This is a genomic window from Algoriphagus resistens, assembly GCF_001442615.1.
GTDB lineage: Bacteria > Bacteroidota > Bacteroidia > Cytophagales > Cyclobacteriaceae > Algoriphagus > Algoriphagus resistens.
Window position 1 is genome coordinate 460,142 of the sequence record NZ_LMXN01000001.1, and the last position, 57,671, is coordinate 517,812.

Annotated in this window: 51 protein-coding genes (2 of these 51 running past the window's edge); 31 read left to right on the forward strand and 20 right to left on the reverse strand. The window is 43.4% G+C overall.

Annotation, left to right across the window (positions count from 1 at the left end):
* Window positions 1-42 carry the 5' portion of a sugar phosphate isomerase/epimerase family protein gene (locus AS141_RS01895; RefSeq protein WP_057935918.1) on the reverse strand. Its footprint begins 990 nt before the window's first position, so the window shows 42 of its 1,032 coding nt (coding positions 1-42); the start codon lies at window positions 40-42; the stop codon falls past the left edge of the window.
* 143 nt (window positions 43-185) lie between these two features.
* Between AS141_RS01895 and arfB the strand changes: the two genes are divergently transcribed.
* Entirely contained in the window at window positions 186-617 is a 432-nt protein-coding gene (gene arfB, locus AS141_RS01900; RefSeq protein WP_057935919.1) for an alternative ribosome rescue aminoacyl-tRNA hydrolase ArfB, read from the forward strand.
* A 95-nt stretch (window positions 618-712) separates the two neighbouring features.
* On the opposite strand, the gene AS141_RS01905 is transcribed toward arfB, so the two are convergent.
* From AS141_RS01905 to AS141_RS01920, 4 genes are all read right to left on the reverse strand, one after another.
* Window positions 713-1,102: a hypothetical protein gene (locus tag AS141_RS01905; RefSeq protein WP_057935920.1), complete on the reverse strand. Its 390-nt coding sequence runs from the start codon at window positions 1,100-1,102 to the stop codon at window positions 713-715.
* A 113-nt stretch (window positions 1,103-1,215) separates the two neighbouring features.
* Window positions 1,216-2,034 carry a PAS domain S-box protein gene (locus tag AS141_RS01910; protein ID WP_057935921.1) on the reverse strand — a complete coding sequence of 273 codons (819 nt, stop codon included), beginning with the start codon at window positions 2,032-2,034 and terminating at the stop codon, window positions 1,216-1,218.
* A gap of 106 nt (window positions 2,035-2,140) precedes the next feature.
* Window positions 2,141-2,842 (reverse strand): ribose-5-phosphate isomerase RpiA, encoded by a 702-nt coding sequence (gene rpiA, locus AS141_RS01915; protein WP_057935922.1) that lies wholly within the window; start codon window positions 2,840-2,842, stop codon window positions 2,141-2,143.
* Between the two features lie 104 nt (window positions 2,843-2,946).
* Entirely contained in the window at window positions 2,947-4,161 is a 1,215-nt protein-coding gene (locus tag AS141_RS01920) for a serine hydrolase domain-containing protein (RefSeq protein ID WP_057935923.1), read from the reverse strand.
* 173 nt (window positions 4,162-4,334) lie between these two features.
* Between AS141_RS01920 and AS141_RS01925 the strand changes: the two genes are divergently transcribed.
* The gene (locus tag AS141_RS01925; protein WP_057935924.1) at window positions 4,335-4,676 is read left to right on the forward strand and encodes a zinc ribbon domain-containing protein YjdM; all 342 of its coding nucleotides are present in this window, start codon (window positions 4,335-4,337) and stop codon (window positions 4,674-4,676) included.
* Window positions 4,677-4,818: 142 nt separating this feature from the next.
* Here the strand turns inward: AS141_RS01925 and AS141_RS01930 are convergent, their stop codons facing one another.
* The gene (locus AS141_RS01930) at window positions 4,819-5,766 is read right to left on the reverse strand and encodes a ThuA domain-containing protein (protein ID WP_057935925.1); all 948 of its coding nucleotides are present in this window, start codon (window positions 5,764-5,766) and stop codon (window positions 4,819-4,821) included.
* Between the two features lie 80 nt (window positions 5,767-5,846).
* On the opposite strand from AS141_RS01930, the gene AS141_RS01935 reads away from it, so the two are divergent.
* The 5 genes from AS141_RS01935 (at window position 5,847) to AS141_RS01955 (ending at window position 12,216) form a co-directional block, all read left to right on the forward strand.
* On the forward strand, window positions 5,847-6,815 hold the full coding sequence (locus tag AS141_RS01935) for a DUF6807 domain-containing protein (RefSeq protein ID WP_057935926.1): 969 nt from the start codon (window positions 5,847-5,849) through the stop codon (window positions 6,813-6,815).
* Window positions 6,816-6,990: 175 nt separating this feature from the next.
* Entirely contained in the window at window positions 6,991-8,361 is a 1,371-nt protein-coding gene (locus AS141_RS01940) for a Gfo/Idh/MocA family protein (RefSeq protein WP_057935927.1), read from the forward strand.
* A gap of 12 nt (window positions 8,362-8,373) precedes the next feature.
* Entirely contained in the window at window positions 8,374-9,744 is a 1,371-nt protein-coding gene (locus AS141_RS01945; protein ID WP_232424791.1) for a putative oxidoreductase C-terminal domain-containing protein, read from the forward strand.
* A gap of 54 nt (window positions 9,745-9,798) precedes the next feature.
* On the forward strand, window positions 9,799-11,205 hold the full coding sequence (locus AS141_RS01950) for a Rossmann-fold NAD(P)-binding domain-containing protein (RefSeq protein WP_057935929.1): 1,407 nt from the start codon (window positions 9,799-9,801) through the stop codon (window positions 11,203-11,205).
* Between the two features lie 57 nt (window positions 11,206-11,262).
* Window positions 11,263-12,216, forward strand: a complete 954-nt coding sequence (locus AS141_RS01955) for an aldo/keto reductase (protein WP_057935930.1) — start codon at window positions 11,263-11,265, stop codon at window positions 12,214-12,216.
* Between the two features lie 57 nt (window positions 12,217-12,273).
* On the opposite strand, the gene AS141_RS01960 is transcribed toward AS141_RS01955, so the two are convergent.
* Window positions 12,274-15,018, reverse strand: coding sequence for an outer membrane beta-barrel protein (locus AS141_RS01960; protein ID WP_057935931.1), 2,745 nt, complete (start codon window positions 15,016-15,018; stop codon window positions 12,274-12,276).
* Window positions 15,019-15,378: 360 nt separating this feature from the next.
* On the opposite strand from AS141_RS01960, the gene AS141_RS01965 reads away from it, so the two are divergent.
* A complete protein-coding gene (locus AS141_RS01965; protein WP_057935932.1) occupies window positions 15,379-15,636 on the forward strand; it encodes a hypothetical protein in 258 nt (85 codons plus the stop codon).
* On the forward strand, window positions 15,633-16,406 hold the full coding sequence (locus AS141_RS01970) for an XRE family transcriptional regulator (protein ID WP_057935933.1): 774 nt from the start codon (window positions 15,633-15,635) through the stop codon (window positions 16,404-16,406). The genes AS141_RS01965 and AS141_RS01970 overlap by 4 nt, the downstream gene beginning before the upstream one ends.
* Here AS141_RS01970 and AS141_RS01975 read toward each other — a convergent pair.
* The 4 genes from AS141_RS01975 to AS141_RS01990 form a co-directional block, all read right to left on the reverse strand.
* A complete protein-coding gene (locus tag AS141_RS01975; RefSeq protein ID WP_057935934.1) occupies window positions 16,403-17,473 on the reverse strand; it encodes a toll/interleukin-1 receptor domain-containing protein in 1,071 nt (356 codons plus the stop codon). The genes AS141_RS01970 and AS141_RS01975 overlap by 4 nt on opposite strands.
* A gap of 71 nt (window positions 17,474-17,544) precedes the next feature.
* The gene (locus tag AS141_RS01980) at window positions 17,545-18,306 is read right to left on the reverse strand and encodes a hypothetical protein (protein ID WP_057935935.1); all 762 of its coding nucleotides are present in this window, start codon (window positions 18,304-18,306) and stop codon (window positions 17,545-17,547) included.
* 126 nt (window positions 18,307-18,432) lie between these two features.
* Window positions 18,433-18,861 carry a DUF2141 domain-containing protein gene (locus tag AS141_RS01985; RefSeq protein WP_057935936.1) on the reverse strand — a complete coding sequence of 143 codons (429 nt, stop codon included), beginning with the start codon at window positions 18,859-18,861 and terminating at the stop codon, window positions 18,433-18,435.
* Window positions 18,858-19,922, reverse strand: coding sequence for an AMP-binding protein (locus AS141_RS01990; RefSeq protein WP_157243362.1), 1,065 nt, complete (start codon window positions 19,920-19,922; stop codon window positions 18,858-18,860). The genes AS141_RS01985 and AS141_RS01990 overlap by 4 nt, the downstream gene beginning before the upstream one ends.
* A gap of 109 nt (window positions 19,923-20,031) precedes the next feature.
* Here AS141_RS01990 and AS141_RS01995 point away from each other — a divergent pair, with 109 nt between their 5' ends.
* On the forward strand, window positions 20,032-20,865 hold the full coding sequence (locus AS141_RS01995) for a 1,4-dihydroxy-2-naphthoyl-CoA synthase (RefSeq protein ID WP_057935938.1): 834 nt from the start codon (window positions 20,032-20,034) through the stop codon (window positions 20,863-20,865).
* A 393-nt stretch (window positions 20,866-21,258) separates the two neighbouring features.
* Here AS141_RS01995 and AS141_RS02005 read toward each other — a convergent pair whose 3' ends face one another.
* Window positions 21,259-21,834 (reverse strand): DJ-1/PfpI family protein, encoded by a 576-nt coding sequence (locus tag AS141_RS02005; RefSeq protein WP_057935940.1) that lies wholly within the window; start codon window positions 21,832-21,834, stop codon window positions 21,259-21,261.
* Between the two features lie 297 nt (window positions 21,835-22,131).
* Between AS141_RS02005 and AS141_RS02010 the strand changes: the two genes are divergently transcribed.
* The 3 genes from AS141_RS02010 (at window position 22,132) to AS141_RS26755 (ending at window position 24,199) form a co-directional block, all read left to right on the forward strand.
* The gene (locus tag AS141_RS02010; RefSeq protein ID WP_057935941.1) at window positions 22,132-22,971 is read left to right on the forward strand and encodes an alpha/beta hydrolase; all 840 of its coding nucleotides are present in this window, start codon (window positions 22,132-22,134) and stop codon (window positions 22,969-22,971) included.
* A 253-nt stretch (window positions 22,972-23,224) separates the two neighbouring features.
* Window positions 23,225-23,725, forward strand: coding sequence for a hypothetical protein (locus AS141_RS02015; protein ID WP_082632159.1), 501 nt, complete (start codon window positions 23,225-23,227; stop codon window positions 23,723-23,725).
* Between the two features lie 198 nt (window positions 23,726-23,923).
* Window positions 23,924-24,199: a nucleotidyl transferase AbiEii/AbiGii toxin family protein gene (locus AS141_RS26755; RefSeq protein ID WP_057935944.1), complete on the forward strand. Its 276-nt coding sequence runs from the start codon at window positions 23,924-23,926 to the stop codon at window positions 24,197-24,199.
* Between the two features lie 336 nt (window positions 24,200-24,535).
* Here the strand turns inward: AS141_RS26755 and AS141_RS02030 are convergent, their stop codons facing one another.
* Both AS141_RS02030 and AS141_RS02035 read right to left on the reverse strand, forming a co-directional pair.
* Complete coding sequence (locus AS141_RS02030) at window positions 24,536-25,021, reverse strand: VOC family protein (RefSeq protein WP_057935945.1); 486 nt, start codon at window positions 25,019-25,021, stop codon at window positions 24,536-24,538.
* A gap of 96 nt (window positions 25,022-25,117) precedes the next feature.
* Complete coding sequence (locus AS141_RS02035; RefSeq protein ID WP_057935946.1) at window positions 25,118-27,271, reverse strand: alpha-glucuronidase family glycosyl hydrolase; 2,154 nt, start codon at window positions 27,269-27,271, stop codon at window positions 25,118-25,120.
* Between the two features lie 164 nt (window positions 27,272-27,435).
* Between AS141_RS02035 and AS141_RS02040 the strand changes: the two genes are divergently transcribed.
* Both AS141_RS02040 and AS141_RS02045 read left to right on the forward strand, forming a co-directional pair.
* Window positions 27,436-30,654 carry a UvrD-helicase domain-containing protein gene (locus AS141_RS02040; RefSeq protein WP_057935947.1) on the forward strand — a complete coding sequence of 1,073 codons (3,219 nt, stop codon included), beginning with the start codon at window positions 27,436-27,438 and terminating at the stop codon, window positions 30,652-30,654.
* Window positions 30,647-33,511 (forward strand): PD-(D/E)XK nuclease family protein, encoded by a 2,865-nt coding sequence (locus AS141_RS02045; RefSeq protein ID WP_057935948.1) that lies wholly within the window; start codon window positions 30,647-30,649, stop codon window positions 33,509-33,511. The genes AS141_RS02040 and AS141_RS02045 overlap by 8 nt, the downstream gene beginning before the upstream one ends.
* Window positions 33,512-33,678: 167 nt before the next feature.
* Here AS141_RS02045 and AS141_RS02050 read toward each other — a convergent pair whose 3' ends face one another.
* Entirely contained in the window at window positions 33,679-34,302 is a 624-nt protein-coding gene (locus AS141_RS02050) for a hypothetical protein (protein ID WP_057935949.1), read from the reverse strand.
* Window positions 34,303-34,309: 7 nt separating this feature from the next.
* Window positions 34,310-35,560 carry an LVIVD repeat-containing protein gene (locus tag AS141_RS02055; RefSeq protein ID WP_057935950.1) on the reverse strand — a complete coding sequence of 417 codons (1,251 nt, stop codon included), beginning with the start codon at window positions 35,558-35,560 and terminating at the stop codon, window positions 34,310-34,312.
* Window positions 35,561-35,826: 266 nt separating this feature from the next.
* Here AS141_RS02055 and AS141_RS02060 point away from each other — a divergent pair, with 266 nt between their 5' ends.
* The 5 genes from AS141_RS02060 to AS141_RS02080 all read left to right on the forward strand — a co-directional run bounded on the left by AS141_RS02060 (window position 35,827) and on the right by AS141_RS02080 (window position 41,216).
* On the forward strand, window positions 35,827-38,490 hold the full coding sequence (locus AS141_RS02060; RefSeq protein ID WP_057935951.1) for a PQQ-dependent sugar dehydrogenase: 2,664 nt from the start codon (window positions 35,827-35,829) through the stop codon (window positions 38,488-38,490).
* Between the two features lie 85 nt (window positions 38,491-38,575).
* Complete coding sequence (locus AS141_RS02065) at window positions 38,576-38,944, forward strand: DUF2116 family Zn-ribbon domain-containing protein (protein WP_057935952.1); 369 nt, start codon at window positions 38,576-38,578, stop codon at window positions 38,942-38,944.
* Between the two features lie 121 nt (window positions 38,945-39,065).
* Window positions 39,066-40,322 (forward strand): DEAD/DEAH box helicase, encoded by a 1,257-nt coding sequence (locus AS141_RS02070; protein WP_082632160.1) that lies wholly within the window; start codon window positions 39,066-39,068, stop codon window positions 40,320-40,322.
* A 178-nt stretch (window positions 40,323-40,500) separates the two neighbouring features.
* A complete protein-coding gene (locus tag AS141_RS02075; RefSeq protein WP_057935954.1) occupies window positions 40,501-40,920 on the forward strand; it encodes a VOC family protein in 420 nt (139 codons plus the stop codon).
* 5 nt (window positions 40,921-40,925) lie between these two features.
* Entirely contained in the window at window positions 40,926-41,216 is a 291-nt protein-coding gene (locus AS141_RS02080; RefSeq protein ID WP_232424793.1) for a GNAT family N-acetyltransferase, read from the forward strand.
* 6 nt (window positions 41,217-41,222) lie between these two features.
* Here AS141_RS02080 and AS141_RS02085 read toward each other — a convergent pair whose 3' ends face one another.
* Window positions 41,223-41,483, reverse strand: a complete 261-nt coding sequence (locus AS141_RS02085) for a hypothetical protein (protein WP_057935955.1) — start codon at window positions 41,481-41,483, stop codon at window positions 41,223-41,225.
* A gap of 24 nt (window positions 41,484-41,507) precedes the next feature.
* Here AS141_RS02085 and AS141_RS02090 point away from each other — a divergent pair, with 24 nt between their 5' ends.
* Window positions 41,508-41,915, forward strand: coding sequence for a GNAT family N-acetyltransferase (locus AS141_RS02090; RefSeq protein ID WP_057935956.1), 408 nt, complete (start codon window positions 41,508-41,510; stop codon window positions 41,913-41,915).
* A gap of 22 nt (window positions 41,916-41,937) precedes the next feature.
* Here the strand turns inward: AS141_RS02090 and AS141_RS02095 are convergent, their stop codons facing one another.
* The 3 genes from AS141_RS02095 to AS141_RS02105 all read right to left on the reverse strand — a co-directional run bounded on the left by AS141_RS02095 (window position 41,938) and on the right by AS141_RS02105 (window position 44,588).
* Window positions 41,938-42,324, reverse strand: coding sequence for a response regulator (locus tag AS141_RS02095; protein ID WP_057935957.1), 387 nt, complete (start codon window positions 42,322-42,324; stop codon window positions 41,938-41,940).
* Window positions 42,325-42,620: 296 nt separating this feature from the next.
* Window positions 42,621-43,415, reverse strand: a complete 795-nt coding sequence (locus tag AS141_RS02100; protein WP_057935958.1) for a thymidylate synthase — start codon at window positions 43,413-43,415, stop codon at window positions 42,621-42,623.
* Window positions 43,416-43,538: 123 nt separating this feature from the next.
* Complete coding sequence (locus AS141_RS02105) at window positions 43,539-44,588, reverse strand: endonuclease/exonuclease/phosphatase family protein (protein WP_057935959.1); 1,050 nt, start codon at window positions 44,586-44,588, stop codon at window positions 43,539-43,541.
* 235 nt (window positions 44,589-44,823) lie between these two features.
* On the opposite strand from AS141_RS02105, the gene AS141_RS02110 reads away from it, so the two are divergent.
* The 10 genes from AS141_RS02110 to pseC form a co-directional block, all read left to right on the forward strand.
* Window positions 44,824-45,399 (forward strand): DUF2911 domain-containing protein, encoded by a 576-nt coding sequence (locus AS141_RS02110; protein WP_057935960.1) that lies wholly within the window; start codon window positions 44,824-44,826, stop codon window positions 45,397-45,399.
* Window positions 45,400-45,533: 134 nt separating this feature from the next.
* Window positions 45,534-47,948, forward strand: coding sequence for a penicillin acylase family protein (locus AS141_RS02115; protein ID WP_057935961.1), 2,415 nt, complete (start codon window positions 45,534-45,536; stop codon window positions 47,946-47,948).
* Between the two features lie 96 nt (window positions 47,949-48,044).
* Window positions 48,045-48,416, forward strand: a complete 372-nt coding sequence (locus tag AS141_RS02120) for a hypothetical protein (protein ID WP_057935962.1) — start codon at window positions 48,045-48,047, stop codon at window positions 48,414-48,416.
* A 114-nt stretch (window positions 48,417-48,530) separates the two neighbouring features.
* Window positions 48,531-49,049 (forward strand): helix-turn-helix domain-containing protein, encoded by a 519-nt coding sequence (locus AS141_RS02125; protein ID WP_057935963.1) that lies wholly within the window; start codon window positions 48,531-48,533, stop codon window positions 49,047-49,049.
* A 172-nt stretch (window positions 49,050-49,221) separates the two neighbouring features.
* Window positions 49,222-51,819: an SLBB domain-containing protein gene (locus AS141_RS02130; protein WP_057936205.1), complete on the forward strand. Its 2,598-nt coding sequence runs from the start codon at window positions 49,222-49,224 to the stop codon at window positions 51,817-51,819.
* Window positions 51,820-51,838: 19 nt separating this feature from the next.
* A complete protein-coding gene (locus AS141_RS02135) occupies window positions 51,839-53,158 on the forward strand; it encodes a UDP-glucose dehydrogenase family protein (RefSeq protein ID WP_057935964.1) in 1,320 nt (439 codons plus the stop codon).
* Between the two features lie 59 nt (window positions 53,159-53,217).
* Entirely contained in the window at window positions 53,218-53,832 is a 615-nt protein-coding gene (locus AS141_RS02140; protein WP_057935965.1) for a PglD-related sugar-binding protein, read from the forward strand.
* 84 nt (window positions 53,833-53,916) lie between these two features.
* A complete protein-coding gene (locus tag AS141_RS02145; protein WP_057935966.1) occupies window positions 53,917-55,695 on the forward strand; it encodes an ABC transporter ATP-binding protein in 1,779 nt (592 codons plus the stop codon).
* 6 nt (window positions 55,696-55,701) lie between these two features.
* Window positions 55,702-56,712: a UDP-N-acetylglucosamine 4,6-dehydratase (inverting) gene (gene pseB, locus AS141_RS02150; protein WP_057935967.1), complete on the forward strand. Its 1,011-nt coding sequence runs from the start codon at window positions 55,702-55,704 to the stop codon at window positions 56,710-56,712.
* A gap of 1 nt (window position 56,713) precedes the next feature.
* Window positions 56,714-57,671 carry the 5' portion of a UDP-4-amino-4,6-dideoxy-N-acetyl-beta-L-altrosamine transaminase gene (gene pseC, locus AS141_RS02155; protein WP_057935968.1) on the forward strand. It continues 263 nt past the right edge of the window, so 958 of the gene's 1,221 nt are visible here — the first part of the coding sequence; the start codon lies at window positions 56,714-56,716; its stop codon lies off the right edge, out of view.

The following is a 57,671-nucleotide window of genomic DNA, read 5'->3' on the forward strand; positions in this document are numbered from 1 at the left end:
TCCAAGTGCCGATTTTATAAGGAATTCTCTTCTGTTTTGCATGGTCTTTTGGGTTTGGGTGTTGAGTTAGACTTCAAATTAGTATTTACTTTTTCTTTTTTGCTGAAAAGTTTACCCATAATTTTATTTTCAGGCTGATTGGTCATATACTCGTTTAAGATAGGGCACCGATTATAAATAAGGAGATGGGATATCACACTGCACTGATTGAAGAAAGGATAAAAAGAGGAGATTTTCTGGGGGAGCTTCAGTTTATCACTTCTAGAAGTGGGGGGGCTGGAGGACAGCATGTCAACAAAGTGGAAACCAAAGTCCAACTAAAGTTTGATATACCGAATTCCCGGTTGTTGGGAGAGGAAGAAAAGGCATTGCTACTGGAGAAGCTGAGGACAAAAACCGACCAGGACGGTGTATTGCAGCTTCAGTCCCAGGAAAAACGCTCACAAATCCAAAACAAGGAATTGGTGATCCGGAAGTTTGAGGATTTGCTGCGCAAGGCTTTTCATAAAAAGCGAATCCGCAAAGCTACAAAACCTAAAAAAGGGGCAATTGAAAAGCGGCTCAAAGCCAAGAAAAACCAGGCTGAAAAGAAGGCAAATAGAAGCTGGAAAGGGTAGGGGGCGCTTTTGGGAGCAGACTTAGGCAACAGCCTCAGCGTTCATATGTACAATGTAGATTGTAGTTGGGAATCACAGGCTTCTTTGTAATGGATTCAGTATTCTTTGATTAGAAGGGTGTAATTTTTAGTGGAGTCAGGCTCATAGACTTTCATAGGGTAATTACCGCTTGGCTTCATAATCCGCATAGAATAATGCGGTTCCGGATTGGTGATGATTTCCAGGTTGTCCTGATTTTGGAAGAGGCGGGTTTCTCCCAGATTTAAATCTGGAAATTGATCCAGGCTGTCATATTTTTTCATGTAAACCGTATCGTTCCCAAATCCTTTGAAGGGCATAGTGTCCAGAAAGTCAAGCTTGCTTTGAGGCTGCCCGACGTTGAATTTCCCGTTTTTCAATTCCTTGTAGCCAGGACTGGTGCTTTGGGGAAATGCCACTAGGCTCGCTCCAAGGATCGCAAAGGATAATAGGATTAATTTTTTCATTGCTATGTATCAAAGAGAAAAGGTGACTTTTCTTGGTGGAATGAACTTCAAAGTAAGTTACGGAAAAGCTGGTTTATAGGTTGCTAGGGGATTGATTTTTAAGTTTTTCTAACTTAGGGGTTCATCTTATGCGACAAGTCTTTCAACGCTTCGTCGAGTTCCTCACCGGAGGTTTTAAGATGACTGATCAGTTCAGACTTCTCAGAAGGTTCCAGCTCTACATTTTGGAGAAGCTCTATGATGCCAAGGATTCTGGCCAAAGGAGCCCGTACAAGATGGGATTGGTCAGAAGCCAATTCTCTCAGTTGCTTATTCTTGTTTTCCAGGGACCGCAGGAATGTCTCCTGTTTTGTTATGTTCTGAAACGCCGCCTGGTATCCTATTATTTTGTCTTTTTTATCTTTTAGTGCAATTCCATACACTTTGATTTGGATTACATTTCCCTGCTTGTCCTGTAAATATTTTTTGATGACAAAGCCTTTTTTGAATTTGGTCTCAGCTATTTTATCTAATTTCTTCTGGTCCCGCCGTACGTATTTTGACGGCGTGAAGTCAATTACATTTTTTCCTATGACCTCTTTGTCAGAGTAGCCTATGATCTGAAGAATATTGGGGCTGATATAGGTGAAATATCCATTTTTATCAACTTTGAAAATCCCCAGATTAGGATTGGTAAAGAGCAGCTCCAATTCCTGTTTTCTTCGGTTCACCCGGTCATAGAGTCTCTTGATCAGGTAATAAAGCAATAGCCCTGAAAATAAAACATAGAGACAGCCTTTTATCATCTGGAACCGGAACATCTCACGGAAATCGTCGCTGAAAAAGCCGGAGACTAGTTTATCACTGAAAAAAATCCAGGAGAAACCCACTACCAAATAAATGAGTGTGATCGCCCAAGGCTTACTTACGGAAAAAATTCTGGACTTGCTCATAGTAAGAAATTAAAATGCAGATCTTTATAGTGCATTAGGTTTGGACTGTTTGAAGTAGAAATACATAGTTGTCTACCTGGCTTTGTCCCTGCTGTCAAATCCCTTATCAATTTGAGCGGCGAAAAATAGTCTGCGTAGAATTATCAATGCCTTGGATGATTTGGGAGGTAAGGTCAATAAACAGGCCATGGCACACCAGACCTACAACTTCATCCAGGTGCTGGGAAAGTGAGCGGGGATCCTTAATGTGGCCAAAGTCAGTGTCCAGAATCCAGTTGCCCTGATCAGTCACAAACGTTTTTCCGGCTAACTGCCGGATACTGGGAATTCCTCCCATTTCTTTGAGCCGGTTGATCACATAATTGCCGGCAAATGGAATAATTTCTATCGGCACTTTAAAGTTTAAACCGAGTTGCTCCACTTTTTTACCCGAATCCGCAATAATGATCTGCTTTTTGGTCATGGAAGCCACTATCTTTTCCCTGAGCAGTGCCCCGCCTCCGCCCTTGATGAGCACCATATCTTCGTTAAACTCATCCGCCCCGTCTATGGTAAGATCGATGTAATCCACACCATTGCTGTCAATTAGAGGGATGTGGAGTGATTCAGCGAGTACTTGGGTTTTCCTGGAAGTAGCGATCGCCCTTATCTGTAAACCCTGCTGAACAAGCCTGCCTATTTCACGGATGGCGTAATTGGCCGTAGAGCCCGTACCAAGCCCAATCACCTGTCCGTCCTGAATATAGGCAACAGCCGCTGAGGCTGCCAATTGCTTTTCTTTTTCTATTGCTGCCAAGACTTTTTCCATGCTGAAGTTGCCATGATAATCTGATTCTGAATTTTACGACTTTATAATTAGTTTTAATCTTTGATTCAACTCACCTAGAGTAAGTTACATCAAATTCATAGCAATTACTTCAAACTTTCCAAAACCAATCTCACCAATTCATTCTTATCTACACCAGGAATCCATCGGGCCACGATTACCAAGTCGTTTTCCTGATCTACATAGATCATATTGGTGCCTGCCCCGATATGGGAGTAGGCAGTTTTAGGGGCAGCGGGAATGTCTTTTAGATCGTAGTTCAAAAAATAGTTCATAAAGCCGTATCCGGGATTGGCAGGAGTAGAGGTTTTGGATTTTTCAATCCAGGTAGCAGGAATAAGTTGGGTATCATTCCACTTACCGTTGTTTAGTGTCAAATAGCCAAACCTTGCCTGGTCCCATGCAGAAAGCATCATACCTCCTCCCCAATGAGATCCTCCGCTTACGGATTGCATAATCTGTCCATCGATAATGACAAAGGAATTTTCATAGCCAGTCCACCTCCAAGTATCACTTGCGCCAATGGGATCCATAATTTTCTCTTTTAGTACGGAGGGTAGCGGCTTTCTCCAGATATTCAGCAGCGCAAGGGCAAGGACATTGACACGGGTGTCGTTGTATTCATATACTGAACCCGCAGCATTCTGAGGTCTTGCCCTCTTTTCTTTGGCTCCTTCACGTGGACGGTCTGCCCAGTCCGGCTTACCCCAAAGGGACCCTTCCCAGTCGGAAGTCTGACGTAGGAGGTGGTCCCAGGTGATTGTGCGGTTGTGAGGTGTATTGAAAAGCTCGAAAGTATCATCCTGGCCGAAGTGATCTGATTTATTGATGCTGAGTCGACTGGGATCATAGGGATAAATTGGAGCCATATAGGGATAAACCAGGTCGTTTTCATCTGAAATCAAACCCGCTTCGACCGCTAATCCTGCCGTAGTGGAAAGAAAGCTTTTTGCCACGGAGAATGTCAGATCTACCCGGTCTGGATCACCCCATTCACCCACAACATATCCTTTGTAAATAATCAAACCTGTAGCTGGGCCACGTGTCTTCATAGGACCTACGGGATATCCGAAGGGTTCTCTGCCAAAGCCCCCTTCGTAATGGGCTATTTTTAGATTTGGATTTTCCTGACTTTCATGGGTGAGCGCAAAATCAATGGCTTTTTGGATTTTTGCAGCATCAAGTCCCATGGATTCCGGGCTTTTGGTTTCCCAGTTGTTTTTAGCAGGGAAATAGGTTTGGGCCTGTACTGCGGTGACTAATGAAAATAGGAGTAGGAGGGAGTAGACTTGTTTTGCCATCGGTTAAAAATTTATCTGAGTTTACAAAATAATCGTTTATTCGTACTGCCCATTGTAAATAATTGTAAAGCATCATCCAAAATAGACTACTCATTACACCCGGAATTTCCTTTCTCAAAACTTCACAGCTCACGGCCTATCCCAAGTTTTGCATTTTTTCCTAACTTTGCACCATGCAAAATATCCCTCCTTGCCCTGCCTGCAATTCGCCTTATGGTTATGAAATGGATGAAAAACTGATCTGTCCTGAATGCAGCTTTGAGTGGAAATACGAAGATGTCCAAGAAGAAATAACAGATGGGCTGGTAGTCAAAGATGCCAATGGAACTGTGCTGGCTGATGGTGATGCGGTGACCATTGTAAAGGATCTACCGGTGAAAGGTGCTCCCAAACCAATCAAGGCAGGAACAAAAGTAAAAAGTATCAGATTAGTGGAGGGCGATCATAATATCGACTGCAAGATCGAGGGATTTGGTTCTATGGCGCTGAAGAGTGAGTTTGTGAAGAAAGCCTGAGGATAATTGATTTTCGGGAATGTACTTCGTCGCGAAATCAGTGGAGGATTCCGGAACCGTGTATTCCTGGACTGTTTCTCCATCTGCTGATTCAAATAAAAAGCCAGGTAAGCAATAGGATGCACTAGTGTGGCCCTACTGCTTACCGTAAACTGATCACGGCTTGCTTCCCAATCGGTGTTTCATCCACCTTCACATCTCCGGCTACATACTGTAGGGCATCCAGGAAGTAGGCAAGTATTGCTGGGTTTTCGAAGCTCTGGGCATTATGGGAAGTAGAGATATACATCGCTCTGCCTTTGCCGTCTTTTCTGATCCACGACACATAGGTTTTGCCTGAGGTTTTCTCCTGTCCTTTTCTCTGCCCTTCGATCTCGGCATTATTGAAATAGGTCAGGGGATGGAAATCCAGCTCATCGTACGCGTTCTTATAAAAGTAAGGCTCATCCACATGGTTGTAGCCCTCAGCCGGAAGAGACTGGACCAAAGGATGCGCTGGATTTACCAGTCTCACCTGGAAAGCCTGCTGCTTAGTGTGGTAATCAAAGCTTCCACCTGTGAGTCTGGAGAATTCCATAGAATTATTCAGCATGGTGTTTCCTCCATGGACGAGCAGGATTCCGCCGCCTTTTTTCACGTACTGGATGATATTGTTTTCCAATTGATTCGCTTTCTGCCAAACGGCAGCACTGTCAAGGGAAGCATCTTCGCTGAATACATCCACGAATAGATTCCTGTATTTCGGTTTAGAGTTTGTATTGTCAAAAACCACCGCGTCAAATTCCTTCAGTTTATCTTTTTCCATCATGGCAATATCGGTGCTGGTAGTGACCTCAAAGGTCCCGCTTTTGTCAGAGATGATCTCTATCATTGCCTGAGTATGTGGATTAACCCAATGCCAGAATCCTGTGTGCAAAGAAAATACAAGGATTTTCTTTTTCTTCTTGAATGGGAAATTGGCTTTTTCTGGTGCCAATTCCCTGATTTTGTCTTTCCAGGCCTGATCTAACGGGATCTCTTTAGGGTTTTGGGCAAGGGCAATATTGATGCTGGCTAGGAAAACGATTCCGTAGATAATAATTTTCTTCATGGGGTAATTGGATGAATGGGTTAGTCGATAGTTGAGATTTCCATATCTTTAAAATTCGATCCCAATAACCTGAATTTTATATGATATTCAAAAGAATTTTCTGCGTACCAGCGATTTACCTATGTTTAATGGTGTCGGTATATGCACAAAAAGTGACCTTGAAAGAGACAGATAACGGAATTGATTTCGTGATTGGTAATCAGTCTGTTCTGACTTATCAAACGGCTGTAGAAGATGTGCCAGAAGGTATAAAAAAAGATTTTGCAAAATCCGGATTTATTCATCCGTTAAAATCCCCATCGGGGCAAGTACTAACTAGAATCCAACCCAAAGATCATTACCACCACTATGGAATATGGGGCCCTTGGACCCGCGCTACCATCAATGGCAGAGAGGTTGACTTCTGGAATCTGGGAGATGGAAAGGGAAGGGTTGACTTTGACCACGTGTTATCAAAGAAGGAAGCAGGTGGGGCGGCGGAATTGAATGTGCGGCAAAATCATATTGATCTCAAAGCTCCGGATTCAGAGCGGATCGCCATAGCAGAGGATCTCCGCATCAAAGTAAAGCCAGCGGACAAAGGCCGCTACATGGTAGATTACACCAGTACAATTGAGACTGAAATAGCTGGAGGAATCCTTCTCGATGATTATCGCTACGGGGGAGGGATAGGTTATCGTGCCACCGAAAGATGGGGAAAAGATAACAGCACCATCCTCACCTCGGAGGGAGATACCCGCAAGACCGCAGACGGGACTAATGCACGTTGGATCATTGTCCAGGGTGAGACCGACGATGCTTCAGGGGAGAGCGGCATTCTTTTTTTGAGCCATAATACCAATAAAGCATTTCCGGAACCTCTTCGTGTATGGCCAGAGGATCAGTACAAAGGAGAAGGAAACGTATTTATTGAATTCACTCCGATCAGACATGAGTCTTGGGAGCTTCTGCCCAATAAGCGGTATACATTAAAATACAGAATGATAGTCTTTGACGGTGAGATGAGTATAGAGGAAGCGGAGGCTTATTGGAAGGCTTTTGTCAAATGAGTGAAAAGCCTTCTCACCGGAGAATGAACATAAAATAGCTTTCGAATTAAAATAAACCCTGAGTTTACTTAACCCATAGGTACTATGAAATCGAGCATGACGCAGACGACACACACCGGGATGATTATAAGGCATGCGAGATTCCATGTGACCTTTAAAAACAAATTATAAACACATGAAAAGAAGAGAATTTATCAAAAATAGCGCTCTTGCAAGTGCAGCGATAGGATTTCCCACTATTGTGCCGGCTTCAGTTTTTGGAAAAAATGCACCCAGTAATAAAATCAATGTAGGTCAGATCGGTTGTGGTAGAATTGCACGTGAGCACGATTTGCCCGGGGTTATGCGCCATGATATAGCGCGTGTCATTGCAGTATCTGATCTGGATAGCAACCGTATGGCAGATGGCAAAAAGCTAGTGGAAGATTACTACACTGAAAAAATGGGCAAAGCCTATCTTGATGTCAGGCAGTATGGAGATTACAAGGATATGCTTGAGAACAAGGATATCGATGCGATAGTCATCAGTACTCCGGATCATTGGCACTCACAGCCGGCTATGGAGGCGTCGCTGGCAGGCAAGCATGTCTACGTGCAAAAGCCCACCTCCTTGACAATCCGGGAAGGCAGGCAGCTGGTGGATGCGGTGAAAAAATCCGGGACTGTGCTTCAGCTTGGTACACAACAGAGATCAAGTGAGCAGTTCAGAATTGCGGCCGAATTGGTAAGGAACGGTAGAATCGGTAAATTGCATACAGTGAAAGTAGGCCTTCCCGGGGATCCGGCTGGGCCTGATGCGCCGGAAATGCCGGTTCCTGCAAACCTCAATTACGACATGTGGCTGGGATCTACCCCGGAAGTCCCTTACACAGAAATAGGTGTGCATCCTCAGCAGGGGTATGGCCGTCCGGGCTGGTTGAGATTGGAGCAGTTTGGTGCAGGTATGATCACGGGCTGGGGGCAGCACCACTACGACTCTGCGGCATGGGGAATGGATACGGAGCTCACCGGTCCACGCTACATCCAGGCAGTGGCTGAGTTTCCACAGTCTGGACTTTGGAATGTGCACGGGGATTTCTATGCCAAGGCTGAATATGATAATGGTATCATCATGTACACTGGCGGTGGTTATCCAAATGGTATCCGCTATGAAGGTACTGAAGGTTGGATTTGGGTATCCCGTGGCAGTTATGTAGCTTCCGCAAGTGATCCTGTAGCTCAGGAAAACAGTTCAAAGGCATTGGATGCTTCAGATCCTAAGATCCTGCAATCAGTGATAGGCCCAGACGAAATCCAGCTGATTAAAAGTGATGAGCATCATGGCAACTGGCTGGGAGCAATTCAGGGAAATAATGAATTGCTTTCTCCCGTAGAAATAGGTCATCGTTCTTGTTCGGTCTGCTTGGTCACCCATATCTCCATGAAGCTTGGAAGAAAACTGGAGTGGGATGCCAAAGCTGAGAAATTCATTAATGATGCAGAGGCAAATGCCATGCTGGAAAGACCCCAAAGAGCACCTTATGGTACTAATTATGTAAAAGTTTAATTATCATTTATTTTGAAAAATACTGTTTTAGTAGCTATGACGGCAGGCATATTGCTATCCTGCGAAAATAAAGAGACTGTGGATCAAACTCCTGAATCAAATGCTGAAATCACGATCATGTCCCTTGACCCGGGACATTTTCACGCAGGACTGATTCACAAATCCATGTATCCGCAGGTGGATTCTACAGTCTATGTTTTTGCTCCTGAAGGACCTGAACTAAAAGACTACATGAACCGTCTGGCAGGCTACAATAGCCGTGAAGAAGATGCTACTGTCTGGGATTTACAGGTAAGCACCGGTGATGATTTTCTGGAGAAAATGATCGCTGCCAAACCAGGAAATGTGATGATGGTAGCCGGGAAAAATGACCGCAAGATTGATTACATCTCCACGGCTATTTCCAATGGGATTAATGTCTATGCAGATAAGCCTTTGGTGATTAATAAAGATGGGTTCAAGAAGCTTGTGAAAGCTTTCGGTGAAGCTGACCAAAAGGATCTTCTCCTATATGATATCATGACTGAGCGATTTGAGATCAGTACTATCCTGCAAAAAGAGCTTTCGATGGTTCCAGCGGTATTTGGGGAACTTGAAAAAGGTACGCTGGAAAATCCCGCTATTACCAAGGAGTCGGTGCATCACTTTTTTAAGTATGTGTCCGGCAATCCATTGGTACGGCCCGACTGGTTCTTTGATACGGATATAGAAGGTACGGGTATCGTAGATGTCACTACGCACCTGGTGGATTTGGTTCAATGGGAGGCTTTTCCGGGGGTGACGTTAGACACCGCCGATGTGGAGATGCTTACAGCGAAACTTTGGCCTACTGTACTGGATTCCTCTCAATTTAATTTGGTGACAGGGAAAGCTGAGTATCCGGATTTCTTGCAGAAAAATGTAGCGGACAATAAGCTCAGCGTCAACAGCAACGGAGAGATGAATTACACGCTGAAAGGAGTGCATGCCAAAGTAAGTGTAATCTGGAATTTTCAGGCACCGGAAGGAGCTGCTGACACCCATTATAGCATGATGCGGGGGACTAAGGCCAATTTGATCATACAGCAGGGAGAGGAAGAAGGCTACCTCGCTACTTTATATGTTGAACTGTTGGATGGACAGGATGAAGCGTTGGCTACACTAATCCAAGAGGAACTACAGGAGCGTTTCCCTGGACTTGGTTTGGAGAAAATAGCCACGGGTAAATACAAAGTCATTATCCCCGAAGCGTACCACAATGGACACGAGGCTCATTTTGCACAGGTCACCGAGAAATATTTAGAGTATTTCACCAAGAAAAATATGCCTTCTTGGGAAGTGCCGAATATGATTGTGAAATATTTTACGACTACTGAAGCTTTGGAAAAAGCAGAAGAAAAGTAAACTTATTCTAAACAGGAACATCAATTAATAGGTTGGTTAGTTAAGCTCTTACTTATGGAATTAACTAATCAACCTGTTTCTGTTTCAAAGCCGACTGTAGCCATTGCCGGGGCCGGAGGATATGTGGGGAGCTGGTTTATTTTTCATTTTCGGCACAAATACAATATCGTAGCGCTTAGCCGCAAGAAGGTAAAGGATAATCCTTATCCCGAAGTCACTTGGAAGCAGGTAGAGCTGTATTCGATTTCCAGTACAGTCGAGGTCTTGAGGAATGTGGATGTGGCGCTGTACCTGGTACATTCCATGAATTCTTCCACCCGCTTGAATCAGGGAAGTTTTGAGGATACCGATTTGTTGCTGGCCGATAATTTCAGCCGGGCAGCACATGTGAACAAGGTAAAGCAGCTGATTTATCTGGGAGGATTACTGCCGAAGGAAACGGGCGATAGTCTATCCAGGCATCTGAAAAGCCGGCTGGAAGTAGAGCACACCTTGGGATCCCGCTCTGCAAAACTTACCGCCATCCGTGCCTCGATTATTGTAGGTCCCGGGGGCTCTTCATTTGACATGATCAGAAACCTGGTAAAGAATCTGCCTATTCTGATGTGTCCGAAATGGACAGAGTCCTTAACACAGCCAATATCGCTTCGGGATACCTTGGATATCATTGATACCTGCGTGGCAAATGAAAATGTATATGGAGAAGCCATAGAAATAGGCAGTCCAGAGGTGATTTCTTACCGGAGGATGCTGGAACTGACAGCAAAAGAGCTGGGAAAAAAGCGATGGATTTTCTCAGTTCCGGTTTTCTCGTTGGGGCTTTCCAAGTTATGGGTAGGCTTCTTTGGTGAATCTCCGCCTCAACTGGTTTCACCTTTGGTAGAAAGCCTCAAGCATACCCTGACGGTGTCCGGGGAATTGGAGTTTCGGGAAAAACCTATCCAATACCTAACTTATGAAGAGTCCGTAAGAGAAGCCCTAAATCCAGGAACTGAACTAAAATCCCCCCGGTTTTTTCCTCTGGATAGAATCGGGAACACGGTACGTAGTATTCAGAGAATGGCCAACCCGCATGGAAATTCTGCTGCTTGGATTGCCCGGCGCTATAATCTTTGGTTGCCTACTTTTTTGAAGTTTTGGGTCAACGGAGAAATGCTGGAAAGCGGTGAGATCATTTTTTACCTGCTTTGGAGCAAAAAGCCGATGCTTCAATTGACTTTGGTTCCTGACCGAAGTGAAGAGCACCGGCAGTTATTCTTTATTTCCGGAGGCTGGCTGGTAAAAAGGTTTGACCACGGATGGCTGGAATTTCGCGGAGTAATGGACAACCGATACATTCTAACGGCTATCCATGAATTTGTTCCCAGGCTTCCCTGGCTTGTCTATGTGAACACACAGGCTAAAATTCATCTTTGGGTAATGAACCGTTTTAAGAAATATCTGGAGAATCGGCAGAATTAAACAGGTGGATATTTTACATTTATAGATAGCAAATCATTCATAATAATTTTTAAATCCATGAAGTATTTAAACTTTAAAAACGGAGACAAACTTCCGATCCTAGGATTGGGAACCTGGAAAAGCAAGCCCGGAGAAGTGAGCCAAGCGGTATATTGGGCTATTGAGGCTGGCTATCGGCATATTGATTGCGCAGCTATTTACCAGAATGAACATGAGGTAGGAGAAGGGATATCCAAAGCAGTTTCGGAGGGTTTGGTGACCCGTGAGGAGCTTTTTGTGACCTCTAAGCTTTGGAACAGCTCGCATAAGCAAGATCAGGTACTTCCGGCCTTGGAAAAATCACTTTCGGATCTCAAACTTGATTACCTGGATTTGTATTTGATTCATTGGCCGATTGCCTTTAAGGGCGGTGTGGGGTTCCCCAGCGGCAGGGAGGACTTTTACACCTACGAGGAAGTCCCTATTACCGAGACCTGGAAAGCCATGCAGGAATTAAAGCAAAATGGGCTTACAAAACATATTGGTGTTTCTAACTTTAATCAGAATAAATTAAAAGAGCTACTCGAAGTGGGGGGGCAGTCACCGGAAATGAACCAGGTGGAAATGCAACCCTACCTGCCCCAAGAAAGTCTGGTGGGATTTTGTGAAGAACATGGCATAATGATGACGGCTTATTCGCCTTTGGGTTCTCCGGATTCCAGAGCAGAGAAGCATGCAAATGACCCAAAACTGTTGGTGGATCCGGTAGTCAAAGAGATTGCTCACAAGCATAAAGTAGGAACAGGCCAAATCCTTATTGCCTGGTCCATTGCCAGAGAGATCGCGGTGATCCCGAAGTCTGTCCATAAAGAACGGATCATCGGTAATTTGGCTGCTGCCAAAATTAATCTGGATGATCACGATATGATGGAGCTTCGGGATATTGGAATTAGTCACCGATTTATAGACGGCTCATTTTTTACCGGAGAAAACAGCCCCTATACATCTTCGGATTTATTTGATCAGCCCTAGGCAAGACAGCAAGAGAAAAAAAGAAGAGGCCGATGGATTCCATCAGCCTCTTCTTTTTTAATTGTTATAAAGCTCATTGTAATCATCCATATCAGTACCTTTGTTGAAACGTCGGATATTATAGGAGAATGAAAGCATGAAGTAGCGCTGCATCACATTATTTTGACCGTCTTCCACATACGCATCTGTGACATCCCTATAGACACTTCTGTTCTGGCCCAATAAGTCATATACATTCAGGGAAATTTCCCCGCGCTGACTTCCGAATACTTTTTTGCCTATACTCATATTCATCAGCATGACATTTGCGTCATATCCTTCGGAAAGGCCTGAATTCAGCTGATGGTTTACATCCAGCCTGTAAATAAAACCTTCCCAGATAATCCAGCTTAGGTTTAGCCTTGAGCGCTGATTGTAATAGTTATTGTTCAAGCTGGAGTTTAGTGTGTTTTCAACATCATTATAAGAAAAACGCGTAGAGATATTGAAGTCAATCTGATCTGAAATATTGCTGCTAAGGGAGATTCCGGTACTTATCCTTGAAGAGTTGTTAAAGCTCAGCTGGTTGTTTACCTGACCTGGTCTTTTGGTGTTGCTGTATCCGCCGTTAATATTGAAATTGGACTTCACAAAACCAAGCGGAATGCCATAACTCACCCAGGATCTGAAGTCTTTGGAGCCATCCAGGTTCACAGGCATATAAAGCTGGGATCCCTTTTCCAGGATAATCCCCCCAGGAAGTTCAGTGGCTTCTTCTGCGGTAAAAGTACTGTTGGATACCGCATCATTGATTAACCGATATTGGGCAAAAACAAACCAGGAGCGATCGTTTTCAGGATTATTGCTTCGGAACCGAAGCCTCATCCTATTGGAATAAGACTGGTTCAGATTGGGGTTTCCGGTCTTTAACTGCAAAGGATTTGAGTTATCTATCACATTCTGAAGCTGATCTACCGAGGGGGCATCCACATCTGTATCATAATCCAGCTCGAAATTGGTATTGTCAGATAGGGTATAATCAAATCTGACCGTCGGAAGAAAGCTCTGAAAGTTTCGGTCTATAGTTCCCGCTGCGGGGAAAAACTGGTCATTTTTAAGGGAGGCATCCTGATATTCCAATTCTGCCTGAAACTTCAGTTTCTCCAACGTGTATTGATAGCCGATCTCCACTTCCTGACTCAGGTATTTGCTCTCAAAAGAATTACTTAGCGCCGTATCCAATGAAAGCGCAGGGTCGGGCAGTTCCTCATTTATAATATCAAATGTCAACTGATCGGAATCATTTAATCTGTTGCCTATTTCATATTCCAGTTCCATCTGTCCGTTTTTACCTATGGGTTCGGTATAAGAGACCCCTGTTTCCCAGTCATATCCTGACCTGTCACGGGTGATGTTCTGATTAATGATTTCTGTACGCTCATCGGGTTGGTAGTAACTATTTGTGGCGCTACGAAAGGCTTCATCCTTGTTGCCGTGACTTCCTGTATTTGCACTTACAGTCAGGCTTCTCCCTTCTTTGCTGAATTTATGGCTATAGAATAACCGATGGAACATGTCATAATCCTGGTTGTCCGCCGTACGGATATTTTCTGTTTGGTTCAGCGGTCCGTCATTATTTACACTTTGGCCGAAGAAGCCCGAATTTTCTGTTTCGAAAGTAGCTGAGAGCCTTGGTCTATAGAGAATCCGGTTGTTTTCATTGATCGTGTATTCGAGTCTCATGTCAAATTGATGATCCTGACTGTTGCGTGTTTCCCTGCTGTCTTCTGTATAGATTTGATCTGAATCAGAGCCTGTCACATATTCACGGATAAGACTGGATTGATTAGTGTTTTTACGGTGACTATAAAGGTAGCTTCCACTGACCTCTATTTTTTCTCCCCAATTATCTGAGTAATTCATGCCCAGGATGTTCGTGGTAATTATACCGTTTTGGGGACGATTATTACTCTGGGAATTTGCATCGCTGGAATAATCCAGGACGTTTATATTGTTGCTCAATCCGGTGAAAGTAAAACGCTGGTCTTCGTTAAAGGAATTCACACTTGCCCCTGCCAGGTAACGGTCATCCGTTCCGTAGCCTACCGTTGCTTTTCCAAACTGCCCTTTCCTTCTATTTGGTTTGGTGATGATATTGATGGTTTTCATCCGTTCCCCATCATCAAAACCGCTCAAAAGTGCTTTATCGCTTTTTTGGTCAAAAATTTCAATTCCCTGGATTACTTCAGCAGGAAGATTTTGCAAAGCTGTATTGACATCCCCGCCGAAGAAGGGCTTGCCATCCACTAAAATCTGCGTGATTGCTTCCCCCTGGGCTTGTAGGCCTCCATCCTGTGAAATGACGCCCGGGAGTTTTTCGATTAGCGTCTGGGCGCTGGCATCTTTCATGGTTTTGAAGGCATCGGCATTAAAAAGTGTCGTGTCTCCCTTTTGCTCGCCCTGCGCCCTTCTGGCACTTATGGTGATTTCATCCAAATCAGTTGATTCTTCCTCTAGCCCAAGGACACCCAAATCCAAATCCTCAGTGACATGGATCGATCTAAATAGATTCTTGTAACCCAAGTATTGGATTTTTAGAAGATACTCACCGCTTTTTACATTGGTAATTTCAAATACCCCGTCCAGATCCGAAATCATCCCGTCTACCTGAACGGAGTCAGGTAGATTCTGAATCAAAATAGTAGCATTGGGAATGGTGATTTCCGTTCCTGCCTGTTTTACTTTTCCCTTGATTGAATAGGTCTGTGCAGAGGCTTGTGAAATGCTGAAAAAGATAAGTAGAAAATAAATATAGCTCTTCATCGAAGTGGGTTAATTTGGTGCATCTGAGAATAAGTGCTTCCTAGGCGGAGTAACTATCCTACAGGTGACTTTTGCTTTTTTATACTATTTCTAACAAAGAAAAGCACTTAGGGTTCGGATTGGGAGCGATTATTGGGTAAGCGGTAATATGTTGAATTAAGCAGCAGTTTTCTACAGATCTTTTTAGCCTTAGCAATTACCTGGTAGCTGATGATTCAGTTTAATGCGTTGATTTTTAGTGTTCTATGGAACTGTATAAGGAAAATGACAATCTACGTCAATGTTATGTTAATTTTGCAAACATTCTTGTGTTTATAAAAACAACAATTTATCTTAGCTGGTGTTAAAACGAATCAGTTTATGGAAAATCAGGAAAAGATCAGTATTACTACAAAGACGCTGGCATCGGGCAATTGCCAGGTGAAATTTTTCATCGAAGACGAAGTAAAGCCTCAATATGGTTACTTGCTGGTAAATGGGCCAAAATCTGTCGGAGAAATTATCGAGGAAATCAAACTCCGTATGGAGAGAAGGCGTAATTCAGCCCTGAACATGAATCCATTTTTTCCGCTCCCAGCTGCTCCCGAGGATCATAACTTTTACTTGTACTCAGCATGAAATTCCTTTCTTCCAATCTACGGTTTTTGCGCAAGCAAAAGGGAATTACCCAGAATGATCTCGCAGATCAGCTGGATGTGCAACGTACGATGATTTCTGCCTATGAAGACGGTAGATCAGAACCTAAGCTTTTGACACTTGGGAAGCTTTGTGATGTGCTGGATGTAGGGATGGAGGAGTTACTGGGCCATGATATCGAAGGAAAGGGAAGAAAGGCCATTCAAAAAAGAGGAATTAACATTCTTACGATTGCCTGTGATGAAGATGAAAAGGAAAACATCACATTGGTTGGACAAAAAGCCTCAGCTGGATATTTAAACGGATTTGCAGATACCGAGTACATGCAAAGTCTTCCTCAATTTCAGATTCCCACGCTTTCCAGGCAGGCTACTTATCGGGCCTTTGAGCTGGCCGGGGATTCTATGCTTCCATTGACCTCTGGTACTATTGTCATCGGAGCATATGTAGATCAGCTAAAGGACATCAAAAGCGGCAAAACCTATGTGCTCGTAACCGGGACGGAAGGTGTGGTGTATAAGAGGGTTTTCAATTACCTGAATGATAACGGTAAACTATTTCTTGTTTCCGACAATGAGCAATACAAGCCTTATGAGGTGAAAGGGGAGGACGTGGTGGAGGTTTGGGAGGCGAAAGCCTTTATCAGTACCGACTTTCCCAATCCTGGGGACAAGAAAAAGCCCTTGACTTTGGAAGATCTGGGGGAAATGATTTCTGATATCCGGGCAGATCTGAGGAAGCTTAAGAGTTAGTTTCTTCTCAATTCAGCTGAACTTACGAGGCCGTTAGCCTGTGTCTGGCCTACCCAGGATTCACCGCTGTTAGCTGACCCAAAAGAAAAGCTGTAGCTTCCTTGATCGTCGTATAGACCAAATGTGGTAGAGTATAGGTAGGTACCATCGTATTCCCCGGTTCCCTCACCTACTTTGTTGTCAAAGTAGTAGTAGTCAAATGAATAGTATGCACCATTCTGCTCTAGCAAGAAATAGCCGGCACGGATCCCATTTTCATATAACCACCATTTACCCGAATAATCAAAACCGGCTTGAGCAGCAGGGGGGGTAGACGGATTCTCTTCGGGTAGGAGACCCTCATTAAATTCATTTCCGGCCGGATTATCATCCATTGGCGTATTGCTTTCAGCCAGGTTCTGCTGCCCATCTACCATTTCTTCATTTTGGGTAGTGGGACTGATGTCCGTGAGGGCCTCATCTTCAGGTATAAGCCCAATAAGCAAGAGAACTACAAATGCAAAAATTACCCACAGATAATTTTTTGCCCACCAGCCTTTAGGTGGCTTGGAGATGGGATATGGACGTGGGGTAGGGGCCGGCTCTTTTTTTTTGATTGGAGGGATAACACCCTCTATTGATTTGATCAACATCCCCACATCATATCGCCATCTGGAAATCGTGATTTCCTTCGAATGTTTTTCAGCCAGGGATTTAATGTTGTCAGGGAGCTGGCTGGTTTTGGGCAGCATTGCTTTTTTGAGCAACACAGGGATCACCCGGGTGTCTTCCATAGTCAATGCCATTGCTACTTCTCTTCTCACCCAGTCATTTTCCTGGAAAATGCGCAAGTTCCCTTCCTCGTCTTTTACATCTGCCCAATCAGGACCGATCAATACCAACACAACCTTACTCTGCCGTATAGTTTTTTCGATGGCATCGGCAAAATTTAACCCAGGCTCAAGAGTCTCTATATCGAAGAACACATTCTCTTCTCCAAAGACTTCCTCCAAGTCTTCCTTGAGCCTGCTAGCTTCACTCTGGGTGTCGCTTTGGCGGTAGCTGATAAAAATTTTCCCCTTCTGCATAAAAAAACCTGATTTCTTGCTAGTTAAAGTTAAGCGAATCAGGTTCTTAATTGCAATGGGAAAGGGTAATTTTATTCTTCAATAAGATTTTCAAATCCATCTTTTATTTTTCCAACTGCATCAAAAGAGGTATCAATGTTGATTACGCCCTTTCCCAGTTCATGCCAATAGCCATCCCCGCACTCGATGTATGCGCCACGCTTGGTTCCAGGAGTCTCTTTGGCTATTTCGTAATTATAATCCGGTGAAAATACCAATTTCAGGAGTTGGACTGCATATTCCCAGTTGATGGTCCTTGATAGGTTTCTTGAAGTGAATACGGCTTCCCTGTTAGAGAAATTCATCGTGATGGAGCAGTCTACACTTTCCTCATTTGTTACCTGGCGGTAATTTACAGTGAGCGGGGCTTCCTTCTTGGAAGTTTCATAAATAGCCTGAATGATATCCTGGGCAAGCAGTTGCCACATTTCTTGTTCCGCCGGAACTTTTGCATTACCTATTTTGCCACCCTCTATAGCAGAAAGGGTGAGTCCCCCTTCATCCAACTGCTTACCACTCCATTTTACTTTTTCGAATGCTATGGAAACTACCTTTTTCCACACCGGATCAAGTTTACCTGTGAAGCTGAAATCATCGTTGGTGGTGAATCCTTCATCGAGAATTTCATCTTCGCTAAGATCTTCTCTGTCAGTATAATGCAGTTCTAATCCAGCGATTAAATCCGAGTTGCTCCAGTCCAGTGAAAGTCTGTATACATTACTATAAGGAGGAGGGATTATTCCTGAATCATAGTCAAATACTACTCCGTTTACGTGATCATTACTCTTATTCATCTGTTTATTTTTTGTTTCTCAGCGGTCATATGGAATCTCGCACAATGAATAATCATCCCTGTGTGTGTCGTTTTGGACATGCTCGATTTCATCGCTGCAAAAGTAGGTCTTTTACCTCAAAACCTTTTAGAGCAGGTCAATTTCAAAATGGGTTGTCGATCCGGTACTGACTTTTTTACTGCACCTGGAGAAGGATGGTACACCGAATAGCAGACTTGGGTTGTTGGAAAACCCAAAATCATCCACAGGATACCCAACTTTGTTTTTTCTGATTTCACCATCCTGGTCATGGTCATGAAAAACCGTGATGGCGTAGGTTCCTGCAGGGACGTTCGTAATTGTTTTTCTTGCCACGCCATTTTCAATTGGGAGAGTCAGCATTTTCCAGGCGTCATCTAGAGATTCTGGCCAGCCTTTTTTCTGGTCAAAAACAAGGACCTGAATCACCCCATCATCTGTGGAAGTCTCTGAAATGGCAAGCTCTATGGTGCCCAGATTACTTTGCGCCTGGGCGATAGTTAAGAGTAGGAACAAGCTAAGTAATGCCAGTCTCATAGGCTTTCAGTGGTTTTCAGACGGTTTATTTTTCCCGATTCTGTTCTTAAAAACCCAGGAACAATGAAAATGTTTTTTGGGACCTCGTATGTATCCAAAACATCTTTTAAAGCACTTAAGAGGTTATCAACTCCCTTATATCCTCCTTTTGATTCTATAATCAGACACAATTTCTCTCCAAGTATTTCATCTTTCTGGCTAAAAAAGAAAAAGGATGAATTCGGATAGAATCTCTGGATTACATGCTCAGCCTTTGTTTCCAGAAGTTCGGGATGAAGTTTTACACCGCCTGAATTGATGACAAAGTCTGCTCTTCCAAGCCATCGAAAGGAATTTTCTCCGACTAACTCTACCAAATCATTTGTCTGTATTACTTCATCTTCGCTGGAGGCCGACTTTATCCACAACGCACCCCTGCTGTCCAACCCAAATTCTATTCCGGGCAATACGCTGTAATGCAATTCTGCACTATCGATTTTAGCCAACGCAACATGGGATACGGTCTCTGTCATGCCGTAGGTTTGATGGGCTACAATACCATTTTGTATGAGCTGGTCTTTCAGCCTGGAGGAAATAGGTGCTCCACCAATGATGAGATGTTTTATTTTCTTCAGTTTCTCTAAAGAGGGTTTATCCTGCATGCAGGCTTCCACCTGAAGGGGGACCATCGCGGCAAAATCCGGGATACGTTTAATTCCCAGAAGTGGATTTGACTTTGGTTCAATTAGCTCAATCGGGCTATTCCAGACCATGGCCCGGACCAACATCATTTTACCGGCGATGTACCTGGGGTCAAGGCAGCAAAGCAATTGTGCATCTTCATCCATCTGAAAAAAGGCCTGGGTTGCTTTTGCACTGGCAATCATTTGTGCCCGGGAAATCTGGATTTCCTTGGGGTTGCCTGTAGATCCTGAAGTATGCTGTGTAAAGGTGGATCCGCCCGAAAGCCATTCCTGACAGAACTGGAAAGCTGCTTTTGCAAAGTCCGGAAAATCAAGGTTTTCCAGATCAGCATGGGCTTTTGTCTGAAATGTATAATTGCCGAAAGTGAGTTGAAACATTTGCTTTTCGCTTTTTAGATCCCTTTTCCGAAGGTAAATATGCTCCTTCAAAATTCGGGGAAGGCTGTTATCTTGCAAAAGAATTAGATTTTTACCCAAATCGAAAGATATGAACTGGATCACTGCAAAAGAATACGAAGATATTACCTACAAAAAATGTGATGGCGTAGCACGAATCGCCTTCAATAGACCCGAAGTCAGAAATGCTTTCCGTCCAAAAACTACGGCTGAACTCTACGATGCTTTCTACGATGCGCAGGAAGACACTTCCATAGGAGTTGTTTTGTTGAGCGGGGAAGGACCTTCGACAAAAGACGGAGGCTGGGCGTTTTGTTCCGGTGGCGACCAAAAGGCACGGGGAAACCAGGGTTATGTGGGCGAAGATGGGTATCACCGGTTGAATATTCTGGAAGTGCAGCGTTTGATCCGCTTCATGCCAAAGGTTGTCATCGCGGTAGTTCCCGGCTGGGCAGTCGGTGGCGGACACAGCTTGCATGTGGTCTGTGACCTGACGTTGGCCAGTAAGGAGCATGCGATCTTCAAGCAGACAGATGCGGACGTGACCAGCTTTGATGGGGGTTATGGGTCAGCTTATTTGGCGAAGATGGTCGGCCAGAAGAAAGCGCGTGAGATCTTCTTTTTGGGGAGAAATTATTCCGCTCAGGAAGCCTACGAAATGGGAATGGTGAATGCAGTAATTCCTCACGCTGAACTTGAGTCAACGGCTTATGACTGGGCTCAGGAAATATTGGCCAAATCCCCGACCTCGATTAAAATGCTGAAGTTTGCCATGAACCTGACTGATGACGGAATGGTCGGTCAGCAGGTGTTCGCCGGAGAAGCAACCCGATTGGCCTATGGAACGGAAGAGGCTAAAGAAGGTAGAAATGCCTTTTTGGAGAAAAGAAAACCTGATTTCGGGAAAAATAAATGGATACCTTAAGGAGACTCAGCTAGTAAGCCCCAAGAGGTAAGTGTCAAAAAACTAAAACCTAGAGTCAAGGCTTTTAAAAGCCTTGACTCTAGGTTTTATCAGGTAAGTTAGTTTTTAAGAAATAAATTCTCTTATCAATAAGCTTCCCCCAAATCTTTCAGGTGAATTCCTCCGCCATAAATCCCCGGTTAGTTAATTCTGCTACAGAGGCATTTTAAAGGGATGGAAACCATTTCAATGGAAAGCTGATCTCACGCCCATCCTCCCTGATAATTCCTATTTTGTTATTTGAAATTAAAAAGTTACAATTTATGGATGTACCAGTTTTTACCAGATAAGTTAAAGTCAAAAGGCCTGTCAGGATATTCCAAAAGGCCTTTTGTTTTTCATATAGTTGGGAAATCAAATCTCGATTTTTGCTCCAAGCACTTTAAGAAATTCGCGGATCCAGGCAGGGTGTCCCGGCCAGGCGGGAGATGTGACCAGATTTCCATCAACATAAGCATCAGTTGCGGGGATATCCTGATATTCGCCGCCTGCTATAGTCACTTCCGGACCCACGGCAGGGTATGCAGTAAGCTTTCTTCCCTTTACCACTCCTGCAGCTGTCAGAATCTGTATCCCATGGCATACGGCAGCAACAGGCTTGTTTGTATCAAAGAAGTGCTTGACAATTTCCAATAACTTTTTGTTCAATCTCAGATATTCCGGTGCCCGGCCACCTGCAATTGCCAAACCGACATAATCATCCACATCGATCTGGTCAAAGGAATAGCTCAGCATAAAATTATGCCCCGGCTTCTCAGTGTATGTCAGATCCCCTTCAAAATCATGGATTGCAGTTTTAACGGTTTCCCCTTTTTTCTTTCCGGGACAGACCGAATGGACTTCATAGCCCACCATTTCCAGCATCTGAACCGGGACCATGGTTTCGTAATCTTCTGCGAAATCTCCGGTGAGAAATAATATCTTTTTCATAATTCTGTATTTAGTTGGTTCGAAAAATAGGTAGGTGCTACCTTTTGTTTAGTTTTTCCAATTTAAGAAAATGCCGGCGCATTAGGATTAATCCTTAGTTAAGTTTTGCTAATCTTAGCTAGAAATAGGGATTCGGCTTTCTTCCTGCAGCAGGCTGGCGCTAAGGGTCTCAACCAGGCAATTATCAATAGATCATGACTGTCAGTGCCGAGTTGAAACCAGAATTGTTAAAACAGCTGGCATTGCAGAAAATTCTATGCAACTTATTATTTTATTGAAACCCAAATTTAATTCCCCATGAAGCACCTCGAAACTTCCTATAAGACTCACGATGATCTTGAACTTTACCTGCAAGCCTGGATGCCTGAACTTCCTAAGGCGGCTTTGCTGCTAGTTCATGGACTGGGTGAGCATAGTTCCCGGTACCTTCATCTGGTAGAAAGGCTGACTGGGATCGGGGTTTCGGTTTTCACCTTTGATGGGAGAGGGCACGGGAAATCCGCAAAAGGAAAACCGGATGCATATTTTGAATCTTCAGAAGATTATCTTAAAGATATTGATGCCTTGTTTGGTAAGGTCAGGTCATACGCTCCCGGCCTTCCTGTATTTATATATGGGCATAGCATGGGTGGGGGAATGGTAGCGGCCTACGCTTTGAAATATCAACCAGGAGCTTCTGGGGTAATTTTAAGTTCGCCTGCGATCATGGAAGACGAAGGAACCCCCAAATTCTTAAAAGCCATAGCAGGCTTGGTCAGCAATTATTTCCCAAGACTGAAAGCCTTAAAGTTGGATGCTGCTAAGATTTCCAGAATTCCGCAGGAGGTGTCCAGCTATCTGAATGACCCCTTGATTTATACCGAGCCGGTTCCTGCGAGGACAGGTTATGAGTTAATGCAAACCATGAAATACATCCAGAAAAATGCTAAGGAGTTTACCTTGCCATTGCTGGTGATCCACGGCTCCGCAGATGAGCTTACCAATCCAAAAGGTTCTGAACTGCTTTTCGAAAAAGCAGCTTCAAGTGACAAAACGCTCAGAATTTTTCCGGGAGGTTATCATGAGTTGATCAATGATCTGGATAGGGAGGAGGTAATTGAATTGATAGTGAGTTGGATGGAAGATCGGCTTTTTTAGGATTTCAGAGGTAAGCAAGGGTTATTATGTTTCTAGGCTTAAGAACTAAGTTATACTACTATTGTGTTTTCTATTAATGGTTCCACAGTGCAGCATATTCATTAGATTTGCATGAATTTTTAATAAAAATATTGACAAAAAGTTATAACTGTTTCTTATTTGGTAATACATGGAAACCTTAAGGAATTTAAAGCGCCATTTACGCCGTGGAAGTGTGTATCGGAGATCTGCCTTGGAGCGATGGTCAAATTCCGTGGATAGGCATTTGAAACAGCTTTTAACTGAGGGGACTTTGCAAAAATTATATCAAGGGGTTTACTACTATCCAAGGGAAACGGTATTCGGAGTTGCACCTCCGGAAGAGTCTGCTTTGGTTCGATCCTTCTTAAAAGATGATGAGTTTTTGATCACTTCCCCCAATGCCTATAATTCTTTAGAGGTGGGAACTACCCAGCTTTACAATAAGCGAGTGGTCTATAATCACAAGCGTCATGGCGAATTTGATCTTGGCGGTCGGAAGTTCTTTTTCCACGTGAAGCCTAAGTTTCCCAAGAATCTCAGTCTTGAATTTCTGCTGGTTGATTTGGTCAATAATCTAGACTCATTGGGCGAGGACAAGGCGATGATTCTATCAAAGGCTAAAGAGAAAGCCAGAAAGCTTGACCTTGTTAAATTGAAGCGTACTGTCTCAGCCTATGGCGGAGCAAAAGCCAAAAAAGTGTTTTCATCGATCCTAGAGACTCAGCATGTCTGATCAATACCTGCATGAACGGAAAGATTTCATTGATCTTCTTAGAATCCTAGAACAGGAAACAGGTATTCAAATTCAGCTGATAGAAAAGGATTATTGGATCATGCACGTACTGTATGGATTAAAAAAGCAGGGATTCGAATTTGAGCTTAAGGGTGGAACGTCCTTGAAAAGGAAACAGGCGAGAAGAAAGCCAATTTGATGCGTCAGTATTATGATCTTTACTGCCTTTTGAATGAGACGGAGGTTAAGAATTTCATCGGCACTGAAGCTTATTTTAGGCATAAAAAAGCCCGCTTTCCAAAGAAAGACTTTGAAATTCCCATAAGAGAAAACCAAGCGTTTCTACTCAGCGAGCCTGAACAAAGGTCTGATTTTGAGGCAAGATATAAAGCGACTTCTGCCTTATATTATGACAGACAACCTGAGTTTGGTGAATTGCTGGAAAGATTAAAATCGAATATAATAGATTTATGAAGGAGTAACATGGAAGGGAAGTTAACTAAAAGATTTAATCAACAATGAGTTTGAAGGTCTACCTTTAAGTTAGTGAAAAGCAAATATCCTGGATGGGTTTAAATTCAACGGTACAAATATTTATTGGCGTTTAAAGGGCGAATAGGAGGCTACCAATTTGTTCTCTCAAGTTTTGGACACTTTACTTGGCCCATGTTTCCATTAAATTCGTGGTAGAACCAATAATTTCAGTTCATCAGATAGCAATGGCATAATTTTTTTATCAGCCGATAAGGTTTTTCATTGCTAAACAAGTATTGATATTGGATGTGGTATTCATGTGATTACAAAAAATGATTAAATCTCAGCCAAAAGACCGTTCATATCCAATTGTCTAGTGTACATCATAATACTACCGTCAGGATTCAGTGGCCATTTCTCTCTGGGTCTATCCCAATACAATTCTACACCATTTTCATCAGGATCATCCAGGTATAATGCCTCAGAAACTCCATGGTCCGCAGCTCCTGTAAGGGGATAGTTTGCATCCACCAATCTTTGCAATAGCACAGCCAAATCACGTCTGGAAGGAAGTAAAATGGCGGTATGAAAAAGACCGGCGGTGTTTTTCGGAGCTGGTTTACCTCCCTTGCTTTGCCAGGTATTCAACCCAATATGATGATGGTATCCTCCTGCGGAAATAAAAGCCGCTTCTTGACCATACATTGTGACTAGCTCAAAGCCGAGCAATCCCTGATAGAAATCCAATGATCTTTGAAGGTCTGAAACTTTCAGGTGGATGTGGCCAATCCGGGTGGCAGGGGGGATAGTGTAGTTATTCATTAATTTGAAGTTTGAGATTTGAAATTAACCGAACCGATAACTGAATAGTGCCTAAGTCCGATAAAAATTCAAATCCCAATTAAGCTAGTTCGAATTTTAAATTCCCGGAGCATTGGGAAACATCAGGCTTTTATAGTACTCCAAATCTCCTTCTGGCTGCTCGATATCAGTAGGGAAAGGACGTTTTGAGAAAGTTTGAAAATAGAGCAAACAGGCATTTCTCCACCACTCGGCCTCCTCTTGCTGGATATTTAAAAGCTGTCTGACATGGTCGAATTCTTCAGGATCGATTTTCGGTTCCAAAGAAGCCCAGGTTTCCTGCATTTCTCGGACTTCTTTGACTCCACGGTCATAATGATAGGCGATTTCTTCCCACAGTGTATCTCCGTTTTTCAGTTTAAAATCCCAGGGTAAATGATGAAACCAAAGCAGGTATTTCTCCGGAATCTGATTGGGATCTGACCATTGCTTTGCAATTTCCGGTGCGTACTGGTCCAATGCCCCACTACCTGCATCGGTTCTGTCAAAACCAATTCCCAGACTGTCTGCCTGATGGTAATAAGGAGCTGTCCAATCTGCCCTTCCTCCGGTTACCCAAGGCCCGGGACCGTAGTGGTGACTCCTTCCCATAATATGATGAAGTCCCAGTGGAGTCATGTAATCCACGGCTGCCTCATGCGATCCCATTAGAATCTCTCCAATAGCTGACACTACTTCAGGATCTTGACCGAAAGTCAATTTAATCCATTCTTCGGCTATTTCTTCTGAGGGAGCTTCCGGGTCCCAAGCAAGTTTCCCAAAAGCAAACCAATTCGACTGGGCGAAAAGATGACCGGTCCAGTTACGGTCGGTCCCGATATTGGAGACTCCGGCGATCAAGGTCTTTTTCTGTCCGGTTTCATCCCCTTCCAGAATACTTCCTACTGTGGAAGTTGGGCTTGGTTTGTAGGTGTTGCTTTTCAGGACTTCCTCCCACATAGGTGCGAGGTAAACCAAATTTGTCGCCTGTCCTAAGTACTCCTGCGTGATCTGAAACTCCATTCCCACGTTCGTTTGGTTGATGGCACCATAGAGTGGATGAAAGGGTTCACGGGGCTGAAAATCTATCGCGCCGTTTTTGATCTGTATGATTACGTTGTCTTTGAACTTACCATCCAGCGGTACAAATTCATTATTCGCCTGCATGTGCCGATCCACGTCGTCTTCATGGGAATAGACGAAAGCACGCCAGATCAAAACTCCTCCATGTGGTGCCAATGCATCTGCAAGCATGTTTGCTCCTTCGGCATGATTGCGTCCATATTCATGTGGGCCAGGTTGTCCCTCGGAATTGGCTTTTACCAGAAATCCTCCAAAATCAGGAATGAAAGAATAGATTTCATCCGCCTTTTTTTTCCAGAAACTAATCACCTCCGGATCCAGTGGATCCGCAGTCTTCAATCCTTCCAATTGAATGGGAGCAGAGAAGCGGGCGGTAAGGAAAACCTTGATTCCATAAGGTCTGAAAACATCAGCCAAAACCTTCGCCTTCTTCATGAAATCTTTCGTCAAAATCAAGGCATTTGCATTTACATTTGTCAGCGAAACAGCATTGATTCCTAAAGAGGCGTTTGCTCTTGCGTAGTCTATATACCTGGGATCTATGTAGCCAGGGAGCCGATGCCAATCCCAGATCGAGAACCCCGCATAACCTCTTTCCACCGTTCTGTCGAGGTTATCCCAATGGTTTAACATTCTTAGGTTAATTTTCGGAGCATCAGATAATTCTGTTGACTTATCGAAAGTGTTACTTTGGATAGAATTCAACCAATTAAACACACCATAAAGTACGCCAACGGGCTGGTTTCCTACAATCGCATAAAATGCTTTTCCATCCAATTCTACGGTCCCTCTCCAATAGCCATCAGTTCCGAGCGCTTTGATTTCTGTTTGTTTGGTGAGTGAAAGTACCTGGGAAAGCTGCGCTCTGGTTCCAATCCAAAGCCGGGTGTTTTGTAGTCGGTCTTCCGTGTAAGTGGGAGCTTTTTCAAGCATACTTTTTGATGCCAGACCCAACTCATTTTTGATGGCTTCAAAAGTTGGATTTTCACCGAAAAAGTAAACACCTCCCAGTAGCAATTCGATTTCGGATTTTAATTCTGCTTCTTGGATTGGCTGGTAATCCAGCCAGAGCTTGTAGCCGTCATCGGCAAGGGAATTCAGGGAAATGCAGAACCAAAGGACTGCTGCCAGAAAGATAGGTTTGTACATAGGTTTTGGGTTTGAGCTTCAAAATATCGAAAAATCGATGGGAATTGCAATGCATAGCGGAAAAGTTGCCTTCCGGAATTATTATGACATTTTGCGTCAAAATTGATTTTATAAACGGCGATTTCCTTTGCCCTTCCTTATCTTAGTTGCCTTACTTTTCCCCCATGGAACAAAAACCTTTCATTATCTACAAATCCTCCGCCGGCTCTGGGAAGACCTATACGCTTACCTTGGAGTACCTCAAACTGGCCTTACAAAGTCCGCATGCTTTCAAGCAGATTCTCGCGGTGACCTTTACCAATAAGGCTACCCAGGAGATGAAGGAGCGGATAATAGAAGAGCTGAAAAGGCTAAGGAATCAGGTGAACCCGCTGGAGAAGATGGACGCAGAATTGATGGGCTCGCTGAAAGTCGATGAGGCAGGGCTGAACGTATTGGCGAAGCAGACGCTGACAGCGATTTTACATGATTACGGAAGATTTTCAGTCAGCACCATTGATAGTTTCTTTCAGAAAGTAGTTCGTGCTTTCGCCAGGGAGATAGATCTGAATGCCAAATTTGATGTGGAATTGGACCAGCTGGCTGTGCTGGAGCGCGTCGTGGACCGGGTGGTGATGCTTGTGATGGAAGATGAATTCCTTCACAAATGGTTGGTGGATTATGCCTATGAGCAGATCCAAAACGGAAAATCCTGGGACATCAGACGTAATATCCGCGGTCTTGGTCAACAGATTTTCCAGGAAGATTTCAAGAAATATGCTCCTGAAATCAAGCAGTTTCTCAAGGATAAGGAAAATATTACTTTACTACAGTCCTTCGTCAGGGAGCGCAAAAATGAGATAGTTGAAATTTCAAAGGATCTGGGAAAGCAGGCAGAATTGATCCGCATTTCAACGGGTCTGGAATGGACCGATTTTGCCGGGGGCTCAAGGTCGTTTGCAAGACTGTTTGAAAAATTAGGGGATCGAAATCAGCCGGTACCCATTCTTACTGACTCCCAACTCGGAAAAATTGATAATCCCGATACCTGGTTTTCAAAGTCCAGCAAGCAGATTGATGCGATTTTAGCTGCCTATGACCAGGGGCTGAACCAGATTTTACATCAAATTGTGGCTTTGGCTTCCAAATGGAATACGCTGCAGGCAATTGCAAAGAACAGTTATGTCTATGGTGTTTTCCGAAATCTTCTCGATGAACTTACCCTGATCAAAGACGAAGAAAACATTCTCCTGATTTCGGATGCCAACGAATTTCTGAAGGAAATAACCAAAGGAAATGACACACCTTTTATCTATGAGAAAGTAGGGAATCAGTACAAAAACTACCTCATTGATGAGTTTCAGGATACTTCAGGCTTCCAGTGGGACAGTTTTAAACCGCTTTTGGAAAACTCACTTGGAAATGGCCAGACCAATTTGCTGGTCGGGGATGTGAAGCAGTCCATCTATCGTTGGCGGGGAGGAGAGATGAAATTACTGCTTTCCCAGGTGGAAGATGAACTGGGAAAGGAAACGGTTCAATTGGAGAACCTGGATACGAATTTTCGCAGTCTTCCAAATATTATCAATTTCAATAATGCGGTTTTCAAGGCTTTGCCAGCTTCTATGGAGCAGGCATTAAGTACGGCCTACGGTGTAGGGAATCCACAGATTCTTTCCCAGGCCTATTCAGATTCCTTTCAAAAGGTTTCCCCAAAAAAGGCAAAATCTGCATTCAAAGGTAAAGTGAAACTGGAGTTTGTAGATCCAAAAGATGAGGAAGAAGAGGGCAATTTCGATGAGTTGGTTCTGTCCAGGTTACCGGTATTGGTCATGGAACTGCAGGATCATGGGTATGAACTGGAAGACATCGCCTTTCTGGTCAGAAGAAAGTCGGAGGGAGAGGCTATAGCAGATCACCTGATGAGGTATGGGGCAGATAATCCGGATCCCCGGTATAGCTTCGATGTGCTCTCGGATGAGTCTATGTACCTGGGTAAAGCAGCCTCGGTGAAAGCCCTGGTTTCCGGCTTCAATTACTTGCACAATCCAGCTGACAAAGTGCAGTATAAAACCATGTGGTATTACCTGGCGGTGCTGATGGACGCGCCGGTCAACCATGAACTTTTTGCCTTGGATAAAATGCCTTCATACCTGGAAAACAAGGTCAAAGCTTTTCAGGAAAAAGAGATATTGATGCTTCAGTTGCCTTTAATGGAAGCTTTGGAAGAGCTGATCAAAGTGCTCGGCTTGATGGAACTGGATTTGGAGAAAGCTTATATCTCGGGATTTAAGGAGGCTGTTTATGACTTCACCGCAAACAACCGGGCTGATTTGAGCGGATTTCTGGAATGGTGGGAAATCAATAAGTCGAAGCGTACTGTGAAAATTCCCGACGGGCATAATGCGATGAGGATCCTGACCATACATAAATCTAAAGGTCTGCAATTTAAAGTTGTTGTAATGCCTTTTCTGAAGTGGACGATCTTCGATACAACTAAGGGAAATGTAGTCTGGTCGCCTTTTGAGGATAGGGAAAAAGGACTTTCAGCTATCATTCCTTTGACCCTTAACGGTGGGCTGGCGAATTCGGATTTCAGGGAAACCTATGCCGAAGAAGCGACTATGGCATACCTGGACAGTTTGAATATGCTATATGTCGCCCTCACCAGGGCAGAGGACGTGTTTATAGGTTATGTCCCTTATAAAGAGAAAATAGGATCGCAGAATTCTATGGAGGTTCAGCTACAGCAATTGGTCCAGTCACACATAGATCCGGATGCAAGTCTGCGTTTGATTTCATATTATGACCCGTGGTCAAAAATATTCGAATTTGGAAATTGGCCGGATAATCAGGTGAAAAACTTACTTCCAAATCAGTCTCCCGAGCTTCGTTGGACCTATAAAAACTGGTCTGAAGTCCTGACTTTAAAGAAGTATGCGGTGGATTTTTCTGCCGAAGGAATGGAGCATCGGAAGAAGCAGAAGTTTGGTTTGATAGTGCATGAGATATTGGAGCTTTCTTCGGATAAACCGGCTGCTTTGCAGAATTTGCAGACATTTTACTTTGAAGGAAGATTGAATGAGACCGAAAAGCAACTTGTACAAAGCCAGCTGGAACATCTTTTCAAGGACCCGGTTTTTGCATCTTGGTTTGGGACAGAAGGAGTTTTATTGTCCGAGCAAGGGATTCTTCTTCCCGGAGGAAAGCAAAAAAGACCGGACCGCATTGTATTGAATGAAACAGAAGCGGTGGTTGTGGATTTTAAAACAGGGGAAGCCCAAGGCCGCTATGCTACCCAGGTTCGGGAGTACATGTCGCTTGTCTCAACCCTCTCTAAAAAGCCCACCAAAGGCTATTTATGTTATTTAGAAACAGGATTAATCGAGGAGGTTTATGCATAGTTTTTTAAGAAATACAGCAAAGGAAATTCTTGAAAGCGGGGCAGATCTGCAGAAACTTACGGTCGTGTTGCCCAATAGACGTGCAGGATTGTTTTTTATCCAGCATCTCGGAAGCCTGATTTCAGAACCTTCCTGGATGCCGGAAGTGAAAACGATCGAGGAGATCTTCTATGAATTGGCAGGAAACCGGCCGGCAGATGAGCTGACCTTAATTTTTGAACTGTTTCGTGTATATCAGGATCTCAACCCGGAGGCTGAGACCTTTGATCGGTTTTATTTCTGGGGGGAAATGATCCTCAAGGATTTCAATGATGTAGACCAGTTTATGGCTGATGCCGGCAAGCTCTACCATCACTTGTCCGAAATCAAGGAACTGGAGTCGGATCTGAGCTTTCTGAACGAAAGTCAAGTCGAGTTGATCAGGCAATTCTGGTCTTCTTTCGTTCGTCAGGACAGGGAACACCAGGAGAAATTTTTGAAGTTCTGGCAGTTGCTCAGTCCGCTGTATACCAGTTTTCAAGGTTCTTTGGCTGTATCCGGCCTGGCATATCCGGGAATGCTTTATAGAAAAGTGGCAGAATCTCTGCATACAATCTCCCGCCCGGAAAAGATCCATCATTTTATAGGATTTAATGCTTTCACGAAGACCGAAGAGGTATTGTTGAAGCATTACCTGGCTGAATTTGATGCCCGGATCTATTGGGATGTGGATGCCTATTATCTGGAAGATAAAGTACAGGAAGCAGGTCTGTTTTTCCGTGATTATCAAAAAGACAAGATATTTGGGCCTACTTTTCCAGAGCACATCCCATCTCAGATTGAAGACAGAAAGGCCAGCATAAAAACTTATGCTACTCCGCTGAAGACCAACCAGGCGAATCTGGTAGGCTCCATTTTAGAGAAAATACCTTCAGGAGAAGCCTGGGAGGAAACCGTGGTGATATTGCCGGATGAACAGATGCTGTTCCCGGTATTGCACACCTTGCCCGAGCAAGTGGATAAGGTAAACGTGACTATGGGCTATCCTGTGAAAAATGCTCCGGTCTATTCTTTTTTGGAGGCAGTTCTGGAAATGCAGCGGTTCATCAAGGAAGAGGATGGAAAGGTTTTATTTTATCATACTGCTGTCAAAAACCTGTTGAGTTCAATTTACCTAAAAAGCATAAATCCTGGCTTTGCTGAGAGACTATTGGAGGAAATGCAGCGTTTGAACCAAATTCATGTTTCTGCGGAAAAGCTGCATCAGGGCGGTTTGCTTTATCAGCTGATTTTCCAAAAGTTGGAGAACACTTCTCTTTTCTCCTATTTGGCTGTTTTGATGGAAGCTCTTGCTGATCGCCTGAAAGAGGAGCCGTTACAGCGTTCCTATCTTTATCAGTGCTTTAAGCAGTTGACGCGTTTGAGGGAGATTTTTGAGGGCCAGGATATCCTTAGTATTAACAGGGAGTTTTTTATCCGGCTTTTTCGCCAGGTTTTCCGGGAGGTAAAACTGCCATTTGAGGGGGAGCCACTCCAAGGGTTGCAGATCATGGGTGTGCTGGAATCCCGGAACCTTGATTTTAAACGGGTGATCATCTGCACTATGAATGAGGATAGTTTCCCCCCTTCGGCGGGTTTGAACTCGATGATTCCATTCAATATCCGCAAGGCATTCGGTCTGCCGGTACAGGAGCAGAATGACTCGATTTATGCCTATACATTTTATCGGCTTTTGCATAGCGCGGAGGAAGTCCACATGATTTACACCACGGCTTCTGATCAGGGAAAAGCCGGCGAGAAGAGCCGGTACATCCAGCAAATGGCAGTGGAGTTAGGAAGAGAAATGGAAGATGAAGTACTTTTTATTCCTATTGATCAGAAGGCACCGAAAGCTATCACCATTCAAAAGGACAATGAAGTTTTAGGCTTGCTGGACAAGTACCTCATGGATGAAAACGGATTTTCCCAAACTTCCTTTTCACCTTCGGCACTGAGTGTTTTCCTGGATTGCCGATTGAAATTTTATCTGCAGTATCTGGCGAATATCCAGGAGAAACAGGAAGTAAGCGAAGAGATTGATGCAGCTGTTTTTGGGAATCTGGCCCACCTGAGTATGGAGATATTGTATCAGGATTTTGCAAAACGAAAGGGTAGAGCTTTGGTGGAAAAGGGGGATTTTGATGAATTGAATAAGAATTGGGTTTTTCCGGCAATTGAAAAAGCCATTCGTCAGTTCTATCATCTGGAAGGGGAGGCAGATACCAAACTGAACGGTCAGATGGCGATAGCCCGGGATGTACTTCAGAAATACCTGCATCAGATTTTGAACATTGATAGGGAATCTGCGCCATTTCGATTGATTTCTCTTGAAAAAGAGAAAAAATACACTGCAGGGATAGCGATAGAAACAGATAATGGAAAGCAGACAGTTTCATTAAAGGGGATTATTGACCGGGTGGATGAGCACAATGGATCCGTAAGGTTGATAGACTATAAATCCGGGCAGGACAACAAGACCTTTCCTGATATCCCTTCACTTTTTGATCGGGAAAATAAATCACGCAATAAGGCGGCGATGCAGACGATGTTTTATGGGTTGATCTATCAGGCGACACATCCTGAGAACCTACTGCCCCTAAAACCTGCCATCTTCAACCTCAGGGAAATGTTTGGTGATGATTTCAATCCTTACCTGCAACAGAAACTGCCCAGAAAGGAAGGGGTTGAAGTCAATGATTACCGACAGTTTGAGCAGGAATACATCGCCGGATTAAAGGAACTGCTGGAGGATATCTACAATCCGGAAATCCCTTTTGACCAGACGGAGGACTTGAAGAAATGTGAATATTGTCCGTATAGGGAGCTATGCGGAAGGTAACCATTCCTCTGTTTAAACATGGGTTTCAACTGTCAGATAGCCTGCGGCGAACTGAGTTGGGAAGCATAGCGCAATTAACTGATCAAGCAACCGTGTAGCGCTTGGGTCATGCTCGATTTCAACAGTGGAAACCGGACGATGAGCTCATGGAGCTCATCCATACACGTTCAATACATAATTCCCAACCGGAGTACAAGACTGCGGAACAGAAAGCTGTTTTCTGTCATAGAACTATACCCTGGAGGCAGTTTGTCTGAAGCGATTGTTTGTATTCCGGGACTTGACAAGCTTCCCCGAAAATGAGTGATTTCCTGCCTTTTGTAGGCAAGACTGAATGAAAAGGCGGTTTTGCTTTTTAAAGAAGGAAAGCTGATGCCCACAGAGGGACTGACTAAAAATCCACCTTTATACCAGCTTTTGCTCCATTCATCACTCACTTTTTTCTCCAATACCGCAGTGCCACCCCCCAGATCCAGGCCCCCAAAAAAGTTAGGTTTTCCATCTTTTCCCAGAAATCCCCGCCATCCCAGTGCGATTGGAATAATCGAGATATCGTTGTATTGATCAAATCCGACAGAAAATCCCACCACCTGGTTTTTGGAGACACGCACACCATGGAAACTCATGAGACTGACATCAACCCGCCTTTTATAATTCCCGTCCCATTGCTCTTCGCTGCGGCCCACCAAGGCACCGATTTCAGTCTGTCCAAAGTATAATTTATCCTGGGCAGTACCTTTGAGACTGAACAGAAGAATCCCTGAGAAGAAAAGTACTAAAATTCTATTCATTGGTAGATTAATAAAAATTAATTGGGTTTTTAACCTGGATACAGCTGAGTTTTTTAAGTTGGGATGGATTACTATAATCAAATTGGCATACCCCATCCGGGCCAATGACAATTAGGGATTTGGGTCCGGGGATAAGGTCTACTGACTTTTGATCGGTTAGAAACTCAAGTTGGTTTTGGTCAATGGCCATCACATCGCCTACATTAAAGCTTTTCAGCCCATGGGTTCCCTCGGCTATAAAGAGGTATTCTCCTGCCAGTCCCAATCCGTGGGGGTTGAGCATAGGGTAGGACTTCTTAAGGGTTGGGTTATAGAGGTCTTTGATGTCGATCACCTGAAGTTCATTTGCGCCATTCCAACATGTATTGCCATTCCTCAGCGTCACAAAGGCATAATCGTCATTGACTACCACCGGGTCACAAGCCTGGACATGCTCGTACACGGCCATGCGGGTAGGGGAATTCGGAGTGCTGGCATCATAGATGTGCATACCGACATTGGATCCGATAAATAGCTTGTCCCCAAAAGGAAAGATTGTTTCGATTCCCCAGCCCAGGTCAATGGGTTTGACAAAAGAAGGGTCTGCCGGCTGTGCTACATCAAATACACGCAAGGTAGATTGATCTACCGCATATAAGTGTTCATTTGAAAGTGTAAATCTAGCCATAGATCCACCTGTGCCATAGTTTTGGGAAGCGGCTGATAAATTGGCAGAAAAACTCATGCTAGCATCCATCATCCATCCACCCTCCATCAGCCAATCAGGGTTTTCTGTAGTGATAACCGTGTCTTTAAATGTGATGATTTCTCCGGTCTGGTGATAATACATATGGGTAAAGACATCTTCTACCCGTTTGATAAGCTGGATGTTGGCAATTTTACTGATGTCAAAAGCCAATAGATCAACATAATTGTCCGCGTAAAGGATGTTTCCATTGACAGCCATGTCTACATTACCCGCAATGGGTATAAAGCTTAAATTGATGGGGTTGGCAGGATCTTCATTGTCCAGGATGTGAATTCCCTTAGTAGGCTCATTGATAAAAAGATAATCCCCGTAAATGTAAATTTTACCCGGATTATCTAGCGGTTTAGCAGGCTCAGTAGTGATGGTTCTTGCCCTGATGTCACTCATTTCATAGTAAACAGGCATCATCGTGTGATAGGTGTATGAGGTCGTGACTTCATCATGGCAGGAAGAAAATACCAAAACCGACAGCAAGAAGAGTAGGGAGTAGTGCGTAAAGATGGATTTCATGTAGATCGAGTTTAGCGGTAGAAATGTATATATTCTTTATACGAAACCGAACAATAATATGCTACACAGGAAGTTAGGGAAATTTGATTTTATATTAATCTTCTCTGTAAGCCCCGGAATCAGCTTAGGTTTGCGCTAAAGATTCCTGAGCTATTTTTTTATTAGAAGGAAATTTACTAGGCTGAAATTAAAGCCACTGATCAAAATCATACCCCTGGATTTTCAATTTTCTTTACCTTCAAGGCCTGAAATAACCAGTCATTCAAATGAGAAAGTACCTGCTTCTGTTTGCAGTATGTTGTGTAAGTGCGTTGGGTTGTAATACAAAAGAAGAAGATCCCTTTGCTACTGTGAAACCGGATGAATCGAGGTTCACAAAGATTCCACTGGCCGGAAATTTCAATGAACCCATGGAAATAGAGGTGCTGGATAACGGCGATGTACTGATTATAGAGAGACACGGTACGCTGAAGCTTTTTCAGCAAGAATCAGGAGCAACTTCTGTGGTTGGGGAATTGGAGGTGTTCCCGGAGCGGGAAGACGGTTTGATGGGAATGGCCAAGGATCCGGATTTTGAAACTAATCACTGGTTGTATCTTTATTATGCTCCGGTTTCAGAGCCAGCTCTGAACAGGATTTCGCGGTTTGACTTTGTGGACAATAAGCTGGACCTGGCTTCCGAGGTTGTGATTTTGGATGTGGATATTTATCGGGGATGCTGCCATTCCGGTGGAGGGCTGGAATTCGATGCCCAGGGAAATCTCTACCTGGGAATAGGGGATGATTCTACTCCTTTTGAGTCGGGTAATTTTAGTCCTATAGACGAGCGCCAGGATCAGCCCAGGAATGTGGATGCCCAGAGAAGTTCGGGAAACACCAACGATTTGCGCGGAGCGATTCTTCGGATCAAACCAAACCCGGAGGGCGGTTATTCAATTCCAGAAGGAAATTTATTTCCCGTTGGCACGCCTAAAAGCCGTCCGGAAATCTATGTGAAGGGCAACAGAAATCCATTTAGATTTTCGATCGACAGCCATAACGGGAATTTGTACTGGGGTGAAGTAGGACCTGACGGATCTGAAGATAAAGAAGGCCGCGGACCCAGGGGGTATGATGAAATCAATGTGGCCACAGGCCCTGGATATTATGGCTGGCCATATTTTGTCGGAAAGAATTACGCCTATTGGAAGTATGATTTTGCTACAGGTGAAAGCCTGTTTCAATTTGATCCCACCGCTCCAAAAAATACCTCGCCAAACAATACGGGAATGGAAATCCTTCCCGAAGCCCGGCCGGCCCTGATTTACTATCCCTATGCGGAGTCAGAAGAATTCCCGATGCTGGGTCAAGGTGGCAGAAATGCCATGGCCGGGCAGGTGTATTATCGGGAAGATTATGAGGATTCTGAGGTGAGATTTCCAGGATACTACCATGGTAAGCTGTTCATCTATGACTGGATGCGAAACTGGATTTTTACCGTTCGTCTGACGGAGAATTTTGAATACGATACCATGGAGCGGTTTATGCCGGAGACACATTTTGAGAAGCCTATGGATATGCAGTTTGCAAAAGACGGTTCCTTGTATGTATTGGAATACGGTACTTTTTGGCGCGCGAACAATGACGATTCGGGTTTGTACAGAATTGTTTTTTCCGAAGGAAACAGAAAACCTGAAGTGAAAATCTCAGCTGACCAAATTCAAGGGGCAGCGCCCCTCACAGTTGCATTTTCCTCAAGGGGAACATCGGATCCAGACCTGGATGATCAGGTGACCTACCTATGGGAATTTGGGGAAAACGGATCATCTTCCACAGAAGAAAACCCTACCTATACCTTTGACTCTGCGGGAATTTACAAGGTTACACTGACTGCCACTGACCAGAATGTGGAGTCGGCCAGCTCCTTTTTGGAAGTAAAAGTAGGGAATGAGGCGCCTATAGTTTCAATTGATTGGAAAGGAAACCGGAGCTTTTATTTCGGAAAGGAGAGCGTTGGGTACAGCGTATCTGCTACAGATAAGGAAGATGGGGAAATTGAAACTTCCCAGATCAGCTTGACAGTCGATTACCTGGAAGGTGGATATGATCTGATAGAAACCGGACATCAGCAAGAAGTGCTGAGCATTGGAGAAACTTACATTAATGAAGCAGGCTGCAAAGCCTGCCACGGAATCAACAACGCTTCAGTGGGGCCGGATTACAGGTCAGTATCGGAGAAATACAAAAATGATCCGAACGCAAAATCCTACCTGGTTGATAAGGTAAAAAATGGTGGGTCTGGTGTCTGGGGAGAGCAGGTCATGCCAGGGCATACCCACCTGGATGAGGACAGGGTGGGGCAGATGGTAGATTTTGTGTTGGGCATAGCCAATCCAAAAGCCCTATCCGGTATGCCGGCTTCCGGGAATTATATCATTGAAAATACTGGGAATCCGGATGGGTTTTATATTATTCAGGCCTCCTATGAGGATCAGGGTGCCAATGGAATTCCATCAATAAAAACAACGGATCAGCTGAAATTGAGAAATACAACCGTCCCGGCATACAGCGCAGATGGTTTACAGGGAGCGGCCAGGGCTAATCCTGAGGATGAGCACTACGTGCAATTTACGGAATCCGGTTCCTGGCTGTTGTTTAAGGCAATTGATCTAAGTCAGCTACAGAAAATCACCTTATCTATCATGCCGGGTAATACGAGAGGAAAGCTCCAGGTAAGAGCTGGAACTCCAGACGGGGAATTGCTAGCAGAATCAGGGATGTTGAGCAAAGACTCCCGGCCTGCCAAAGACACAGAAGCAGGTTGGTTTGATGCTTCGATTTCTATTTCCGGTTCTGATTACTATGGTGATTTATATTTTGTCTATGTAAGCGAAGATGCAATTTCGATCTGGAGTACATTTAACCTGAATACGCTAAAATTTGATAGATGATCAGGCCGGAAGTTTTAACCCAATTGGCCTTTGAAGCGGTTGTTTTTAAAACTAATTGGTTAAATTGGATTAAACTTTTCAGCGTATGGCAACTGAGAAAAAACACTGTTTAAACTGTAATGCAGTGATCCAGGGTAGAATCGACAAAAAATTCTGTGATGATCAGTGTAGAAATTCCTACAACAATCAGCAAAATGCCTTTTCCACCAATTACATCCGTCGCGTAAACCACAGCCTGAAGAAGAACCGCAAAATACTCGAAAGCATAATTCCAACTGGAGAAGAAATGGGCAAAACAACCAGAGACCGTTTGCTCAGAGATGGCTTTCAATTCAAATATTTCACCCATCTCTACGAAACCAAAAAGGGTAATATCTACCATTATTGCTATGACTACGGCTATCTGGAACTGGAAAACGATTGGTTTTTGGTAGTGAAGGAGAAGGAAGTTTAGGGACAGGGATCAGATTGGGCGCATAGCTCAAAGGAATTAGGTACTTTTGGGGGTGTCAGAAACTATTCAAGAATCCACGGCCCGGTATCTCAAAAGCCTTTCTATTGCAAATCTCAACGAAATGCAATCAGAGTTTATCTCCAGGGTTGCTAAAAACCCCCATATTGTATTGCTGTCTCCGACTGGCTCGGGTAAGACAGTCGCATTTTTGATTCCTCTTCTTAATTCCTTGAAAGAAAATGTAAGAGAAGTCCAGGCGCTGGTTATTGTACCTTCCCGGGAATTAGCAATTCAGATCGAACAGGTTTTCAAGGCCATGAAAACCAGCTTCCGGGTGAGTACCGTTTATGGTGGACATTCTTCCAAATTGGAATCAAACAGTCTGGGCGAAGCTCCTGCGGTAATTATAGGTACCCCAGGGAGGCTGGCAGACCATATAGAGCGAGAATCTTTTGACCCGAAAACTATCCATACAGTGGTGTTGGATGAGTTTGATAAATCACTTCAAATGGGCTTTCATGAGCAGCTGAGAGTGATTTTTGGAGCGCTAAATGGGCAACAAAGGCATTTGCTTACCTCAGCAACTGTATTAAAACGTATGCCTGATTTTCTGCCATTTGTAGCCCACCGCACAGTAAATTTCCTTCGGGATGCGGTAGCGTCCAAATTGGAACTTAAGCTCGTGCACAGTTCAAGCAAGGAAAAAGGGGAGACGTTGATGCGATTGGTAGCGGGGTTTCAGAATGATTCGTGCATTGTTTTTTGCAACCATAGAGATGCTGTGGACAGACTAAGCACCTTGCTGAATGACTACGGCTATTTTCATTCCGTACTTCATGGTGGATTGGAACAAATAGACCGGGAAAAGAACCTGATCCGTTTTCGAAGTAAAGTCACCAATTTATTGATCTCCACAGATCTAGCTTCCCGGGGACTGGACATTCCAGAAATCAGGCATGTTGTGCATTACCAGCTACCACCGAAGGAAGATGCTTTTATCCATAGAAACGGGCGTACAGCCCGGATGCATGCGCAGGGTCTGTCGTATATGATCCTGGCAAATGATGAAGCTAGACCACCATACATTGATGAGTATATTGAGGAATTCAAAGTCAGTGAAAACCTTATCCCACCAATGCCGCAGCAATGGACTTGTCTCTATATGAGTGCAGGTAAAAAAGACAAGGTGAGCAAGGGCGATATTGTCGGAATGCTTACCAAGAAAGGAGGATTAAGCAGTTCTGAAATCGGGTTGATCACCATCATGGACTTTGCATCCTATGTGGCTGTGAAAAGTAACCTGGTGCAGAAGCTTATACCAAAACTGAAAAACGAACGGGTGAAAAAAGTGAAAGTAAAGATTGAAGAAGCGAATTAGAAAACAGGGGTCAGTAGCAGTTTGTGGGGGGAGGGGTAAAAGCCAATTTGATAGGCTATCAAAGAAGTCGCTTTTTTTTCGAACAGCTTAGTTGACCTGCTTAATTTGATAGATGATTTTAATTCCAGGAATCTTTGATTTCATTATATTGATGCTCCAAAATAGAATAGGACAATAAATGAAAAAACGTGTCACAGGAATAGGGGGTATATTTTTCAAAGTGAAAGATCCAGACAAAACCAAGTCTTGGTATCAAACGCATTTAGGGCTGAATACGGATCAGTACGGGACCGCTTTTGAGTGGAGAAATTCTGAAAAGCCAGAACATAAAGGCTTTACCCAGTGGTCACCGATGAAAGAGGATACCACTTATTTCAACCCTTCGAAAAAAGACTTTATGATCAACTACCGTGTGGAAAATCTGGTGGAACTGGTGAGCGGGTTAAAGGCTGAAGGCGTGATTATTTTGGATGAGATTGAAGATACCGAATATGGAAAGTTCGTGCATATTCTTGACCCGGATGGGCACAGTATTGAGCTCTGGGAACCAATAGATGAGGTTTATGATGAATTAGTCGTAGGTAGAACAAAAAACTAAGCGTAATGGGCAAAATTGTGATCGAGCACGAGTTTGATGGTAAAAGAGGTTCTTTTTATTTGGAAGAAGGGGCGAAGCGTTTCGCTGAAATGGTCTATGTGATGGCTGGCCCAAAGAAAATGATCATCGAGCATACAGAAGTAGATGAAAGTTTGAAAGGCCAGGGAATCGGAGGGAAGTTGCTGGATGAGTTGGTGGACTTTGTTCGTAAAGAAGGGATCAAAGTTATTCCGCTCTGTCCGTTTGCAAAGTCGGTGTTTAAGAAGAGGGAAGAGCTGAGGGATGTGCTGAACTAGTCTGCGCTAAAAAAAGAGGGTCCAGCCTATCCAAACCAATGTCAGCACGACCATCAGTATGAAAAAGTAGCCGCTTTTGGAGAAGGTAGTATATCTGCCTGTTCTGAATTTGATACTTTCATCAATGCTTTTTAGGTCAGCTTTGTCCATATTTTTCTCTCTGGAAGCCCCCTCTGGATTTGAAGGTTTTGGACGTATTTTTCCTAAATTTCGGTTTTCCTTCGAAGATTTAATCCCTGAGACACTGAAGCCGGCTCCTCCTGTCATTGTTAACAAATTTCCTTCAAAGTAATGGTTTGCTACGAAATAGAAAAGAATTTACCACTGAGGATTTTCATCCATGTATTGGATGATTCGGGATTGGGGAAAAGAAGACCAATGAATGATGCAGCTCATCTGGAACGGATGCTCCGGAATTCCAATTTGGTGATCGTGGCAAAGGAACAAGGGGAAATTGTAGGGGTTCTTCGTGCGTTGACTGATTTTTCGTATCGAACATTCATCGCGGATTTGGCAGTGATTTCTTCAAGGCAGAATGAAGGAATAGGCAGGGGCATGATAAAGTTTGCAAGGAGTTTGGCTCCGGGGGCCAGGTTGATTCTTTTTGCCGCCGAAGATGCTATCCGGTTTTATCAGAAGCTTGGTTTTACGGTACATGACCGTTGCTTTCAGTTGAAGGAAGGTGAGTCGCTTGGCTAACTTGGGTTGGGAAGGGAAAAGCTTACTTGTATTTCTCGATCTGACTTTTTATTTTATCCAATGTCAAAGGCTTCTCCAAAAATCCGGAAACGATCTTATATCCCTGGGCTTTAAATCTATCCTGGTAGTCAATTGAACTGGAGAGGATGACTATTTTGTCTGATCGCTCCGCGTGGATTTCTTGGTATTTATCCAGAAATTCCCATCCATTCAGGACAGGCATATTTATGTCTAAAAAAATGAGAATGGATTCATTTACATCAATATCATTGAGTTTAAGTAAGGCTTCCTCACCTTCAAGAAATTCAACTATATCCTTTGCAATATCGACTTTCCCTAGTAGTCTTTTATTGATTAGATTATTTATGGGATCATCATCCACTAGAAAAATGGTGTCAAATTGGATCATTTAGAGAATAGAGGTGAAAAGCTGCTCTTATATTATAGCCAAAATACAATTATTACTGATTCAAGAAAAAAGTTTAACTATCTTTTTTATTTTAAGGTAGAAATAAATGACTTCTACTTTTTACATTTAAAATATATCTGAAGCCTATTTATTTTAATGATTGCTACTACTCACTGAGTCATACTAAAGTCCAAAACCATCGGCTGGGTGGAGGCATATCCGCTGAGCAGCAGCATAGTACCAAAGAAAAAGCCCTGATATAATTTCAGTGCTTTTTCTTTGAATGGCTGATCAAGTCAAACTGCCACTGCGGCCTTAATGTGGGGATGCGGATTGTAGTTGAGTAACTCAAAGTCCTCATAGCTAAACTCAAAAATATCAGTCACGTCAGGATTGATTTTCATAGTGGGCAATTCTTTGAGCTCTCTGCTTAGCTGCAATTCGGCCTGCTCCAGATGATTGGCATACAAATGCGCATCTCCAAACGTGTGGACAAACTCGCCTGGTTCCAGTCCGCACACCTGGGCTACCATCATGGTAAATAAGGCGTAGGAGGCGATGTTGAAAGGGACGCCAAGAAAAACATCAGCACTTCGCTGATACAGCTGGCAGCTTAATTTCCCATTTGCGACATAAAACTGGAAGATCGTATGGCATGGAGGTAAGGCCATATTGTCCACATCAGCTACATTCCAGGCACTTACAATATGTCTGCGGCTATCCGGTTTTGTTTTGATCTGATGGATAAGGTTTTTGATTTGATCGATTTCTCCCCCCTTGCCATCAGGCCAGTGTCTCCACTGATAGCCATAGACAGGTCCCAGATCTCCATTCTCATCAGCCCATTCGTTCCAGATAGACACCTTGTTATCGTTGAGGAATTTGATGTTTGAATCGCCTTTTAAAAACCAAAGGAGTTCAATGATAATCGAGCGGAGATGTAGTTTTTTGGTCGTGACCACCGGAAAGCCCTTAGAAAGATCAAACCTCATCTGATGACCGAAAATACTCCGGGTTCCGGTTCCTGTTCTATCTCCTTTTACCACTCCTTCATCTAGGATTTTTCGCATCAAATCGTGGTATTGCTTCATCTTTTTTGTCTGATTTTAAGTTTTGGCAAGTTAATCAGTTCAGCTAATAAATGGAATTGATTTATCGTTTTTGCTTTTTAACCCATTAGTAAGGATGCGGAAAAAAATCAGGGAATAACCAGTTTATTGCTTTTTTTCAAAACCGTCCCAAGTGAAAGTAGCTGATACAGGGTAATGATCAGAATAATCTACTTCCCGGTGGGTTCTGAATTGAACTGCTTTTAGCTTTTTGCTTGAAAAAATATGATCGATCCTCAGGAAAAAAAGAATACGATTGTAAGTGAAACCGAAGCCTCTTCCCGCAGTTTCAAAAGCATTCTCATAATTTTCACTTAATCTAAAATAGGTATATGAATAAGGGATTTCATTCAGGTCACCCATCAGGATCAATGGATGGGGACTGTTGTTCATATGTTCCAGGAGCACATTGAGCTGCTTGCTCCGGGCTAAGCTTCCCCTATGAAGTTTACCTAAGGTCTGTCTATAGTTTTCTTTGACTCCCTCTAAATTTTCCAGCCTATCAGAATCAATTCTCATCGACTCCAAGTGCGCATTATAGATACGGATTGTGTCGCTGTTTACAAGAATATCTGCAAAAATTGCCCCGTTTGTACCCTGCGAATTAAATACCTTTCCGTCATTGATAATGGGGTATTTTGAGAAAATAGCAAGACCGTTTGATCTTCTGTTAGGATTTCCATCAGTGATGTGATAAGATACCTTATAGTTTGAATTTTCTCCGAGGATTTTCACAGCATCCTTTGAGGGAGTGGTATTATCCTGCAAAAATTCCTGGAACACCTTTACGTCTGCCGGCTGATCCTGTAGCCAAGAGAGCACATTCGAATCTGGGCTTATCTCACTTTTCGGCTTGTAATAGAACATGTGTGCGTTGTAGGTAAGCACTTTAAGTCCTTCAGCACTTTCATTTTTTGGATGGATCTGGAATGTGGCAAGAAAGAATTTATAGCCAATGAGCAAAGAAAGCAGTGGTAGAATGGCCAGTTTTCTCCAGGATAATATCAGGATCACCAAAAGGAGGAGATTCAGCAGTAAAAACACAGGAATGAAAAACGGCAACAACCCAACGTAATGAAAATACTCCGGAGAGATATAGACACTAGCAAACAATAGCAGTGTGACGGCAAAAATGAGCCAGGTAATGACTTTCATGAATTAAAATAAATCAGGTATTAAGTAAGCAATAAATCATGAGTCCACTATGCATCTTGTAGCATCTGAGCAATCTTCGATCCAAGTGGGAATTGATTTCCAGAAATCATTTAACTAGTTTGTAAAGGTAGAAGATTTGCCAATGAAGCAAATGATTCCTGTATAATGATGAAAGAGAGGCTTGAAATTTGCTCATTTGCCAATAATTAGTTATTTCGATAGAAAATTATCCCCTATGAAGACATACCAGACTATCTTAACGGCAGCAATGGTTGCTATGGTTTTTGCTTCCTGCAATAAATCAAAGACTTCTGAATCCACAGCCTCTGATGTGGCTGCAGAGACAAAGGAAGCTGCGGAAACGGAAGAATCTCGGCCAAGTCCTTTAATGGTCAAAGAAGGTCAGATTGCCGGCAAGGCATTTAAAGTGCAGTATGGTTCTCCCGCAGTAAAAGGCAGGCAATTATGGGGAGATCTGGTTCCCTATAATGTGGTGTGGAGAACAGGAGCGAATGAAGCTTCCTATGTTGAATTGTCCGAGGATATGACGGTGGAAGGCAAAAAATTGCCTGCCGGTAAGTACTCTTTGTTTACCATACCCAAAGAGAATGGTCCCTGGACAGTGATCTTTAATTCTGAATGGAATCTTGAACATGGCCATTTTCAATACGACGAAAAAAACGATGTGCTGAGAGTTGAAGTGGTTCCGGTTTGGGAAGAAGGTAATGAAGAGTCATTGTCAATGGAAATAGAAAGCCCTGGGCTGGTTATTCGCTGGGAGAAGCTTAAACTCCCTATCAGCATCAATTAAGTATATCAATCCAATTTGAGGCCCCTAGTGCATAATTAGGGGCTTTTTTAATTGAAGGAGTCAAAAGGGTATCTTAGTGCGCTTACTAATTATCAGATTGGCTTAAATTCGTCCTTCTACCTAAAACCGATGTAATGAAGTATGTAAGCTTTTTAGTTGTCCTGGCTCTGACAATCGCCCTGGCCATTGCAGTTTCCAGACCATTTGGAGCTGTTCCGCCCTTAGCTCCCTTACTTGACCCAAATCATGGCTTTTGGCAAAACAGCATCTCTGAGGATAGGTTGGCTGAGGATGAGCTGGTGCTCAATAAGCTGAGCAACGAGGTAAAGGTAATTTACGATGAGAATCTTATCCCCCATATTTTTGCAACAGACCAGGCTGACTTATACCGGGCCCAAGGATACATTACAGCAAAGCACAGGCTTTGGCAGATGGAATTCCAGACGATGGCTGCAGCAGGTAGAATCTCCGAAATTGTCGGGCCGCTGGCTATAGAGCTGGACAGAATGACCCGAAGAAAAGGCTTGGCCTATGGAGCTGAAAAGGGTATGGAATTTATCAGGGAGAATGATCCTGAATCCTATCTCTTATTAGAAGCTTATGCAGATGGGGTAAACCAATACATTGACCAGCTCTCAGATGCCAGGCTACCTGTAGAATATAAAATCCTGAATTATCGACCGGAACATTGGTCGGCTTTCAAATCCATCCTTCTATTGAAATACATGACCGATATGTTGGTAGGTGACCGGGATCTGGAGTATTCCAATCTGCGTAAAATCCTGGGTGATGTCATGCTGGATAAACTTTATTCCGAGTATCCAGATGGGGTAGAGCCTATCATCGAGTGCGGGCACAAGTGGGATTTCAAACCGCTGCCAGTGACGCGTCCCGATAGCATTGCTTACCCTGATGACCAATTGGTAGTAGCTCCCTTGCCCCAACCTGAAGAAGGAACCGGCTCCAATAACTGGGCAGTATCCGGCTCGAAGACAAAAAGTGGCAATCCGATTTTGGCCAATGATCCACACTTAAGTCTGAACCTTCCTTCACTTTGGTATTCCATGCAACTGACAACCCCCCAACATTCAGTAAAAGGAGCTACCCTTCCTGGGGCATTGGGTGTGATATCCGGGTTTAACAATCATATCGCATGGGGTGTTACCAATGCCACAAGAGATACTCGGGATTGGTACAAAATCACTTTTCAGGATAAATCCAGAAAAGCTTACCGCTATGCAGACAAGTGGAGGCAGACCACTTTCAGAATAGAAGAAATTAAAGTGAAAGGTGAAAAGGCGTTTCTGGATACCGTGGTTTATACCCATTATGGACCTGTAGTTTATGACAAAACCTTCAATTCGAAGCGTCAGGATGTAAATTTTGCATTGAAATGGAATGTACATGAAGGCTCTAATGAGCAGAAAACATTCCTGTTGCTGAATTCTGCCAAAGACCATGACGACTATAACCTTGCCTTGGATAATTTTACTGCACCTGCCCAGAACTTTGTTTTTGCTTCCAGAGATGGGGATATCGCCATGCGGATCCAGGGGAAATTCCCACTTAAGTGGAGAGGACAAGGTAAGTTCTTTATGGATGGGGCAGATCCGGGGATGGAATGGCAGGGCTATATTCCAAATGAGCAGAATGCCAGTACCTTGAATCCTTCCCGAGGGTTTGTCAGCTCGGCGAACCAGCATCCTACTGACTCCACCTATCCCTATTATGTATTCGACAACAGTTATGAGTTCTATAGAAACCGTCGGTTGAACAGCAGACTTCGAGAGATGAATAGCATTACCGTGGAGGATATGCAGGGACTTCAATTTGACGATTACTATCTGCATGCTGCTGAAGCTCTGCCAACCATGCTGGATCTGTTAGGAAGTGAATATGAAAATGACGCAGATGCGAAAAAGTATCTTGCCTTATTGAAAGAATGGGATTTTTACGCCGATCCCAATCAAAAGGCGCCAACATTATTTTATCTCTGGTGGAGGAAAACGTACAGTCAAATCTGGAAAGAACTCTCAGGAAATCCTGCACCGGTCGTACTTCCGAGCTATTATCAAACTGTACTTTTCATGAAGGATGAACCAAGTGGAGCTGTGTTTGATCTAAAAAATACCCCGGAAATGGAAACTGCTGCGGTACATGTAAAGCAAGGCTTCATAGAAATGCTTGCCGACATGAAGAAGTGGGAAACAGAGGAAGGTGATTTTTCATGGGCTAATTACAAAAAGACAACAATTCAACACCTTGTTCCCCAGTTTAAGTCATTTTCTGTGGAGAATGTATACACTGGGGGAGGTTCGGGAATCCTGAATGCTACCAGTGCCCGACACGGTGCAAGCTGGAGGATGGTTGTGGAATTGGGTACCGAAGTCAAGGCATATGGGATATATCCCGGGGGGCAATCGGGCAATCCAGGAAGTAAATATTACAGTAATTTCATCCAGAAGTGGGCAAATGGAGAATACCTGGATTTCAATCAGAGAACCCAGGATCAAAAAGAAGGTGTGTTGTTTCAAACGATCTTAAACTAAGAATTCTGAATAGGGCATGACAAAAACGTCACACATTGGGAAGCTTAAACAACGCCCGAGATTCCATAGGACCTTTGAAAATCAAAAAATGATTATATGAAGTTTATTTTATTGACTGTTCTCACCGCTTTGCTTGTCCTGATAGTTAATCCATTTCTGCCTTATTGGGCTGTAATGATACTTTTAGCAATCCTAGCTGCTGCAGTTGGAAACAAAGCTGGAGGGGCTTTTTTCGCAGGAGGATTGGGTATGGGGCTGGCCTGGATGGGACAAAGTGTCTATATCAGTTCAGTCACCGGCAGTCAGCTGCCTGAAAAAATGAGTGAACTGATGGGGCTAGGGGATGAAATCACCTTGTTTGCCATCACTGGAGTATTGGGTTTTTTCCTTGGGGCTTTTAGCGCATTAGCGGGAAGCCTGTTCAGAAAACTCCTTAAAAGAAAGCCCGATAACATTTATGGGCGATAAATGGTATAAAAAAAGAAATAGTTAAAAACCGTTATTCTTAATCAAAAACACATTTTTATTTTTCCAATTCATAGCAATGAGTACCTTTGTTACTCACTATTGTGGTGAATTTTTATGCTAGAGTCCCTAATTACCTCAAAGACAAGGTTGAGGCTACTTGTTAAGTTTTTTGTCAACTCCAAAACGCAAAGCCATCTGAGAGGATTGGCTGATGAGTTTGGAGAGTCCACCAATGCAATCCGCAAAGAATTGAATAATTTAACCCAAGCAGGGTTTTTGGTAAAAGAGTCAGATAAGAACAAAATTGCCTATAAGGCAAATGTGAAACATCCTTTTTTCTCAAATATTCAAGAAATCATTCGTAAGTATTTGGGATTAGACAAGTTACTTGAGCAAATCCTCGAGCGAATGGGAGAGGTTAGTCAAGTAATTTTAGTTGGCGACCTTTCAAGAGGTATCGATTCGGGTAAAATCGACGTAGTGGTTACCGGTGATAACTTGAATGAGAATTACATTTTAAATCTATCAAATAAGATAGAGGAAATGATAGATCGAAAAGTGGTATTGACATTGCTACCTGAGAAGATGCTTTCCACCGGGCTGGTTTTGTTTGACAAGGAAGTGGGAGCGTAGTAAGCTCGGAGTAAGGTAGTGTGATTGAGGATAGGCACAATTTGTGACTGAAAGGGCGAAGCTGTGCGGAATTGTTTGAGAATTGAGTAAAAATCAGAAATTAGCAGTTGGTTTATTAGTGAAAATTGAAGTGAACACGAAAATCATTGAATTGAAAAAATACACTTGGTTAATTGATCTTAGGAAGTGCCTCGCGCTGGCGATCTTTTTATTGGTGGCCTTTGCAGCGCAAAGTCAGAGTCTTTCCGATATCCAAAATCTTAAGGTAGACGACTTGTCCGATGCTCAAATTGAACAATTGATTAAACGGGCGGAATCAAATGGTCTTACCACCAACCAGCTGACAGCGTTGGCACGTGAGCGTGGAATGCCTGCCATGGAGGCTGCCAAATTAGGCAAGCGGATCAATGAACTCCAGCATTCTGCCAAGCCTCAAAGCGAAAGTCAGGACGGAGGCGCCGGTAGGTCTGTTAATGGATTTCAAGAACCTGATATGTTTGACTCCATACGCAGGTCTGACCCATACTATGACTTGACTACTAAGCAGAAGAAGATTTTTGGATACAAATTGTTTCATAACAGAGAGCTCAATTTCAATCCTAGTCTGAATATCCCAACCCCCCAATCCTATGTGATCGGATCCGGAGATCAATTGTTGCTCGATGTATATGGTGCATCTCAACAGTCTTACGACCTTAATGTCACTCCAGAGGGAAGGGTATTCATTCCAAATGTTGGCCCGGTGCAGGTAGGAGGTTCAACTATTGCAGCAGCCACATCAAGAATCAAAACTGCACTGGGGAGAATATATTCAGGCATGAACGGTGCCGACCCAAATACATTTATCCAATTAAGACTGGGGAATATCCGTTCCATCAAAGTTTCAATGGTTGGGGAGTTGACCAAGCCGGGAACCTACACTTTGCCGTCATTTGCTACAGTTTTTAATGGGCTATACGCAGCGGGGGGACCGAATGAAAATGGTGCCTTCAGGAAAATCCAGGTATATCGGGACAGTAGATTAGTAGCCACGGTAGATATTTATGAATTTCTATCAAAGGGTGATCAAAGTTCAAATATCACGCTCCAAGACAATGACGTAGTGATAGTTCCTGCGGTAGAAACCCGCATTGAAATTATCGGACCGGTACGTAGAGAAGGTCTTTTTGAAGTGAAACCCAGTGAATCCTTAGCCGACTTATATGTCTATACAGGCGGTTTCACCAGTTTGGCTTATAGGGACAGGGTAACTGTACGAAGGATAGAAAACAATCAACGCAAGGTGGTAGATGTCCCTTCAACCGAGTTTGGTTCCTTTTCTCTAAGGGACGGTGATGAGATATTGATCGGAGAGGCCTTAGACCGGTTTTCCAACCGGGTACAGGTGACAGGATCTGTCACCCGTCCGGGTGAATATTCCCTGGATGAAAGCGGGTTGACAGTAAAAGGACTGATTGAAAAAGCCCAGGGGCTTAAGCCGGAAGCCTTTTCCACCCGAGCTACTTTATATAGGACCAGTGCTGATTTGACGCTGGCTGCTGAACCCCTTGACCTGAAAGGTATATTGGACGGAACTGTGCAGGATGTTCCTTTGAAAAATGAGGATCTTTTGTTTGTTCCAAGCAGGTATGATATTCAGGAAGAGTATTATGTGAAAATATCAGGGGAGATCAATTCTCCAGGCACCTATCCCTTTGCGGCAGACATGACTGTGGGAGATCTTATTTTAAGGTCAGGGGGAATGCTGGAATCAGCTACAAATTCTTCCATTGAGATAGCCCGAAGGGTGAAAGATGCATCTTCAGGCAAAATTGCTGAGATAAAAACATTATCCATTGATCCAGACTTAGAACTAACAGAAGAAGAAAAAAACCAGCCTCTTCAACCGTTCGATCACGTTTTTATCAGAAGAAGTTTAGGATTCGAACGGGAGCAACTGGTAACTATCCAGGGAGAAGTAATCTATCCGGGCGATTTTGCGATAGCGGCGGCAAACGAGCGGATCTCTGATGTAATCAAACGTGCAGGGGGATTGTCCCAATTCGCTTATCCTGAAGGTGCCAGTTTGGTTAGGAGAACGGTATACTTTGAAGATTTGTCAGAAGAAGAAAAACGAATAGAATTACTTAAGGAAATAAAAGAAAACTTAGATTCTTCTGTTAATAGATCAACAAACGAAGCAGAGAGGATGCTTTTTGAAAGAATTGATGAAAAGATAACCAAGAATGAGCAGGAACTTCGATTAAAAGAGCAGGAAGCCCAGGAACAGAAAATGTCAGCTAGTTTTTCAGCTATGGATTCTCTGAGGTTGGATTCTGCATTGAATGCAGTCCGTATGAAAAAGCAGGATTTCGTTGGGATTGACTTGGTTGAAATTATGAGGAACCCCGGATCAGAAGATGATTTGATCCTTATGGAAGGTGATATAATACGGATTCCAAAGGAACTGCAAACAGTAAGGATGGTAGGGGAAGTACTATTGCCCACCACTACCAGATTTGATAAAAAAAACAACCTTAAAAATTATATCTCCAAGGCCGGTGGGTTTACAGAAAAAGCAAGAAAGTCAAAAACCTATGTGGTTTATGCAAACGGCGATGCGAAAAGTACCCATAATTTCCTAGGGATTAAAATTTATCCAGAACTTGAGCCGGGAGCTGAAATAGTTGTGCCTACCAAGCCTGACAGGGATAGGTTGAGTGCTGCCGGGTGGATTGGTCTGGCCTCAAGCCTGGCAACTCTGGGGATTTTAATTGACAGATTACTATAATAAATAACAGAATTACTTTATGAAAATCGCTGTAGTGGGAACCGGCTATGTAGGCTTGGTATCGGGAGCATGTTTTGCAGATGTTGGGATCGAAGTGACCTGTGTTGACATCGATCAGAATAAAATCAACAAGCTGAAACAGGGCATTATGCCAATTTATGAGCCTGGTCTGGAAGAGATTGTGATCCGGAATTTCAAGAGTGGTAGACTGAAATTCTCTACAGATTTAGGTGAAGCCATTCAAGGTGCATCAGTAGCATTTATCGCCGTAGGCACTCCTCCGGGTGAGGATGGTTCTGCTGACTTGAAGTATGTTCTTGCAGTAGCAGATGAGATCGGAACCAAAATGACTGACTACATCGTAGTGGCAACCAAGAGCACTGTGCCTGTGACCACAGGCGAAAAAGTTAGGGGGACCATCAAATCTGCTCTGGGAAAAAGGGGATCTGATCTTCCCTTTGCTGTTGCTTCCAATCCTGAATTCCTTAAGGAAGGGGCAGCAGTGGAAGATTTCCTGAAGCCGGACAGGATTGTCATAGGTGTTGACGATGGGCGCGCAGAGGAGATCATGAAGCGTTTGTACAAGCCTTTCCAACTCAGTGGAGAACGTATCATATACATGGATATTCCATCAGCAGAGATGACCAAATATGCGGCGAATGCCATGCTGGCCACCAAGATTTCTTTTATGAACGATATTGCAAATCTATGTGAATTGGTAGGTGCTGATGCGAATATGGTGAGAAGAGGAATAGGGTCGGATCCAAGGATAGGAAATAAATTCATCTTTCCAGGAGTGGGATACGGTGGTTCCTGCTTTCCAAAAGATGTAAAAGCGATCATCAAAACAGCCAGGCAGTATGGCTATGACCTGAGGGTACTCCAGGCTGTGGAGGATGTAAACGAGGATCAGAAACATGTGCTGGCCAATAAGGTGAAAAGCCATTTTGGAGAGGACTTATCAGGAATGACCTTTGCGATGTGGGGGTTGAGCTTCAAGCCTAATACAGATGATATGCGTGAAGCCCCTGCGGGGGTAATTATCGACGAGTTGAGAGCAGCCGGAGCCACAGTGAGGGCTTATGACCCGGTAGCTATGGAGGAAGCCAGAGCTCATTACATCTTTGACAAGGTGACTTACTGCACCGATGCCTATGACGCTTTGGTGGATGCGGATGCGTTATTGTTAGTGACTGAATGGTCAGAATTCCGTATCCCAAGTTGGGATGTGGTAGGAAGGCTTATGAAAAACAAAGTGATCTTCGACGGGAGAAATATCTACGACAGAAAATACCTGAAGACGCTTGATTTTGAAGTTTACAACATCGGATCCAACTAATAAAATGAATTGCCCTTGGGATCAACTCAAGGGCATTATTATGTTTTGATGGAAGTTATATGGTGATTGTAGGGGCTGGGGGGCATGGGAAGGAAATTTTGTTTTTGTTGATCAATGCAGGGTATGATCCTTTGTCCATATGCTTTTTTGATGAGGATACATCGATTGATGCAGTCCGCTGGAAAGAGCGGAGGTTTCCCGTTTATTCTTCAAAAGAACATATTAAATCCCGCTTAGAAAGCAATTCCAGCTTCTGCTTAGGAGTTGGGAACCCCATTTTGAGAAGGAAGTTTTTTGATCTTTTTATTGCCTTAGGCGGAAACCCGGACTGGTTGGACTTTTCAGGTGTTTTCGGAACGGAAGTAGGACATGGGGATTTAATGCCTTTGACTTTCGTGGGTCCGGAGGTAACTATTGGAACAGGAGTTTTAATCAATACCGGCGCCCAGATTCATCACGAGAGCCAAGTGGGGGAATTTTCTGAAATTGGGCCTAAGGCAATTTTACTGGGGGGGACAAAAGTCGGTTCATTTTGTAGATTGGGTGCCGGTGCAATTATATTGCCTGGGGTAACATTGGGAGATGGGGTAATTGTGGGAGCCGGTTCGGTGGTAACCAAGAATTGCACCGCTGGCCAGGTGTTAAAAGGGGTACCGGCAAAGTCGAATACTTAATTAAATCAAGTTAAATCATTCATAAATCCAGGTGAATTCCTAAACGTAAACTTTAAAAAAATTAGACTTATTTAATATTATTCAATGCTCAACAAGTACCTAACCAACTTCAATTATTTCTATTCCCAGCTGAAGTACAGGGTTTTTATTTCCCTGGGACTAAGTTTGATGGTCGGGGTTTTGGACGGTTTTGGGTTGGCAATGTTTATTCCGCTTTTGCAGATGGTTGACAAGGATGCCAAACCTGATTCTGAAAATTTTGGCGGAATGAAATTCCTGATTGAGGGGTTGGACAAGATGGGTTTAGGGTTGACATTGCAGTCTGTATTGATGTCTATTTTGTTTTTTTTCATTCTTAAGGGCCTAATGAAATTTGCGCAGGGATACTATAATGTTCTTACCCAGCAGCTTTTCATTAAAAAGCTAAGAATTGATTATGTAAGGAAACTCGGGAATTTTCAGTTTAAATCTTTTGCGAACATTGATTCTGGGATGGTTCAAAATACACTCAGTGGGGAAGTAGGAAGAGTGTCCACTGCATTTAAGACGTATTTTAGCGCTGTACAAGCCGGGATTTTGGTGGGGGTATACTTGGTTTTGGCCATGATAACCAATTTTCAATTTGCCGCCCTGGTTGCTATTGGGGGAGGGGTTTCCAATTTACTTTACAATAGGATATATAAAAAAACCAAGGAGACCTCTAAACGAATAACAAAAGGCGGACATGCCTACCAAGGCTTGATAATCCAAAAGGTGGCATTCTTCAAGTATTTGAAAGCTACGGGATTAATGGGGAAATTCTTTGATAAGCTGAAGGATTCAATCGAGTACATTGAAAGTAGCAATAAAAAAATAGGCTTTTATAATTCACTGGTCGTTGCCGTTAGGGAACCGATGGTAATCACTGTGGTGGTTTTGATTATTTTGGTTCAGGTAAACATTTTTTCAGAAAGTATAGGGGCGATTGTTCTTAGCCTGCTGTTTTTTTACCGTTCGCTTAATGCCCTTGTTGAACTTCAAAACCAATGGAATAACTTTTTGAATGTGACAGGATCCCTGCACAATATGATCGAATTTGGAAAAACACTGGATGGTGCACAGGAAGGTAACGGTACCAGGGAATTTAAGCACCTGCAAGAAGGGATCGAGTTTAGGGATGTAAGTTTTTCTTATGAAGGCAGACCCGTGTTGAATCAAGTTGACCTACACATAAAATCAAGATCAACTGTTGCATTTATTGGGGAGAGTGGCAGTGGTAAAACTACCCTGGTCAACCTTATAGCAGGCCTCTACAAAACGGACAGGGGCGAGATTTTTTTAGATGATATACCTATAATCGAGCTTGAAAAACTCAGTTACCATCGCAGAATAGGTTATATTACCCAAGAGCCTGTTATTTTTTCAGATTCTATATTCAATAACATAACCCAATGGGCTCCAAAGACGCCCCAGAATATTCAGAAATTCTGGGAGGCATTGGAAAAAGCCTCCATTGATAAGTTTATCTCCTCATTACCAGATCAGGAGGAATGTTTATTGGGGAACAACGGGATCCAAGTCAGCGGTGGACAAAAGCAACGTTTATCAATTGCCCGGGAATTGTACAAGGATATTGATATTCTGATTATGGATGAAGCTACTTCAGCGCTGGATTCGGAAACTGAAAGAATTATTAAGGAGAATATTGATTCTCTCAAAGGACAATATACGATGATAATTGTTGCCCATCGTCTTTCTACGATAAAAGCCGCTGACGAGATTTTTCTCTTGGATAAGGGAGAGATCGTTGCAAGTGGAGATTATAAATCGCTCATAGAAAAATCTGACCAGGTTAGAAAAATGGTAGAATTACAAGAAGTTTAGCAATAGATGTTTACTGACAAATCAATTTTAATTACCGGTGGTACCGGATCATTGGGAAAGGCTTTGACCAATTACATTTTGGATAACTATCCAACTATAAAACGTTTGGTTATTTTCTCCAGAGATGAACAAAAGCAATATCAGATGGCTTTGGATTATCCTCACGACCAATATCCGATGATAAGGTTTTTTATCGGGGACGTGAGAGATAAAGAACGCCTGATCAGGGCTATGAAAGGAATAGATTATGTCATTCATGCGGCAGCCATGAAACATGTACCCATTGCAGAGTATAATCCTGATGAATGCATAAAAACAAATGTTTATGGTGCACAGAATGTGATTGATGCTTGTTTTATGACGGGCGTGGAACGTGTAGTCGCCTTATCCACGGATAAGGCATGTGCCCCTATTAATTTGTATGGTGCAACCAAACTGACTTCGGATAAGCTTTTTATTGCAGCAAACAATATTAAGGGAGATAATCCAATTCGATTTTCAGTAGTCCGATATGGGAATGTAATGGGATCCAACGGTTCTGTCATCCCATTTTTTCTATCCAGAAAGGCCACAGGTATACTTCCGATCACTGATCCCCAAATGACCCGATTCAACATCTCTCTAATTGGTGGTGTGGAAATGGTAATGCATGCGTTGCAACATGCGTGGGGGGGCGAATTGTTTGTACCCAAAATCCCCTCCTATAGAATTATGGATGTAGCAGAAGCGATTGGTCCTGATTGTGAAAAACCATTTGTGGGAATCAGGCCCGGTGAGAAGATACATGAAGAAATGATTACTTCTTCGGATTCGTATTTCACCTACGATCTTGGAAAGTATTATGCGATTCTTCCGGCCACCCATAAATGGAAACTGGAGGATTTTATTCAGGAGTTTGGAGCAACAAAGGTAAAAGAAGGCTTTCAATACAATTCCGGTGAAAATACAGAATGGGAAAGCGTAGAAAGCATGCGTAAACTTATTCAGGAGCACGTAGACACTTCATTTCATATATAAGATGATGCCAATCCCATACGGACGCCAATCCATAACGGATGAAGATGTCCAAGCTGTCGTACAAACGCTTAAGTCTGATTACCTTACTCAAGGTCCAAAAATCAAGGAATTTGAAGAAGCATTCGCTGCATACATAGGATCGAAATATGCTGTAGCTGTAAGCAACGGTACAGCAGCCCTACACCTGAACTGCATTGCGCTGGGAGTGAAACCTGGTGTAAAAGTTATTACCACCCCGATTACTTTTGCTGCATCAGCTAATTGTGTCCGCTACTGTGGTGGAGAAGTTGTTTTTGCGGATATTGACCCTGAGACCTACCTACTGGATATTGCAAACGTCCGTGAGTTGTTGGAAAAAAGTCCTAAAGGGACGTACAGTGGGATTATTCCTGTAGATTTTGCAGGGAGGGCTGTGGACCTGGAGGCTTTCCGAAAACTTGCAGATGAATATGGTCTATGGATTATAGAGGATGCATGCCATGCACCGGGTGGTTTTTTTGTGGATAGTGGAAAAAATCAACAGTCCTGTGGAAATGGTAACTATGCTGAATTAGCAATCTTTTCTTTTCATCCTGTTAAGCATATTGCTGCAGGTGAGGGAGGAATGATCACTACAAATTCAAAGGATTTGTATGAGAAGCTGCTGATACTTAGAACGCACGGAATTGTTAAAGAAGATTTGAACTATCAGAATACCGGTTCGTTTGCCGTTGGGATGAACCCCGGTATTTCTTCAGAGGAACCTACGGACTATCCGGCATGGTACATGGAAATGCAGGAATTGGGCTATAACTACAGGCTCTCTGATATTCAAGCTGCTTTGGGATTAAGTCAGCTGGGCCGGGCAGAGGAAGGGATAGAGCGGAGGAGGGAGATTGCCACAAGGTATCAACAGGCATTTTCAGACAGGGATTTTGTCCTTAGTCAGTCCGGTATAGTGGAAGGGCATGCCTACCATC

Bases quoted from the DNA above. Each gene is read 5' to 3' on its own strand.
- arfB (WP_057935919.1), top strand. From the start codon at position 186: ATGGGATATCACACTGCACTGATTGAAGAAAGGATAAAAAGAGGAGAT.
- AS141_RS01905 (WP_057935920.1), bottom strand. From the start codon at position 1,102: ATGAAAAAATTAATCCTATTATCCTTTGCGATCCTTGGAGCGAGCCTA.
- AS141_RS01910 (WP_057935921.1), bottom strand. From the start codon at position 2,034: ATGAGCAAGTCCAGAATTTTTTCCGTAAGTAAGCCTTGGGCGATCACA.
- rpiA (WP_057935922.1), bottom strand. From the start codon at position 2,842: ATGGAAAAAGTCTTGGCAGCAATAGAAAAAGAAAAGCAATTGGCAGCC.
- AS141_RS01920 (WP_057935923.1), bottom strand. From the start codon at position 4,161: ATGGCAAAACAAGTCTACTCCCTCCTACTCCTATTTTCATTAGTCACC.
- AS141_RS01925 (WP_057935924.1), top strand. From the start codon at position 4,335: ATGCAAAATATCCCTCCTTGCCCTGCCTGCAATTCGCCTTATGGTTAT.
- AS141_RS01930 (WP_057935925.1), bottom strand. From the start codon at position 5,766: ATGAAGAAAATTATTATCTACGGAATCGTTTTCCTAGCCAGCATCAAT.
- AS141_RS01935 (WP_057935926.1), top strand. From the start codon at position 5,847: ATGATATTCAAAAGAATTTTCTGCGTACCAGCGATTTACCTATGTTTA.
- AS141_RS01940 (WP_057935927.1), top strand. From the start codon at position 6,991: ATGAAAAGAAGAGAATTTATCAAAAATAGCGCTCTTGCAAGTGCAGCG.
- AS141_RS01950 (WP_057935929.1), top strand. From the start codon at position 9,799: ATGGAATTAACTAATCAACCTGTTTCTGTTTCAAAGCCGACTGTAGCC.
- AS141_RS01955 (WP_057935930.1), top strand. From the start codon at position 11,263: ATGAAGTATTTAAACTTTAAAAACGGAGACAAACTTCCGATCCTAGGA.
- AS141_RS01960 (WP_057935931.1), bottom strand. From the start codon at position 15,018: ATGAAGAGCTATATTTATTTTCTACTTATCTTTTTCAGCATTTCACAA.
- AS141_RS01965 (WP_057935932.1), top strand. From the start codon at position 15,379: ATGGAAAATCAGGAAAAGATCAGTATTACTACAAAGACGCTGGCATCG.
- AS141_RS01970 (WP_057935933.1), top strand. From the start codon at position 15,633: ATGAAATTCCTTTCTTCCAATCTACGGTTTTTGCGCAAGCAAAAGGGA.
- AS141_RS01975 (WP_057935934.1), bottom strand. From the start codon at position 17,473: ATGCAGAAGGGGAAAATTTTTATCAGCTACCGCCAAAGCGACACCCAG.
- AS141_RS01980 (WP_057935935.1), bottom strand. From the start codon at position 18,306: ATGAATAAGAGTAATGATCACGTAAACGGAGTAGTATTTGACTATGAT.
- AS141_RS01985 (WP_057935936.1), bottom strand. From the start codon at position 18,861: ATGAGACTGGCATTACTTAGCTTGTTCCTACTCTTAACTATCGCCCAG.
- AS141_RS01990 (WP_157243362.1), bottom strand. From the start codon at position 19,922: ATGTTTCAACTCACTTTCGGCAATTATACATTTCAGACAAAAGCCCAT.
- AS141_RS01995 (WP_057935938.1), top strand. From the start codon at position 20,032: ATGAACTGGATCACTGCAAAAGAATACGAAGATATTACCTACAAAAAA.
- AS141_RS02005 (WP_057935940.1), bottom strand. From the start codon at position 21,834: ATGAAAAAGATATTATTTCTCACCGGAGATTTCGCAGAAGATTACGAA.
- AS141_RS02010 (WP_057935941.1), top strand. From the start codon at position 22,132: ATGAAGCACCTCGAAACTTCCTATAAGACTCACGATGATCTTGAACTT.
- AS141_RS26755 (WP_057935944.1), top strand. From the start codon at position 23,924: ATGCGTCAGTATTATGATCTTTACTGCCTTTTGAATGAGACGGAGGTT.
- AS141_RS02030 (WP_057935945.1), bottom strand. From the start codon at position 25,021: ATGAATAACTACACTATCCCCCCTGCCACCCGGATTGGCCACATCCAC.
- AS141_RS02035 (WP_057935946.1), bottom strand. From the start codon at position 27,271: ATGTACAAACCTATCTTTCTGGCAGCAGTCCTTTGGTTCTGCATTTCC.
- AS141_RS02040 (WP_057935947.1), top strand. From the start codon at position 27,436: ATGGAACAAAAACCTTTCATTATCTACAAATCCTCCGCCGGCTCTGGG.
- AS141_RS02045 (WP_057935948.1), top strand. From the start codon at position 30,647: ATGCATAGTTTTTTAAGAAATACAGCAAAGGAAATTCTTGAAAGCGGG.
- AS141_RS02050 (WP_057935949.1), bottom strand. From the start codon at position 34,302: ATGAATAGAATTTTAGTACTTTTCTTCTCAGGGATTCTTCTGTTCAGT.
- AS141_RS02055 (WP_057935950.1), bottom strand. From the start codon at position 35,560: ATGAAATCCATCTTTACGCACTACTCCCTACTCTTCTTGCTGTCGGTT.
- AS141_RS02060 (WP_057935951.1), top strand. From the start codon at position 35,827: ATGAGAAAGTACCTGCTTCTGTTTGCAGTATGTTGTGTAAGTGCGTTG.
- AS141_RS02065 (WP_057935952.1), top strand. From the start codon at position 38,576: ATGGCAACTGAGAAAAAACACTGTTTAAACTGTAATGCAGTGATCCAG.
- AS141_RS02070 (WP_082632160.1), top strand. From the start codon at position 39,066: ATGCAATCAGAGTTTATCTCCAGGGTTGCTAAAAACCCCCATATTGTA.
- AS141_RS02075 (WP_057935954.1), top strand. From the start codon at position 40,501: ATGAAAAAACGTGTCACAGGAATAGGGGGTATATTTTTCAAAGTGAAA.
- AS141_RS02080 (WP_232424793.1), top strand. From the start codon at position 40,926: ATGGGCAAAATTGTGATCGAGCACGAGTTTGATGGTAAAAGAGGTTCT.
- AS141_RS02085 (WP_057935955.1), bottom strand. From the start codon at position 41,483: ATGACAGGAGGAGCCGGCTTCAGTGTCTCAGGGATTAAATCTTCGAAG.
- AS141_RS02090 (WP_057935956.1), top strand. From the start codon at position 41,508: ATGGTTTGCTACGAAATAGAAAAGAATTTACCACTGAGGATTTTCATC.
- AS141_RS02095 (WP_057935957.1), bottom strand. From the start codon at position 42,324: ATGATCCAATTTGACACCATTTTTCTAGTGGATGATGATCCCATAAAT.
- AS141_RS02100 (WP_057935958.1), bottom strand. From the start codon at position 43,415: ATGAAGCAATACCACGATTTGATGCGAAAAATCCTAGATGAAGGAGTG.
- AS141_RS02105 (WP_057935959.1), bottom strand. From the start codon at position 44,588: ATGAAAGTCATTACCTGGCTCATTTTTGCCGTCACACTGCTATTGTTT.
- AS141_RS02110 (WP_057935960.1), top strand. From the start codon at position 44,824: ATGAAGACATACCAGACTATCTTAACGGCAGCAATGGTTGCTATGGTT.
- AS141_RS02115 (WP_057935961.1), top strand. From the start codon at position 45,534: ATGAAGTATGTAAGCTTTTTAGTTGTCCTGGCTCTGACAATCGCCCTG.
- AS141_RS02120 (WP_057935962.1), top strand. From the start codon at position 48,045: ATGAAGTTTATTTTATTGACTGTTCTCACCGCTTTGCTTGTCCTGATA.
- AS141_RS02125 (WP_057935963.1), top strand. From the start codon at position 48,531: ATGCTAGAGTCCCTAATTACCTCAAAGACAAGGTTGAGGCTACTTGTT.
- AS141_RS02135 (WP_057935964.1), top strand. From the start codon at position 51,839: ATGAAAATCGCTGTAGTGGGAACCGGCTATGTAGGCTTGGTATCGGGA.
- AS141_RS02140 (WP_057935965.1), top strand. From the start codon at position 53,218: ATGGTGATTGTAGGGGCTGGGGGGCATGGGAAGGAAATTTTGTTTTTG.
- AS141_RS02145 (WP_057935966.1), top strand. From the start codon at position 53,917: ATGCTCAACAAGTACCTAACCAACTTCAATTATTTCTATTCCCAGCTG.
- pseB (WP_057935967.1), top strand. From the start codon at position 55,702: ATGTTTACTGACAAATCAATTTTAATTACCGGTGGTACCGGATCATTG.